Raw genomic sequence first — 41,253 nt, forward strand, 5'->3', positions numbered from 1 at the left:
CTTGTATTAAGGCAACTTCCTAATACTCTTGTTTTTATTACCAATAACAAGTATATCTCGGATGATCCTCGCTGCTACAAGTTATTGGGAGGTCATTTCATATTGTCTATTTCTATTCCGCTTCAACGATTCGTTCTGCTCTTGAAAGAGCCATCTCTTCTGTCAGTGAAAATATCGCCTGTTATTCTTCTGATCCTGTCTCTGACTTTACAAGAAACAGAAAGCTCAGCTGTTCCAATCTTATTTACTACATTCTTCATCTATCAAGCAAGACAATTCAGTTAGATATGATGAATTATTCTTCTGACGTCGATGACTTGCCGTCTGCTTCTGCCTTCTCTCAGCAGCGCTGCAAGTGCAGACCGGAAGCCTTTAAAAGAGTGTTTTCGCTGTTCACTTCTTACTTTACAAACTATAAGACATACAATGGCTACTATCTTCTTGCATGCGATGGTTCTGATATCAACATCTCTCACAATCCAAAGGACAAGACGACATATCATATCAATACATCTGCGACCAGAGGATACAATCAGCTCCATCTCAATGCACTTTATGATGTACTGAACGGTATCTATGCAGATGTGAATATTGATACAGCTGCCAAGACACATGAATGCGATGCACTTGAAAAAATGATTGAAAATCGTCAGTATCCAGTGGATTCGATCATCATATGTGACCGTGGATATGAAAAATACAATCTGATGGCGTGCTGCATAGAAAAGCATCAGAAATTCATTATCCGTGTAAAGGATATTCACAGTAACGGAATTCTTTCAACGATTCATCTTGATGATACTGCTTTTGATACGAATATTACTAAGAGTAACATATCTTCAGACAAACGAAACAAAGGACAATGAACTGTATACGATTCTTGTAAATGAAAGTGCGCCTTTTGATTATCTTACAGCTGATCATGACTGGTATGAAATGAATGTTAGAGTAGTACGGTTTAAAATCACTGAAGATACATATGAATGTCTTCTGACAAATCTGACAGAAGATGAAATGTCATTTGAGGAATTCAAAGAAATCTATCATTTGAGATGGGGTATTGAGACTTCTTTCAGAGATCTGAAATATACAGTCGGACTGCTGTATTTTCATTCTTCGGATCAGAAGCTTATCCGTCAGGAAATCTATGCCTCTCTGACACTGTTCAATTTCAGCAGAATCATTGTAAATAACATTCCTCCATCACAGAAAGCAGAATGGAAATGGCATTACAAGGTCAATTTCAAAACTGCAGTAACAAATATCCGTCTGTATCTTGATGGAAAGATAAATGAAGAGGAAGTGGCGAAAAGAATAAAAAAATTCCTGACCCCGATAAGGCCAGGAAGAAAATACAGTCGCAATGTGAAGCCACAGTCCTGCAAGACATCTTCATACTATGCGGCATAACGGAGATTAACTCCGTTAATAAGGTAAAACATAATGGCAGAAAATACAATCTTTTGAAGAGATATTTTTGTCATGTCTGAAACTGTTCGAACAAACAGTAAAATAACAAAACCAGGAATAACAATCTGATTGAAAGACTGTTCCATTCCTGGTTTTAGTGTTTTCTGTAGAGATTACCAATGATCATCAGTGCTTAACTTAATGACATTGGATGAAAGCGTTGCTTTTCTTCGTGCTTGCCACAAAGCGAAAGCTAATATTTTCGCATAAATAAGCTATATTTAATTATTCTATCATGGTATAATATATGTAGTAAGTGAGTCATATTTTATGCCAAAAGCACGTAAAAAAATGAATTCTGAGTTTGAACCTTCACCTGTCAAAAGCGTGTTTTTGTTTGGAAAACCAAACAAAGGAAAACTTGACTTGCTTTGGCAGATGGAACACAAATATGTTGAACTGATCAACTTCAATATCGAGGCTTTGATGGCTGTTCCAGATATTCATGTACAACTTATCAAGAACGATAAGAAGGATTCTTACGTTCGCCAGCTTCAAAAACAGTTACGGCCAAAAGACATCAATTCTGCATTCTGTCAGAATGCATTTGATGCGTCTTTTACAAAACTGTCAAACAGGCTGGATGCAGTACGTCTGGAAATGTTCAAGACAATTGATTCCATCTTCTGCCAGTCCAAGGTGCTGTTTGGCTTGTGCCTTGATGGTGTGGCCAAAGATGAAATGACTGCCTGCCTGAACAAAGTTGTCAATGCTGTACGAAACAAGAAAGACACGGCTTTCTATCAGAACTGCATTGCACAGCTGCAGAACATGTCTGCTGATGAGTTTGATGCACAAATGATGGAATTTCATGAGTTGTACGATATGGTTTCCATTCAGTTTAAAACACCACATGTAAAGAGCGAAGCGATTCCTTTTGACAGTCGATTAATGAGAATTGAGCCTTCTACAGATACAGTAATGCCATATGTCATTACATTGACAAATCCTTTTGTAAAAGGTAATCGTATTTCGATTCCGATCAATACAAGCAGGCATTCGCTGCATAAGATTCAAGCTAACAGGATGGCTGCTACGGTAACAGTCAAGCCGGAAGGTACAAAAGTCCGTATTGGATGGTCTTATGCAAAATCATTCAGGAAGCCTGATACAGCCGTCTGTATGGGAGTAGATACAGGAATCAAGGATTCGTTCTTTCTGTCTGATGGACGTTCCATCGGATCCATGAAAGAAGTCATTGATTACTACCATCATGATGTTGAACCAGCATTTGCACAGTTAAGCAGCCTGCGTAACAAGAAAAGGAACATCAGCTATTATGTGCGTCACCATAAGAACCTTCCTTTGGATGTGAGACGTTCTCTCATTCAGAAGATGGACAACCTGGAACACATGATACGCACAGCAGATGCACCGTATCGCAAGAAGCGTGCCTACTACAATATGCTGAATCATGAAATCATCCATGATGTAAAGACATATATGTCATGTATCACACATGATACTTTGACTGTGCTTGAACTGCTTGATATCAAGGAATTTAACAAGTCTCGCAAGTTGAATGGAGACTTGTCTGCATTCGCACGTGGCAGACTGCAGCAGAAGCTCATGTCTGAACTCAACTGGTATGGATATGACTATGTAGAAGTACCACCAGATTTTACAAGTCAGACATGCCCGATCTGCAGCTATCGTAATGCAGAAAACCGCAGCACAGTGAACAGTAAGCTCTTCAGATGTGGTTGCTGTGGCTATGAAGATGATGCTGACCACGTTGGTGCAGTAAACATCAGAAACCGTGCGAAAGATAAGGAACTTCTTAAACTCTGCAAGGATGCAAAGAACCACAAAGAAATGCAATCCAGACTGATCAGGCTTCTGGATAACAGGCATCTTGAATGGCAGATGAAGCAATTAACAACACCGATTCTGCAGGAAACAGGAAACGTTGTTTCCGTTCTGTAGAACATATGAACTACCGCCTTCTGTGCATGGCATGTCCATGTATGGGATGTAATAAGAAGATATATGCTGATTCATAGCTCTTCGAACTATATGATTGAGTATATTTTCAAATTATCGGCTTGAAGCCAAGCATTTTGATGCTCGGCCATTCAATGATCGAGTAGTTCACGATTAGCTGCATCGAGTGGATATGGTGTTGCGAGTAAAATCCAAGGTTTTGTTATGCTGATTCCTGGTTCTTTGATGCAGTCAATGTCATCTTTCGTATCTCAGAATGTTGGCGCAGGCAAAGAAAAAAGAGCATTTCGTGCTATGCTGACGGGTATTGGCATTGGTGCTGTTGTTGGTGTATTTGTATTTATTGGTGTTGTATTTTATGGTGATGTATTGGCAGGTATCTTCACAAATGATGCTGCTGTAGTACAAGAAGCATTTAATTACTTAAGAGGATTTGCATTGGAAGCAATTGTTACTGCAGTATTGTTTAGCTTTATGGGGTATTACAATGGTCACGCAAGAACGTTCTGGGTTATGATCCAGGGACTGGCACAGACATTCATTGTACGTTTGCCTATGGCATATATTATGACAATGCAGCCAGATGCAAGCTTGTTTAAGATTGCATTATCTGCGCCTTCAGCAACGATCTTTGGTATTGTATTGAATGTTGTATACTACTTCCACTATCGTAAGCAGCTGCCAGTAACAGAAGAATAGTATAGACATTAAAAACGATTATACTGGTTCTACTTCCTGAATGAATTCATTTTCTTTCAACAATGCAAACCATAGTTTAGCACCATCCTGGCTGTCTTCTAAATCTTCCAGTTTGACGCCAAGAAAACCTTTCTTTTCAAGAATTGCCTTATTTAACAGTCTTGCTGGTTCATCTTTCATGGAATAAATATATGGTTCTTTTGGTGTATCTTCTCCATAACATGCAATATCTGGATCTAATGAGAATATTGCATAGTATGTTGTGGATTGATAGCAGTTGCGAAGAACCATTTCTTTTGCATTATCTAACATGTTGGAAAAGATATGTTGTTGTCTGTAGCGTTTTGTAACATATGCATTATGAAAGAAGCATGCTTCACCATCAATTTCATCTGTATTATTAGATTTACATAATGGATATGGGTAATCAGGGAACATCATTTTACAAAGTGTATAGTGCTGTAAAAAAGACCAGTCTGAATCTAAGGATAATTCATCAAAGATGTCATTAGAATGCAAGACATCATGCATCGTTCCGTGAGAAAACGCCATATCTGCGATGATTTGTTCTTCATCATAGACAAGAATCAAACCTTGTTCTAAGACTTCAAAGGAATTCTCTACAACACGAGGATATGTGAATGTCAGATAGAAATAATCATCGATCTGCTCAACATAGCACTCTTCTGGGAAGAGTTCATAACGTTGTTGAAGTTGCTGGTATGTTGGTTGAATATAATTTTTCAACATTTCATATGCTTTATCAAAATAGTGTTTTGTTAATGTATCCATGTGAATATCATAACAGAAATTGGAGTATACTGAATGAGAAAGAAGGTAGTTATTTATGAAACCTGTGATTGGAATATTGGCGCATCCGCCATATACACATGTAGAAAATAAATTTAATCAAATCTCCTGCAACTATACAAATTCTGTTTATGATGCTGGAGGATTACCTTTCATCATTCCTCAGATTGATGATCCTGCATTGATTCAGGAATATGCTGAACAGATTGATGGTTTATTGATTCCTGGTGGAATTGATGTGAATCCTTTGATGTATCATGAAAATCCTTTACCAAAACTTGGAAAAGTGGATAAAACATTTGATGAATGGCAATTACATTTCTTAGAAGCTTTTGTGGAAACAAGAAAACCAGTTCTTGGTATTTGTAGAGGCGTACAGATCATGAATGTATTCTTTGGTGGTACATTGTGGCAGGATCTGTCAAATCGTGAGAATACGTTCTTGCATTCACAGACAGAAGCAAGAGATGAAGTATCACATCGTGTAACGATAGAAAAGGATTCAAAACTATATGCATTGTTTGGAAAAGAATTGTATGTGAATTCTTTCCATCATCAGGCATTAAAAGAAGTAGCGAAGAATCTGAAAGTAACAGCATATGCAGATGATGGTGTTGTAGAAGCAGTGGAAGATCCTGCATATCCATATCTTGTAGGTGTACAGTGGCATCCTGAAGGATTTGTGTATACAGATCATAGTATGTCTTGCTTATTTAAAGATTTTGTAAGTACGTGTCAAAAAGATTAGGGTTACATTTTTGAAATAGTAAATTCTATTTTGTACGAAAGTGGAATTTAACTTTTCAGTTCAGCAGAAACTTTCTAACTTGCAGGAAGGGGATATCATTACATTTACGGATGCTGTAGGAAATGAATTTACATACAGTGTTGCCGGGATTGAAATATTACAGCCTGAAGAAGTAGATGATATGACAAGTGGACAGTGGCCTTTGACATTGTTTACATGTACATATGGTGGTGCTAGTAGAGTGACAGTGAGATGCAGGAAAAACACTGAATAATTGTGTTTATAAATTACATATTGCATAGAGAGGGATATTTTCCATCCAGTCTTGGTCAATGTATTTTCTAGTTGAGAAACGGATTGCTTTTTCTGGATGGAATTTATCACAATATGCTTTTAGACTTTGTGATTTGATATTTCCTTCAGCTTTGACTTCAATTGGAATAACATTTTTCCCTCTTTGAATTAGAAAATCTTGTTCAAATGTTGATTTATCTGTTCCATAGTAATATGGAGTATATTTTGTATCTGCAATGATTTGTTGAAGAACGTATTGTTCTGTTAATGCTCCTTTAAATTCAATGAAAATATCATTGCCTTCAAGGATGGATGCAGCATCTAATTCACTCAGTGCTCCAAGCAAACCAATATCAAGCATAAATAATTTATAAATATTCATGTTTGTGTATGCCTTTAAAGGTACATGTGGTTCATTGACACGATTGACTTTATGAACAAGTCCACTATCAACCAGCCATTGTATTGCTAATTCATACTCACTGCTTCTTGCACCTTTTTTGATTTGTCCAAAGAAGAATTTCTTATTTTCTTTAGAAAGCTGCATTGGAATGGAATTCCATACTTGACGGATTCTTTCAAGAGAGTGATTGTCTGCGTGTTTTCCAAAGTCTCCTTCATATTGACGGATGATATTTGTTTGGATATTTCGTACTTCTTGATAATCTTTGTGTAATCGAAATTCATTGACAACTTCTGGCATTCCTCCAACGTAGTAATAATTCTTTAGCCAGAATAAATACTTGTCCTGAAAGTTATCAATGATGGTATAGTCTTTTGTTTCTAATACATTCGCAAGATTTTCTTCATCCATTGCGTATAAAAATTCTCGGAAATTCAGAGGATATAAGTCTAATAGCTCAACTTTTCCAACAGGATAGGATACACCATTATGAATAGCAACACCTAAGAGTGATCCAGCAGCTACAACAGCGTAATCTTTTGCTTCTTCACAAAAATATTTCAATGATTCTAATGCTTTTTTAGATTCCTGAATTTCATCAAAAATAATTAAAGTGTCATTCGGTGTGATTGTGATTCCAGATTCAATATTTAAACTCATTAAAATACGTTCAATATTAAAATCTTCTTGAAAAACATCATCCATACGTTTGTTGTTGTAAAAGGAAATATAGGCTATTTTTTCGAAATTTGTTTTTCCAAATTCTTTCATCAGCCATGTTTTTCCTGTTTGTCGAGCACCCATAATAAGCAATGGCTTTCTATTTTCTTTACTTTTCCATGTGATTAATTGTTTCATCGCTGATCTATACATAAATTTGCCTCACTTTTAAACATTATATCACACTTTTTCTGACCTGATTTTCATACAAACTTACACTTTTTCTGACCTGTTTTAGTCTGTAGACCACACTTTTTCCGACCTCAATAAAAAACCACAAGTTTAATATGCTTGCGGTTTCGTCTTATTTTGTAATGAAATGTTGTAATAACGTGAATGTATGCATAACACCATCTACATGGCTTCTTTCATAGTTGTGAGATGCGTATACACCAGGTCCAATCAGACCATGTCGAATATCATATCCAGCTCTGAGTGTTGTTTCTACATCGCTTCCATAGTGTGGATATACATCGATTGCGTAGTCAATATTGTATTCTTTACAGATATCATGTAATTCAGTAATCAAATCATAGTTGTATGGACCGCCAGAATCCTTTGCACAGATAGATACCATTCTTTCTGTACATCCAAGATCTGCACCAACACATCCCATATCTACAGATAACATATCTTCTGTATCGCTTGGAACATTGCTTCCACCATATCCAACTTCTTCCAGGCAAGTGAAGATGAGTGTGACTTTACGGTTTAATGTAATGTTTTCATCTTTCACCCATTGTGCAATACTTAATAGAATTGCGGCAGAGAGTTTATCATCTAAGAATCTGGATTTGATATATCCACTTTCAGTGACTGTTGTTTTAGGATCCATTGCGATGATATCGCCTGTTTCAATGCCTAACTTTAAAACGTCTTCTTTAGAAGAAATATTCTCATCTAGTAAGATTTCCATATTTTCTTCTTTTGTTTCCACTTTCTGATCAGCAACATGTGCACTTGGTTCCTTGTTCAATACAACACCAGTGTACATTTTTCCACTTCTAGTGAATACCATGCAGTTTTCACCATCTGCAGTAGACCATTGATGACCACCAAGCGTTGTTGGCTTGAGTCTTCCGTTTGCCTTGATACTTCTAACCATAGCACCAAGTGTATCAACGTGTGCAGCTAGAACGAGTGGATTTCCTTCACCGCCAATTGTACATTCAACGTTTCCTTTTCTTGTGATTCTTGCTTCATACCCCATGTCATCTAATGTTTCTTTGACATATTTTGCGGCTTTTGCGGTATAACCGCTTGGAGAAGCAATCGCTGTGAGCTTGTAAAGCTGATCACAGATCTGTTTTGCATAATTGTTCATTTGTTTTTGTACCTCACTACGAATCTATTGTAAAGCAAATACTATTTAGTTCAATGGTTTCAAAGAATATTGTGAAAATCATAATTGGCAAGTGAAAAATGAGTGGAATTTTATTAAAATTGAAATAGATTAGATGGAGAATGTTATGGAAAGAATGATTGAAGTATGTTGTGGAAGTTATGAAGATTGTATTGCTGCTGACAAAGGTGGCGCAAAAAGAGTGGAATTAAATAGTGCATTGAGTGTTGGTGGTTTAACACCTACACTGGCAACACTGAAAAGAGTGAAAAGAGATACGGATTTGAAAGTCATCTGTATGGATCGTCCTAGAGCTGCTGGATTTGCATATTCATTTAGTGAATTTGAAACAATGATGGAAGATGCAGAAGTGATGCTTGAAAATGGTGCAGATGGAATTGCGTTTGGTTTTTTAACAGAAGAAGGAAACATTTGTCTGCCATATGTGGAAAAGATGGTGGATTTGATCCATTCCTACGGGAAAGAAGCAGTATTCCATAGAGCATTTGATGTTACACCTGATCCATTCCAGTCCATGGAAATATTGATTGATCTAGGTGTGGATCGTGTATTAACAAGTGGACAAAAAGCAAAAGCAATGGAAGGAATGGATTTAATCAAGCTGCTGCAGAGCCAATATGGAAGTCAAATGGAAATACTTGCGGGTTCAGGAATGAATGCTGGAAATGCAATGGAAATGATTGAAACAACAGGTATTTCACAGGTGCATTCTTCCTGCAAGAATTACAGTAATGATCCAACAACAAGCAGTGAATTTGTAACATATGCATATTTATCTGCACCGCATGAAAATGATTATGATGTTGTAGATGAAGCACTTGTAAAAAAACTTGTTGGAGCTGTGCAATGAAAATTGTTTGTGCCCTGGATTCGTTTAAAGGATCTTTAACATCTTTGCAGGCAGCCAATGCAATCAAAGAAGGCATTGGTAAAAATCATGAAGTAATTATCAAACCACTGGCAGATGGTGGGGAAGGCACAGTAGATGCATTGTGTGAATGTATGCATGCAAAGAAAAGAACCATTCCAGTGACAGGTCCATTTCTTGAAAAAGTGAATGCAGCGTATGGAATGACAGAAGATAATATCGCAATCATTGAGATGTGCAGTGCTGCAGGTATTACACTTGTAAAAAAAGAACAGCTTGACCCATATTGTGCAACGACATTTGGTGTTGGAGAAATCATTCAAGATGCATGCAATCATGGCTGTAGAAAGTTTTTGATTGGTATTGGTGGTTCGTGTACGAATGATGGTGGTGTTGGAATGCTGCAGGCACTGGGATATCATTTTCTTGATCAGAATGCAAAAGAAGTTTGCTTTGGCGCAAAAGGATTAAAAGATATTATCAGTATCGATGATACTTATGTAGATTCTAGAATCAAAGAATGTTCATTTTTTATCTTGAGTGATGTGAAAAATCCATTGTGTGGAAAACAAGGTGCTTCGTATATCTTTGGTCCACAGAAGGGTGCAGATCAAGCTATGATAGAAGAAATGGATGCATGGATGGCGCATTTCGCATCCATTGTAAAAGATAAGTATTGTGAAGCAGATCATAACTATCCAGGCAGTGGTGCTGCGGGTGGCCTTGGGTATGCGTTGCATACGTTTCTGCATGGTGAAATGAAGCGTGGTATTTCTTTTGTGCTAGAAGAAATTCAATTAGAAAAAGCAATCCAGGAGGCAGATCTCATCATTACTGGAGAAGGAAAAATAGACGCACAGACGGCGATGGGAAAGGCACCTCTTGGTGTAGCGCAGCTTGCAAAAAAATATCAGAAGCCTGTCATTGCGTTTTGTGGATGTGTTGGGAAAGATGCAGAAGCATGTAATGAAAATGGTATTGATGCATTCTTTTCCATTCAACAAGGTGCTTGTTCAATTAAAGAAGCAATGGATACAGATTGTGCATACCAGAATTTAAAAAGTACTTCAAAACAAGTGATACGTCTAATAGAAAAACTGCATAAATATGCGTAAAAGATCAATTTATTTGATCTTTTTTCTATGTGTAAGCGTTAGCATTTTGAATTGCTCTATTTTTAAATGAATAGAAATGATACTATTTAATGCGCGGAGGGGAAATATGAGTTTCATATTATTTATTTTGGGATTAGCACCGATTATCTGGCTTGCTTTTGCGTTGCTGAAAATGAAGTGGCCAACATTTAAAGCGGCAATTGGTTCATTTCTGATTTCTGTGATACTAGCTGTTCTTGTGTGGCATCTGCCTGTGATTGATACAGCTACTGCAGCATTAGAAGGAACATTGATGGCAATCTGGCCAATTATTATTGTTATTATTGCGGCAGTATTTACATATCGTTTATCATTGAGAACTGGTGGAATGGATGTTATCAAATCTATGATTACATCTTTCTCAACAGATAAACGTGTACTTGTTTTATTGATTGCATGGTGTTTTGGTGGATTTATGGAAGGCATGGCTGGTTTTGGTACTGCAGTTGCAATTCCTGCCAGTATGCTTGTGTCATTGGGATTTGATCCTTTGTTTTCATGCCTTGTATGTTTGATTGCAAATGGTACACCAACTGCATTTGGATCTATTGGTATTCCAACAGTGACTTTAGCGAATTTATTATCTTTAGAAAATACATCATTGTCATTTATGACAGCTTTACAATTAACACCATTTATTATTCTTTCACCAATTTTAATGGTGATGATTACAGGGAATGGAATCAAAGGATTGAAGGGTGTATTACCAATTACACTCATGAGTGGGATTGCATTTGTGATTCCTGAAATATTGATTGGTAAATTTGTTGGTGCTGAACTTGCGGTCGTTGTTGGATCTGTTGTTTCTTTAGCAGTTACAATTCTGATGGCAAAGAGTGTAAAAAAAGATCCTGCGTATGAAGTTGCCATTGAAACACAAGAAAAGTTTGATGGCAAAAAGGCACTATTAGCTTGGTCACCATTTATCATGATCTTCGTATTCCTTTTACTTACAAGTAAACTTGTTTCCCCAGTGAATACATTCTTGGCACAGTTTGCGACATCTCTAACAATCTTTACAGGGGAAAATCCTAATACAATTACATTTGCCTGGATCAATACACCAGGTGTGTGGATTTTCTTATCCGCAATGATTGGCGGTCTTCTACAAGGTGCAAAGATGGAAGACTTTGTGATTGTGTTGAAAGAAACATTTGTACAGATGAAAGAAACAATGATTACTATGATTTCTGTGCTGGCATGTGCAAAAATCATGGGATATTCTGGAATGATTTCTTCCATTGCATCTTTTGCGATTGGAACAACAGGAAGCTTCTATCCATTATTTGCACCATGGATTGGTGGACTTGGTACATTTGTGACGGGTTCTGGTACAAATTCTGGTGTGCTGTTTGGTGCAGTACAGAGCAGTGCAGCCAATACATTGCAGATTGACCCATACTGGATGGTTTCTTTGAACTCATTAGGCGTTGCGGCAGGAAAAATGCTATCTCCACAGTCACTTGCGATTGCATTATCTTCTGTGAATGCAAAGGGAGAAGATGCAAAATTAATGGCTAGAGTTATGCCGTATGGATTACTCTTCTTGGTACTGATGAGTATTCTTGGATTTGTGGGAGCACAGATATTCTGAAAAAGTTGGAACTTTGTTCCATCTTTTTTTATGGATTATTGTAACTGCTTACATTAAAATGAAAGTGGTGTGTAAGGAGACAAATTATGGATTATTCAACATTGAAAGATTTTCCTCAAGGATTTTTGTGGGGAGGTTCTTCTAGTGCTTATCAGTGTGAAGGGGCATGGGATGAAGATGGAAAATCACCATCTGTATCCGATACAGCTGCCATTCCTGAAGGTACAACAGATTTTAAAGTAGCGATTGATCATTATCATCGTTATAAAGAAGATATTGCTTTGATGGCTGAAATGGGATTTAATGAATTCAGATTTTCAATTGCATGGCCTCGTATCATTCCTAGTGGGGATGGTGAAGTCAATGAAGTCGCAGTGAAGCATTATCATGATGTCATTGATGAATGTCATAAATATGGTATTGAACCAGTTGTTACGCTATATCATTTTGATTTACCGCAGTGCCTGCAGGATCGTTATGGTGGATGGGCTGATCGTAAGTGTATCGATGCATTTCTTAAGTACTGCAAAGTCTGCTTTGAAGAATATGGCAAGAAAGTAAAGTATTTCTTAACAATCAACGAACAGAACATGATGGTTCTATACCAGGGTCATCGTGACTATAAGGATGAAAAAACAATCTGGCAGGCAAATCATCACATGTTACTGGCACAATCATTAGCAATGCAGGAATGCCATAAAATGTGTGATGCTAAAATTGGACCTGCACCAAACATTACAGCAATCTATCCAGCAACTTCTTCTCCAGAAGATAATTTAGCAGCAATGGATTTTGATCAGTTACGTAATCGTCTGTTCCTGGATCCAGCTTGCTTTGGTACATATCCAGAAGCATTGATGAGATGGTTTACAGACCGTGGTGTTGCTCCTGCTATTGAAGAGGGTGACATGGAGATCTTAAAGAATGGTCATCCAGACTTTATCGCATTCAACTATTATGGTGCTGGATGTGTAAAGTATGTTTCCAAAGAAGATGGTGAAAAGGCAATTGCAGAAGCAAAGGAAAAGAAAGACTTTATGACAGGTCTAATGACATATCCTGGTCTATGCATGGCAGTAAACAATCCTCTGCAGGAATCTACATCTTATGGTATGGGAATTGACCCGGTTGGTTTACGTATTACATTAAGACAGCTTTGGGAAAGATATCATTTACCACTGATCATTACTGAAAATGGCTGTGGTGTGCCAGATACATTAGAAGATGGCAAGGTACATGATGATTATCGTATTGATTATTTGAGAAGACATATTGAAGCTTGCAGAGAAGCAATCAATGATGGTGTTGATTTATTTGGATATTCTCCATGGTCAGCATTTGACCTCATTTCAACACATCAGGGTATTACAAAGAGATATGGATTTATCTATGTTGATCGTGACGAATTTGATCTGAAAGATATGAAGAGAATCAAGAAAGATTCATTCTACTGGTATCAGAAAGTCTGCAAGAGTAATGGTGCAGATTTAGACTAATTAAGGAAAAGAAAAGGAGAGTAAGAACATGAGTTTTCCAAAAGGTTTTTTATGGGGTGGCGCTACAGCTGCCAATCAGTATGAAGGTGGTTATCTAAGCGGTGGTAAAGGTCTTGCCGTTGCGGATACTTTAACAGGCGGTGATGGTATCCACGGTATTCCAAGAAAGTTTATCGTTGAAATGCCAGATGGTACAAGAAGAGAAATTGGGAATAGAGACGAAGTTCCTGCAGGTGCAAAGGCAATTGTAGATCCAGATACATATTACCCAAGCCATGAAGCTACTGACTTCTATCATCATTGGAAGGAAGATATTGCATTATTTGCAGAAATGGGATGCAATGTTTACCGTTTATCTATCAACTGGACTAGAATCTTCCCTAATGGTGATGATGAAACACCAAATGAAGAAGGTCTACAGTTCTATGAAGATGTATTTAAAGAATGTCATAAGTATGGTATTGAACCATTAGTTACGATTTATCACTTTGATATGCCTCTTCATTTAGCAAATGAATATGATGGTATGGTTTCTAGACATACACTTGAAGCATTCAAGAGATATGTTGAAGTTATTTTCAAGCGTTATAAGGGACTTGTTCATTACTGGCTGACAATCAATGAAATCAACATCAATACAAACTTCATGATGAATGGTGTTCATGAACATATTTCCAACAAGCAGAACGCTGAACAGTGCAGATGGCACTTATTTGTAGCAAGTGCATACGCAGTTAAGATTGGTCATGAAATTGATCCAACAAACAAGATTGGTTTAATGATTGCACATGGTGCTTCATATCCATATTCCTGCAACCCAGAAGATGTATGGGCTGAATTGACAGGCGCTCATGATCAGAAGTGGTTCTATGGTGACGTTCTTGTTAGAGGTTACTACCCAGCATGGAAGGTAAAGGCTCTTGAAAGAGCAGGCATTACAATCCAGAAGGAAGAAGGAGAAGATGAATTATTGAAGGAAGGCGTTGTTGACTTCTATTCATTCTCTTACTATTCTTCTCAGGTATTTGCTGCACATCCTGAAGAACATGGTGTATCTGAAGGCAACCAGACAATGGGTGTTAAGAACCCTTATTTGAAGGCTAGTGAATGGGGCTGGACAGTTGACCCACTTGGCTTGAGAATTAACTTGAACCAGATCTGGGATAGATATCAGATTCCTATGATGGTTGTTGAAAATGGCTTAGGTGCAATTGATAAGGTTGAAGCTGATGGTTCTATCCATGATGATTACCGTATCAACTATATGAGAGATCATATCAAGGTTATGAAGGATGCGGTTGAAATTGATGGTGTTGACTTAATGGGCTATACACCTTGGGGCCATATCGATCTTGTTTCTGCTGGTACAGGTGAAATGAGAAAGAGATACGGATTCATCTATGTTGATAGAGATGATGAAGGTAATGGTAACTTTGCTAGAAGCAAGAAGGATTCCTTCTTCTACATGCAGAAAGTTTACAAGTCTAACGGTGAAGATTTAGACTAATGTATTTATCAAACAGTTCTAGTCAAATGATTGGAACTGTTTTTTTGGGTAAGTGATAAAATAATTTTAGAAACTGAGGTGTTGAATATGAACGAAATCATTCAGGCAATGAAAGAAAGAAGAAGCTGTAGAAAGTATCAGGACACAATGATTCCTAAGGAAGATCTGGAAGAAATCATTGAAGCAGGTTTGTATGCAGCAAGCGGTATGGGGAAACAGTCTCCTATCATTGTTGCGGTTACAAACAAAGAAGTAAGAGATGAATTGTCTAAGATGAATGCATCTGCTATGGGAAGTGAGAATGATCCTTTCTATGGTGCTCCTGTAGTATTGATCGTATTGGCAGATAAATCTGTTCGAACAGAAGTGTATGATGGATCATTGGTGATGGGAAATCTAATGCTTGCAGCAGATGCTAAGGGAATTGGTTCTTGCTGGATTCATCGAGCTAAAGAAGAATTTGAAAGTGAAGAAGGAAAAGCTTTGTTGAAGAAGCTTGGTATCGAAGGTGACTATGAAGGAATTGGTCATTGTGTATTAGGCTATCGTGCGAATGAAAAACCTGTACCTGCTCCACGGAAAGAAAATCGTGTGTTCTGGTGTGAATGAAGTGTTAAGGACATGTTAATAACATGTTCTTTTTTGAAATATTATTCCGAAATATAACGACACAATTCGATGAGGATAAATAAATGTTAGAATAAATGCAAAGAAGGTGCTTGTATGGAAAATTCAGTTTTGATTGATCGGTATCGTAAATGGGTAATTCAAAGAGGAACAGAAACATTTCCTGTAACGGAAAATGAAGAAGGAAATTTAGAGATTGAATCGAAATTTGCATTGGGACGCGTGAATTTCTATGAAGATGATATTGTTGAACTCAGAATTGATATGATTCGTGATAATACAACAGAGTTCTTTCTGCACTTTCAATTGAAGGATTTGAAACGTGCACAAGATCTTTATGTTGAAATGGAAGAAGCAATGCGCAGCTTGAAGGATTGTCAGGTTGTACATATTGTATTGTCTTGTACTAGTGGACTGACAACTTCTTATTATGCGGAATTATTGAATGCGGCATCGAAGACTTTAAATCTGAATTATGAATTTCAAGCAGTTTCTTATAATCGCCTAGAATCGGAAATGCATGGCAAAGACATGTTGCTGCTGGCACCTCAGGTGCATTTTGAGAGAAAGAAACTGCAGGAAAAATATCCAAACGTTCTTGTTAGAAATATTCCAGCACAGACATTTGGAAAATATGATACAGGAACTTTGATTGAAATGATTAAAGGAGAACTGCAAGACGAGAACGCTTTAAAAACGCCAAAAGCAGTACGAACACAGGCGTTCTTTAAAACAAATAAAAAAGTACTTGTTGCAGGATACATTCAAAGTGAAAACGAAAATCATATTATTTATCGGTATTATCATAATGGCAATATTATGTGCAGTGGAGAAATTGTGTGTGAAGAAGGCTCAGTTGAAGAATTCACACAGGTTCTTGATCCACTTGTTGAAAAATATCCTGAAATTGAAATCATTGGCTTAAGTCTGCAGGGCTCCATTGAAGATGGTGTTGTATTTTTACCAAATCATCCAATGCATATGGTAAATGTCAGAGAACAATTAACAGAGAAATATCATCGCCCTGTTGTACCATTTAATGATGCAAATATGATTGTAACGGGTATCTACTGGCTGGAAGATCGTTATCGTTCTATTATCTTGTATTTCTTACCTGAGAATTCAAATGCGGCTGGCTGTGGAATTGTTGTGAGTGGGCATTTGATTCGTGGCAGACAGCACGTTGCAGGGGAAGTAAAATATACACAGAAAGTTCTGAATTTATCTGAATCATATGATGAACTGATGAAAAGTGAAGAAGGATGTGCGGAAATTATTGGAAAAACATTGGTGACAATGACAGCGACAATTGGTCCAGAAGCTATTTTTGTGTATTGTGAACATACAGATCTTGAACATATTCAGAGTGTGATGCTGGAAAGTATGGAAGAAAGATTTATTCCACCACTGCATCAATTGCATGATATTAAGGAATATATGATGACAGGAACATTCTTGAGATGTATCTGGAGAATGGATGATTTAAAGAGAAAAGAATTTGGTTTAACACATAATCCATATTTATAATCATTTTATAATTGTTTCTTTCAATCTGTGAATAGATTTTTATTGAAACTGTGGTAATATGAAAGCTCGGAAACAGGAGTGAATATAGTATGGAAGCAAGTGAGCGTAAAAGAAAAATTATGGATGCGACAATGAGAATCGTAGCGGAAAAGGGACTGGAATCTTTTGCGGTATTGCAGGCAGCAAAACTTGCTCATGTAAATGAAGCTCTTGTATATAGAGATTTTGGGACAAAAGAGAATTTATTGTTTGAATGCTATAATCTTGTCGCAAATGAAGTAGCTGGTTTATATGATGATGCACCAGAACCTACATTGTGTGATGACGAAAAAATGTTTGAACAGTTTCATGAAATGTGGATTGCCTACTTTACGTTTTTAATCAAGAATGATTATAAAACTCTGTATTATCAAAGTTATCGTGATTCGGAACATATTAAGACATATGTTCAAAAAGAAGCAGAGGGGAAAACGGCAGACTTTACTGGTCTGATCCATGTAGTTGAACCTGTGATGAAAGCATTTCCTCTTCCTGAAGGAATGTCAATGCATTATATCTGGACATATTTGATGGATATTTCTGCTGTGTTTGCGAAAAGAATCATTCGTAAAGAATTGCCGGATACAAAAGAATCCTATGAATTTATCTGGAATTTAATGGCATCTGGTTTATCTGCTTATATTAAGAAATGAATAGATCGCAATGATCTATTTTTCTTCAAAGGAATGTGTCGTTATAATGTTTGTAAAGAAAGACTGATTTTATGTGGCTTTGGTGGTTTTGGTTAATATGTGATTTATTAATTCCATTTGTAATGATTGTTGTAGGAAGAATGTCGTGGAAACATTGTCCAAAGAATATAAATAGTTTGATTGAATATAGAACAACTCGGTTAATGAAAAGTATGGATACATGGAAATTTGCTCATGAATATTGCGGAAAACTTTGGTGGAAACTAGGATGGCTAATAATGATACTAACTGCTTTGATGTATATTCCATTATACCAAAGCAATGATAACATGATTGGAATTGCAGGGGTTGTTCTTATAACAATTCAGTGTACTGTTTTGATTATATCAATTTATCCGACAGAGAAAGCTCTAAAAGAACATTTCAATGATGACGGAACACGAAAATAACTATCAATTTATCAAAAAAATGAAATCACACGTGAAATGATCTCTTCTCGTTTGAATTAGCGTCTCAGATAGGAGTCGAACCTACGACTTTTCGCTCAGGAGTTCTATGCATCATGGACTATAGTTCCTTTTATGTCTGTAGTCTTATTAGCAAATGATTAAAAAATGTTTTATAAATTGTGCTATAGATATAAATGATAAATGAAATTATAATGGGAATATATCGAAAGTGTGGCGTATTACAAATGAATGAAGTGAGTAACGAATTTTCGTTAATTCTATCTTATATGCTCAAATGGCTCAATTGGAGAAACAGTGTTTCCCCAATTCAAAAACTACGCTGTCACAGTGCAAAGAAGAATTACACCATCTTTTTAATGAAGAATAGAATCGAAAATTGGATTTGGAAACGAGGTATTATTATGAAAAATCAGAAAGAGAACAAAGAAAAACCTGTCATTGTTTTATCCTTTGATGGTACAGTCATGGATACAGAACCTGCCATTATTGCAACGTATCGTGAACTGTTTGACCGTCATCATAAGAATGAACTATTCACAAAAGAAATTCAGCTTGCAGCATTAGATGACTCTGTATATTCTGTGATGGAATATTGTTTTCCCGAAGAAGATACAAAGAGAATGGTGGATGAATATAATTCCTGGCAGAAGAATCATTTGAGTGATTTGATTCAGCCAATGCATGGAATCAAAGATCTATTGAAGTGGCTGAAGAAGCATGAGTATAAAATTGCGACAGTTTCAACACGTGAAAGAGCATCTATTGTAGATTTACTAGAACATGCACATTTGATTCAGTATTTTGATGTCATTATTGGTGGTAAGAAAAATGCACAGGCAGAAGCAAACGGTTTATTTACTGCTTTAAAGCTATTGGATGCAAAGAGCTGTGTCTATGTTTCTGACAGCTGTGCAGAAATTATGTCTGGAAAAGATGCAGGTGTTTATACTGTTGGCTTTGCGTCAAATCCTGATAAAGCAAGATCCATCGTTGAAGAACGTCCTGATTTTGCAACAGCAGATTTAATTCAGGTAAAAAAGCTTCTAAAGGGTGAACCATTGTGGCTAGAAACAACAATCAATTATCCAAATGCGGAAGAAGTAATTCATAAAGCAGAAAAGAAAGCTGCTAAGAAAAAGCAAGAAAATTAAAGAAGAAAGTCGCATGATTTTGCGACTTTTTACATACAAAAAAGCCCTTGCATAAAGGACTTTTGCATCGTGAGCGGTAGGGGACTCGAACCCATGACCCCCTCCACGTCAAGGAGGTGCTCTCCCAGCTGAGCTAACCACTCGTTTGTCTGTGTATTCTAACATAAAAATATTTTATGTGGAAGTAAAGTATGCGAAAATTAAATGCAGAGGTATTTTGAATGAAAGTTTTATTTTTGAATACAAGTGAAGAAGAAAATGGATTGCTTTCTAAAGGTATTGCATTGTGTTGTGCAAAGCTTGCGGAAGCAGAAATAGAATACGATGTTCGCTGGGTGAAAGGTGTTCATCCATGTACGAGTTGCGGGAAATGTTTGAAAAGAAGAAGATGTTTATTTGATGGTATTATCAATGAACTTCATGAGCATAGTGAGGAATTTGATGCTTTGATCATTGGCAGTGATGTGATGTACTCTGAAGCAAGTAAACAGGCAATTGAATTATTAAAGTGTTTATTTCGCAGTAACAACGAAAACTATGTTGGCAAGATTGGTGGGGTGATTCTTGCATCTAACCGTAGAAATACGGAGCATGCATATCAAGAATTGAATCGTTATTTTTCTTATAGCTGTATGCCTGTTGTGAGTGGCAGATACTGGAACACAGTGTGTGATGATGCAAAAGATACAGAAGAAATGGAAAGACTGGCACAGAATCTTTCGTGGTTATTGAAATGTATCTCTAGCGGAAAAGAACACGGGATTCAAAATCCTTGTTTTGTTGAAAAATTGGATGCTTTTATGCTTGGAAGATAATGTACAATAAATGTATAAGAAATGAGGAAAAATAATATGACATATCAACAAACATATCAAGAATGGTTAGATCATCTAGATGAAAATGATCCACTCAGAAAACAACTTGTGCATATTAAAGATGATGAAGTAGAAAAAGAAGATCGTTTTTATAAAGATTTATCTTTTGGTACAGCAGGATTGAGAGGAAAAGTTGGTGCGGGGACTAACCGTATGAACTTCTATACTGTTGGCAAGGCAACACAGGGTATTGCACAATTCATTATCCATCATGGAAAAGAAGCAATGGAAAAAGGTGTTGTGATTGCACATGATCCTAGACATTTTTCTAGAGAGTTCTGTGAAATGACAGCGGGTATTTTAGCAGCAAATGGAATTAAAGTATACACATTCCCATCTCTAAGACCAACACCAGAACTTGCTTTTTTGATTCGTAAGATTGGAACTGTTGCGGGAATTAATATTACAGCGTCTCATAATCCAAAGGAATACAATGGATATAAAGCATACTGGAGTGATGGCTGCCAGGTTTCCAGTGAAATCGCTGACGGTATGGAAAAAGAAATCAATGCGGTAGATATCTGGAATGGTGTAAAGAAATCTTCTTATGAAGAAGGTGTTGCTTCGGGCAAAATCATCGTATTGGGTGAAAAAGAAGATCGTGAATATCTCGATAAAGTTGAATCTTTGGCAATTCATACAGGAGATGAAATTGATGCTTCTATTCCTCTTGTATATACACCACTTAATGGCTGTGGTTCGATTCCTTTTAGACAAATGTTAAATGATCGTGGTTTTACAAACTGGAAGATCGTTCCTGAACAGGAAGATCCAGATCCGGATTTTACAACGGTTGGCTATCCAAACCCGGAAGATCCAAAGGCATTTGCCTTGAGTGAAAAATATGGCAGGGAGTTTGGTGCTGAACTGTTGATGGCTACTGATCCAGACTCTGATCGTTTTGCGATTGAGATTCGTGATAATGATGGCAATTATGTTCCATTAAATGGTAACCAGACAGGTTATTTACTTGTGAACTATATTTTAGAAGGACATGAATCTGCAGGTACATTGCCTAAGAAGGGTGCAATGGTGAAGTCCATTGTTACGTCTACGCTTTCTACAAAGATGGCTAAGGCTTATGGTGTGGAAATGTTTGAAACGTTGACAGGTTTTAAAAATATCTGTGGCAAGATTCCTTATCTTCATGAGAATGGCTATACATATCTGTTTGGCTATGAAGAAAGTGTTGGTTATGCTGGATGTGAAGATATCCGTGATAAGGATGGTATTTCTGCAGGTATGCTTGTGACGGAAGCTGCAGCATACTATAGAAAGCAAGGTAAGACATTGTGGGATGTTTTACAGGAAATCTATGCAAAGTATGGCTATACATGTGAAGAAGGCGTTAATATCATTCTTGAAGGTATTCCTGGCAAAGAAAGAATTGATAGAATGATGAAGTGGATCAGAAATGAAAAGCCGATGCAGATTGGTGAATATAAGATTGATCATATCATTGATTATATTGATGGATATGAAGGTCTGCCTCCACATAATGCATTACGTTTCTTTGTGGATGAGGATACATGGTTTGCGGTTCGTCCAAGTGGAACAGAACCTAAGATCAAGATGTATTTTTACAGCAGTGATGAAACAATGCAGAAAGCAAAAGAAAAGAATGAAGCAATCAAGAAAGCTGTGCTGGATCTGATTAACGCAGTTGAATAATCACTGGCAAGAAAAATAATTTGTGAAAATCAAAAATAAGAATGCAGGTAATATACATAATAAAATTGTATAGAAATCTGCATTTTTATTTTGTATTTTCAACATGGTCTGATGATATGGCAGGTGAACGTTGTGCTTTGACTTAGTTTAGTGGTGGTGCAAGCAGAGTTACTGCTCAATGTGGAAGATATAAAAGGTAAAAAAGAGTAAAAAAAGGTAAAACAAATCTGCAAAGGTAAAAAATGGTAAAAAAGAGTAAAAAATGGTAAACTATATGTGCAAAGGAGAGATCTATGCCAACAATAAATCCATACGCCTTGCAATTTGGGCAAGAACCACAACAGTTAATTCCAAGAGAGTCTCAACTTTCAGAAGTTGTTGCTAACTTTCTCAGCGATAATGGCTTACAACATATTTATATGATTACAGGGATCAGAGGAAGCGGTAAAACAGTATTTATGACAAATGTTGCCAATTCTTTTGTTTCAAAACAGTGGATTGTCATCAATGTCAATGTATCATCTCAAATCAGTATTGTTGAACAGATAGTAATCCAACTTGCAAATGACAAGAGGCTAAAGAATAGTTTTTCGCTGTCTTCTCTTTCAGCAAATATTTTTGGTGTGGACGTCAAAGTGGACAATGCTGTTCCAACCACTTCTGCTGAGTACGAAGCAACAAAGCTTTTGAAATCAGCAAGCGAGAAAAATCTTAAAGTCTTGATAACAATTGATGAAGTTACAAGTACTTCATCAATCAAAGAATTTGCTGGGGCATTCCAGATTTGGCTGAGAGAAAACCTTTCTGTTTATCTTCTGATGACAGGCTTATACGAAAATATAAGAGAATTGCAGGATGATAAAAGTCTTACGTTTTTATATCGTTCTCCAAGAATTGACTTGTTTCCACTGCAGATGGGTGCTATAAAAAACAACTATGAAGAAAATCTGAATATAACTTCAGAACAGGCAAAAGAAATGGCTAGATATACACTAGGATATTCGTTTGCTTTTCAGGCGCTTGGTTACGTTGTATGGAACAATGGCAAGTATGACAAAAAGGCTTTGCAGGAATACATGCAGATACTCGCTGATTTCTCATACGAAAAAATTTGGAGTGAACTATCTGATAATGACCGCAAAGTCTGCATTGCAATAGCTGAATCAAGTTATTGTGAATATAAAGAAGTCAAATCCATACTGAACTGGGATAATAATCAACTGAATCCGTACAGAAAAAGACTGATCAACAAGCAGATTATCAGTGATAAAAAAAGAGGATTTATGTCATTCACGTTGCCACTTTTCAAGGAATTCATCAATGACCAGGTTGAATACGAAACATGGTGAATGATGCATGTTTTATTTTCGGCTTAGATTGTAAAGGTTGGAAAGTTTTAAATTCATGAGAGTCTTTTCGTGCTGCTTCATGTACAATAGATAGCGATGATACATGTATATACATTAAAGAATTGGTATTTTGATCAAACAAAAGATAAATATAGAGTATGGGGAAACATCAGTGGGAATGATGCATTTGAAGAAGGACAATGGATCCATACTTCCTTTGTAACACGTTTAGAAGTGGAATGGGGGGCTTTGCATATCTATACAGAAAACTCTGAATATCTTGCGAAGTATTGTGAACATGATGCGTTGGATAAGCGAGTATTAAGACGTGCATTGAGAGATTATCTATGGCCAGATGATGTTCTTGTATTTAACAAGATCAAACAGTCAGAAGATCGTAAACAGATGAATAAAAAAAGTCAGCAGACACCTGATGACTTTAGAACTTGTGCAATATTGACGTTTTCTTCAGATATCTTAAATCATTTTGTATCTTTAGAATTAAGACAGGGGAAGAAAATCTATCGCAGACTGGATTATGATATTCAAAGAGGAATGTTTGAAGATGCATTTGTGTTGAGTGATCCAGCAATGGATTATTATTTTAGATTCTTTCCGTTTGGCAAGAATGCGTATCAGTTTGATGAATGGCAAGGAAAATTTACGCCAGTATTTATTCGAAATATGGGAAGTGAAGATTTCTATGCTTCAACGGTGTATGGGGATTATGTTATTCCACCAGAATCAACGATCTTGATTTCTACAAATCAATCGGATGAAAGAATTTCTACTTCGTTAGATAGTACGGATCATGATAAAACAACGGTGTTATCTCATGCATCTATTAAAATGAAATAAAATGTCCTATGCCAAAGGGAGTAATGGCTAGGACATTTTTGCTTTGAGAATAAATAACCAGCTATTATTTACGCCCAATGGGAATATGATATATGGATTTATAAGAAAATCAACATTGAAATCTGTAATAATTCATGCATGTATGGATTTTATGCCTGATTAATAAAATCTTAATGATTTGAAATCTATTTTCTTAAGGGACATATCAGTACAATGAGAGTGTAAAGAAAGAGGGAAGTATGGCAACGTTATTAATTGTGGATGATGAAAAGGATATTGTATCTGCGTTAGAAATATATTTAAAACCAGAGGGGTATGAGATATTGACAGCGAATAGTGGAAAACAGGCTGTGGATATTATGCATAGAAAAAGAGTGGATTTAATTCTGATGGACATTATGATGCCTGAGATGGATGGGTATCAGGCAACGAGCAAGATTCGTGAAGAAAGTAATGTGCCAATCATTTTTTTGACAGCGAAAAGTGAAGATACTGATATGATACTGGGATTGAATATTGGAGCAGATGACTATATTACAAAGCCATTCAATCCAGCAGAAGTCATCGCAAGAGTGAGATCATGTCTTAGAAGGTATACAGTTCTTGGCGGAAATACGAATTCTTCAAATGTATTGAAGAATGGTGGTATTGAAATCAATGATGATTCGAAAACAGTAACAGTAGATGGGAATGTTATTTTATTGACACCGGTGGAATATGACATCTTGTTATTGTTGATGAAGAATACTGGAAAAGTATTTTCTTCTTCTGAAATCTATCAGAAAATCTGGAATGAACCGTTTATGAATGGAGAAAATACAGTTGCAGTACATATTCGTCATCTGAGAGAAAAAGTGGAAATTAACCCAAGTGAACCTCGATACATCAAAGTTGTGTGGGGCAGAGGGTATAAGATGGAGAAATGCTTATGAAAAAGAGTGGAATTTGCAAAACAATTGGTGTGATACTGCTTGTGGTCTTTGGATCAATTGCGTGTTTCTTTGGCGGTGTTTCCTTGATTGAATATGGATATGGATGGGGTAGTGAAGAGTATTTACAATCTTCAAGTGCGCAGGAAGCGGTAGATTACCATATTTATAATAAATATGGATATGCCATTTCTGAAAAGAAGGTGAATGATTCTGCTGTAGAAGCTTTCGTGAGAGAAATCAGTGAGAACTTTGACTATTATGTTGAAAAATATGATGCGAAAACAAAGAGTTATGTATCTTTAGCAGAGAGTAAAAACTATACAGAAGATTCTGACTATCCGCTTGTCAAGAAATATGGGATTGGTGATATTACGAATGCAGACAATCGAAGAATATTTGAAGGTGATGCATTTGAGAATAGTAATGTCGCGTATATTGTGCATGTTGGTGTGAATGAGCCAACAATCAATGATGATACACAATTCTATCAGAGATATCAGGTTTACAAGATGGTTAAACCATATACAGAAAATGCAGTTACATATACTGTTGCTTCTGCAGCTGTCATATTGATACTTCTTGTATATGAAACCATTGCGGCAGGACATACAAAAGAAGAGGATGGGATTCATTTATCATGGATTGATCGGATTCCGTTTGATGTGTTTACATTTGTGATGATTCTTGTTGGCTGTTGTATCTGCTTGATTGGTTCAGAACTGTTATCAAGTATTTCTTATATGATGTTTTATGAAGCATCAATGGACTTTGTTGAAGCTGGACTTCCTTTGATTGCATTTGTGATCTTGCTTGCTTTGGTTGTGTATGTGTATTACATATCGTTTGTGGTAAGAATTAAATCACATACATTGATTTCTAATAATGTGATTGTAAAAGCAATACAGTTTGTATATTATCCAGTGAAAAAAGTTATTGTAGAATTCTATGATGCATATTGTCATTCTTCTGCAGTATGGAAGAAAGTAATTGTTGGTCTTGTTTGTATTTCATTTGTACTATTATTGATTTTCTTTGTTACAGTTGCAGAAGTGGGTGATGTCTTCTTTGAATTCTTTATTGGTGCTTTGATGCTGGCGATGTTATATGGAGTATGGATTCTGATCAAAATCAACGCAGATACAAAAACATTATTAACAGCTGCTGAGAAACTCGCAAATGGAGAATTGGATTATCGTATCAGTGAAGAAGCGTTGAATCGTCTGCATGGCCCATTTTATGAACATGCAAAGAACTTGAACTTGATCAGTGAAGGCATGAAAAAGGCGATTGAGAATGAATTGAAATCTGAAAGAATGAAAGCGGAATTGATTACAAATGTTTCTCATGATATCAAAACACCCTTAACATCCATTATTAACTATGTGGATTTACTGTCAAAACCACATGAGGAAGAAAAAACAGAGGAATATATTGATGTTCTACAGCGACAGTCGCAAAGATTAAAGAGACTGACAGAAGATGTTGTGGAAGCTTCGAAAGCAAGCAGTGGAAATATTCAGGTGCATATGGATGTTGTATCCATCAAAGAAATCATTGAACAGGCAAGTGCGGAATATGAAGAGAGATTGAAAGAAAAGAATCTCTTGCTGATTACAAAGATTCCAGAAGAAAAGATTGAAGTGAATGCGGATGGAAGACTGCTTTGGAGAGTGCTTAGAAATGTATTTTCCAATGTATCAAAGTATTCTATGGATGGTAGTCGTGTGTATATTGATGTTGTTGAAGATGGAGAAAATGTTATTACAACAATCAAGAATACTTCTAAGAATCAATTGAATATCACGGAAGAAGAATTGATGCAGAGATTTGTCAGAGGAGATAGTTCTAGACATACAGAGGGATCTGGACTTGGATTGAATATTGCGAAATCTTTGATGGATTTGATGCAAGGTTCCTTTGAGATTCAGATTGATGGAGATTTGTTTAAATCTATTATCACTGTAAAGAAACATGAGCAAGTATAAATGGATTCCCGTGCTGCTGGGCAGTCTGATACCAATTCTAGCAGCACTTGTTATGGAAGAAATCATACACTGATGGAAGTGATTGCTTTTTGGGCAATCATTTCTTTTTTGTGGTAGGATGGTGCATATGAAAATACAAAGAATTGATACCTATGATGATCCGAGATTTACCAAAGAGGCGCTATATCAACATGGCTGTTATCTTGTGGATGATGAACCATATGAGATTGTGATTGTTTCTAAAAATGAAGCTGTGATTTGTGGAAAAGATCGGAGTGTATATTGTGATGTGATTGATTACTTTCGTATACATGCACCACACATTACATGTTTTTACGATGACCATAATGCAATTGTAAAAGAGTATGCTGTGCAGAAACTCTTTCGTATTTCACTTTCTATGATTCAGCCATCCCAGTTTTATGTAGATCAGGATAAACTTGATGCAGTTTCTCATTTTATCCAGCAGGAAGAGGATGTAATTATACAGGCTGGTAAATATAAAGATAGATGGATTTCTACTGATGGGCATACAAGACTGTATGAAGCGTATCGTAAAGGCTTTACATATGTGTATGGAATGGAAGATGAAATCAATGCAGATACAATTTATTTTGTTGAAGAAGCACAAAAAAGAGGGATTTTTGTCCCTCAAGATATGATTGTATTAGACCACCAGCAATATATTGATCAATGGTTTGGTTTCTGCGAAGAATACTTTCATCAATGAATGTCTTTGTAGGACAAGACACCATACATAGATTCACTGTTCTTAACGGAAGCAGTAATTGCTTCTGAGAAGCATCTTGCGGCTAATGTACCAATGACATTGAGATCTGCTTTGACTTTACCGGATGACATTGCATAAATCGTGTCTCCATCAAATTCTGTATGGATTGGATTGATGGAACGTGCCATGCCATCATGTGCCATAGAAGCAATCTTTGTGAGTTGTGTTTTATTGAAGGATGCATTTGTCAATACAATGCCGATGGTTGTATTCGTGTGGAGTTGTGAGTGCATCTGCATCATATATAATGCTTCTTCACAATTTAAGAACTGCTTTGTGTTGTAGTCGATTGCTCCAGCAATCTGTGTTCCATTTGTATAGTCAAATACATCCCCCATGCTATTGCATGCGACGATTACACCGACCTTAACATCACCTAGCTGATATGCACAAGATCCAACGCCTGTTTTCATCATATGTTCATTGCCATATGCTTTTCCACATGTTGCACCACATCCAGCGCCAACATTTCCATCTGTGTAGTTGTTATTTTCAGCATTCAGACATACTTGATAGCCAAGAGCTGTATCTGGTCGAATTTGACTTGTATGCATTTCTAAATCGAACAGACAAGACTGGCAGACAATTGGCACAACACCACTGTCTGTTGGAAAACCAATTCCTTTTTCTTCCAGGTATTTTGTGACACCAATGGATGCTTCTAAGCCAAAAGCACTGCCGCCGGATAATAATACCGCATTGACACTGTCATTTGCGGCTAATGGATTTAATAATCCACCTTCACGATTGGCAGGACCTCCTCCACGAATATCTACGCCACATGTAGCGCCTTTATCTCTTGGAAGGATAACAGTGCATCCCGTTGCACCTTCTGTGTATTCTGCGTTTCCAATTTTGAAATCCGTAAGTTCATGAATGGATATTTGTTTTAAAATTGTCATATTGTATCTTCTTTCCTGCTCAATTCATTATAGCATCGAAATAAATTATTCTTAGATGAAAAAGAATTCTAATAGAAAGACTGTCATACAGCATGCACACGCAACAACAGGCAATCCTTGATCAAAATATGCAAGAACAATACCTACGCATAAAGATGCAATGCCGGCAATTTGTGAATTTGTTGCCTGTACCATTGCGGGAAATGTCATGACTGCGAGTGTTACGTATGGAACATAGTATAAGAATGATTTTAGAAATCGATTTGTGATTGGTTTACGAATGAGTGTTAAAGGCAGTACACGAATACAGTAGCTTGTTAAAAATGAAACAAGAATATACATGAAAATGGAATGATTCATAAATCCTCCTTAATGGGTTTTATAATAGAAGCAACGGAAGCAATGATGACTGTTAATAGAATGATACGTGTACCACTCGAAAGAGAACGGATGCCTGGTAAAATCGTGCATAGGTAACTGGAAATAAAAGAAACCAGTACAATGAATAGAATCGTATGATTCTTTTTAGATGGTGGAATGATAATCGCAAGGAACATTCCATATAAGGCTACAGACAGGGCTGAAACGATTATGGATGGTAAAATATTTCCTGATATGATTCCACAGGATGTTCCAATTGCCCATGGGAGTACAGAAGCTGCCATGGCTCCATAGAAATATAATGGATTTAAATAGTCTTTTCTTGAGATTGCCAATGCAAACAATTCATCTGTGATGGCATAGCCTATGCATAGTCGATGGACTGTTTTTGTTTCTGGTGAGAGCTTTTGTGATAGTGAGCAACTCATTAACATGTAGCGTGCATTTGCGATGAGCGTCATAAGGATCATTTCAAAATATGATCCACTTGCGAGGATGACTTGTGTACCTGCGTATTCACCAGCACTTGCAAGATTGCATAGTGACATGAAGAAGCCATCGATCCAGTTTAATCCTGCATTTTTCATCGCAATGCCTAATGCAAAAGAGACTGCGAAATATCCTAGTCCAATAGGAATCCCATCTTTGAAACCTTGTGTAAATTCTTTCTTGTTCATGAAAATAATAATATAGCATTCTTTTCATAAGTAAAATGAATTATTATAATAAATGCATAAGGAAAACTGATATGAGTTCTAGATATAAGATTTTTATGAAAGTATTGGAATGCAGGAGTTTCTCGATTGCTTCTAAAGAAATTGGCTATTCGCAATCTGCGGTATCACAGGCAATGAAGTCTTTAGAAGAGGAATTGCAGACAACACTTTTTAAAAGAAATCGTGAAGGGATTCAATTGACAAAAGACGGTGAAGATTATCTTCCTTATATTCGTTCGATTTCTCAAGCGGAAGATTTACTGTATAAGAAGATGTGTGAAAAGAATGGGCTGGAAGATGAAGTGATACGTATTGGAACATTTACAAGTGTTTCTAGAAATCTTCTGCCTAAATTATTGAGTGATTTTCATGCACTGTATCCAGGAATTCATTATGAATTACGACAAGGAGAATATGATAATATTCATGAATGGATCAGGAATGGGGAAGTTGATTTTGCTTTTATCAATCCAAAGGATTTTGATGATATTGAGATTGATGTGATCTATCATGATTATATGCTTGCGGTACTTCCTATGGGACATCGTTTATGCAGAAAAGAATCTGTGTATTTAAAAGATTTGTGTGATGATCCTTTTATCTTGCTGGATGAAGGAAAGAACAGTGTTCCCTTAGATGCTTTTCATCAATATGATCTGCAGCCATCCATTGCATATAAAGTGTATGATGATTATTCTATTTTAGCGATGGTAAAGCAAAACATGGGAATCAGTATGATGTATGGTCTTGTATTGCGTGATTTTGAAAACAATGTTGTGATCAAGCCAATACAAGAAAATGTAGAAAGAACGATCGCATTAGCTTGCTTGAAGAAGGAATATCTTTCCAAAGCAAGCAAACAGTTATATGAATATATACAGAAGAACGTGGCAAAGATATTAGAAGATGGATTATTGAAACATGAGAAATAGAAGACTGGAGAAATTTTTAGATCTGTGTATTGTGCTGTGTGGTATCACTACACTTGTATTTTATAGTGGGGCAGTAGAATCTAAATTTTATGTGGAAAGATTTGCAGCAATTTATGCGATTGATATGTGTCTTGCGACTGTGTATTATCTTCTGGAATTTATCTATATCCGTAAAAGAAGTCGTGGTGTATTTTTTTCTTTACTGAAATATATTGTGTTAACGCTAATGACATTCTGTACGATCTTCAGTTGGGTATTTATGCAGCCATTCTACCGAAATGCTTCTGAGAATATGCAATATGCGTATCTTGGAATGCATTGTGTGATGCCGATTTTAATGGTACTGGAATATTTGGTGGGTGAAAAAGGTCATTTTAACAAGAAATTTATCATCACAAACATGGCATTGTTGATCATTTATGGTGGTGTTGTACTATTGTGTGGACAATACGCACATACTGGATATCCATACGCATTTTTAGATCCAGAACAATTAGGATATTCAATTGTGCTTAAAGAATGTGCTTTAATTTGTGTTGTGTATTATTTTTACAGTAAATTGATTTTAATGTTTGATCATAGATTTAAAAAAAGAAAGAGAAAGACGATATGATAAAACCAATTGTTTCAGGAACAGCGATTTTTACAAAAGCAGCTGTCGCAACAAAGGAAGACTTACCCATTGCGTATGACTTGTTAGATACATTAAAAGCAAACCAGGCAAGATGCGTTGGAATGGCAGCCAATATGATTGGCTGTAATAAAGCAATCATTGTGGTTGGACTTGGCCCAGTGATGTTTGCGATGATGAATCCAGTCATTACAAAAAGAAGTGGAAAATATGAAACGGAAGAAGGATGTCTATCTTTAACTGGTGTTAGAAAATGTATAAGATATCAACAGATTGAAGTAGAGTATCAAGATTTGAATATGAAAAAATGTCATCGCAAATTTGAAGGCTATATTGCGCAGATCATTCAGCATGAAATTGATCATTGTCATGGCATTGTCATTTAAAGACCTGTGTGGTCTTTTTTTGTGGAATTACAGAAAATGTATTTGTAAAGGAAAAAATGCTATAATTTAATCGCGTTTTTTACGTAAATGGTTTTAATGTACAAAAAAGGAAATTATGAATAGAGATATTAGAAGAATTACAGATGGAGCAATGATGGCAGCAATCATTGGTGTCATGCTTTTTATTGATCGACAGACAGCAGGCATGATATCTGGCGGGTTTGTGTGGCTTTTACCAATTCCAATGGTTTTCTATAGTGCAAAATATGGAATGAAAAACAGCTGGATGTTATTCATTGCGGTATTGTTGTTAACGTTTGTTCTAGGAACACCTCAGACATGGTTCTATATGGTGAGTGAAATGCTAATTGGTATTCTATATGGAAGTGGCATTTATAATAAAACTTCAACGAGAAAGTTGGTGATTCGTACGATTCTGCTTGCAGTAGTTGCGGATGTGCTTTCTATGCTTGTGTTTGCTTCGTTTTTTGGATATGACATTGCATCTGAAGTCGTTGAATATCAAAAAATCGTTACCAAGGCACTGGGTCAGGCAAAGCAAACCTTGCCATCAAATATTGATTTAACAGGTCTGATTCGAAATGCACTTGTTGTATCTGTTGTTGTGGGCGGGGTATTGAATGGCCTGGTTACACATTTACTGAGTCGTCTGATGTTAAAGAGACTGCGTATCTATACGGCAGATGTTTCTCCAATTTCTTCCTATTACCCACCTAAATGGAGTGGCTATATTGGAATCTTAGGACTCGTGATGTTTTATTATTCTTCCTACAATGCGTTTGAAAATGCATTGATGCAGTCGTTTCTACAAGGATTTGGAATGATTGGGGTTATGTATCTGGCTGCATTTGGTGTGATTGCGGCAATGATTTATACAAAGATGCGTTTTCATGTAAAAGGTTTTGCGGCAATTGTAATTGTTATCTTTGCGATGATGATGCCTGTTGCTTTTGCATTATTTGGATATTTCTATATTACGACAGATCTACATGATAGATTGATACAAGGAGTTGATTCTCATGCATACAAAGATCACGAAAACTAAGAAGATCGTTTACTCATTGCTTGTAATACAGGCATGTGCTTTGATTGTGCTTTCTTTTCTATCAAAGAAAGTTTCTATTCCATCAATTCTCATTTTAATGATTGAAACAATTTTAGCAATTTATGTCATTTCTGATTTCGAAGAGGCTTATGAAGAACAGTCAAATGGCGTTAGAAACGTATTGGGTTCTACTGCTGAAGAAGCTTTCTTGACTGGTGGGGTTGGACTTGTCATGTATGATGATGACTATATCGTTACATGGATGAGTGAATTATTTAAGGAAAGAAAGATTGACCATGTTGGAGATCGTGTTTTAGGATGGATTCCTGAAGCTGATGATCTGATTGCGGGAAAGGCAGATGAAGTTTCTGTTACTTTAGATGAAAAAACATACAGTATTACACGTAAAGAAGATGCACAGGTATTGATCTTTACAGATATCACGAAAGAAGTTGTTCTGCAGAAGAAATTTGATGATCAGCTGTTTGTTTTAGGTCTTGCTTCTTTTGATAACTATGATGAAAGTGTTCAGTATGAAGATGAAGCGGATGCAACGAATATTTCCGCAAGTGTAAGAGCTCCACTTGTTGAGTATTGTCATACACATCATGTGTTGATGAAGCGATTGAATAACTCCAAGTATTTATTGATTCTGAATGAAAAAGCATATCAATCCATGGTAGATGATCATTTTTCTGTTCTTTCTAAAATCAGAAGAGTATCTATGAAGATGGATGTATCCATTACATTATCTATGGCATTTGCCTATGGTTCTACAGAATATGATGTGTTAGATGAAATGACTGCGAATCTGATGGATCTTGCACAGACAAGAGGTGGTGATCAGGTTGCGGTACAGTGTGTTGGCAATGATATTAAATTCTATGGCGGTTCTTCTGAAGCAAATGAAAAAAGAAGCCGTGTTAGAGTTAGAGTGTTATCTCACGCATTGAGAGATCTGATATTGAAGAGCAGTAATGTAATTATCTGTGGTCATAAAATGGCAGACTTTGACTGTATTGCTTCTGCCATGGGATTGAGTCGTGTGGCCTCTACGTTTGGTAAACCAGTATCCATTATTGCGAAAACTGGCGGAATTGAGGAAAAACTAGCAGCTGCATTAAAAATAAATGAACAGGAATTGAGCCAGGAATTTAATTTCATTACGGATAATGAAGCATTAAATCAACTGCAGGAAAAGACACTTGTGATTATGTGTGATCATCATAATATCAAGCAGTCAAATGGTGCAAAAGTACTTGAAAATGCAAAGAAGATTGTGATTATTGACCATCATAGACGTGCAACGGAAATTGGAATTAAACCAACACTTGTGTATATTGAAGCAGGTGCTTCCAGTGCATGTGAACTTGTATGTGAAATGATTCCATATATTTCTAATAAAGTTGATATCTCTGATATGGTTGCGACATTTATGTTGACAGGTATGGTTGTAGATACGCAAAGGTGGAGAGTGAGAACTGGTGCTAGAACATATGAAGCTGCAGCTAGATTGAAAGATATGGGTGCAGATATTTCTAAATCTAATGCATGGCTGAAAGATACATTTGAAGAGTTCTCAATTAAAACAGAAGTTGCAACAAATGCAGAGAGATATGATCATGGCGTTGTTATCGCAAAAGTTGAAAATAGAGTTTTATCTCGTTCTTTGATGAGCCAGGTAGCGGATTCCTTATTAGATCTGCAAGGCGTCAGAGCAGCATTTGTTATTGCAAACTGTGGTGAAAATGAAGCCGGTATCAGTGCGAGAAGTGATGGAACGATCAATGTACAGATGATTATGGAAAAGATGGGTGGCGGTGGTCATATGAGTGCTGCAGCCATGCAGAAGACAAGAGGTAAGGTAGCTGATTTGAAGAATGATCTTCTAGAAGCTACGATTGAGTATTTCAAGGAGGATAGTGAAGATGAAAGTAATTCTTAAGCAAGACATTAAAAAAGTTGGTAAAAAAGGAGATATCGTTGATGTTTCTGATGGATATGGTCGTAACTATTTGATTGCGAGAGGCTTAGCTGTTGCGGAAACAAAGAAGTCTCTGGAAATCTTAGGTGAACAGAAAGCTGAAGAAGCTAGACTGGAAGCACAGCGTGTTGAAGAAGCAAAACAGCTTGCACAAAAGATGGAAAAAATGATGCTTACATTTACTGTAAAAGCTGGTGAATCTGGCAGAGTATTTGGCTCCGTTTCTACAAAGCAAATCACAGAATCATTAGCGAAACAGGGAATTCGTATTGATAAGAGAAAGATTCTGGATACAAACCCAATCCAGACATTGGGTATTACAAATGTTAGAATTGAACTCCATAAAAATGTTGTGGGAACAATTCGTGTAAAGCTTGTCGGGAGTGAAAAGTAATGCCTAGGCAGTTACCTTCTGCACCAGAAGCGGAGGCTAGTCTTTTAGGTACAATGCTTGTATATCCTGCTTCTACGCGTATTGCGATGGAAGAAGGACTGAATGAAGATGATTTCTTTGTGGAAGCAAATCGTAAGATTTTTCGTGTTGCTTCTGATCTTTACAATAGTGGTCAGCAGATTGATTTGACGACTGTTTATACAAGATTGAATGATTTGAATCTTTTAAATGAGACAGGTGGCATTGAATATCTGACAAAGCTTTCTGATGCTTCTGTAACTTCGTATAATACAAAAAGCTATGTGGAATTGATTCGTGATAAGGCAATTGCACGTAAAATGATTGAGACTGCAGAAAAGATTGCAGAAGATGGTTTTGAAAATTCCAGTGATATTGATGCGTATTTAGATGATGCGGAAAAATCAGTACTGGATATTTCTAGAAACCGTAAAACTGCGGAATTTAGAACACCGCAGGATGTTATGCGTGCAGTTATGGAACGTGTACAGATGATGAGTGAAAATAAATCTGATATCACGGGCTATAAAACTGGATTTGTGGCATTGGATCATCGTCTGCATGGTTTTCAGAAAGGTGACCTTGTCATTTTAGCTGCGCGTCCTGCGATGGGTAAAACTGCGGTTGCGTTAAATCTGGCGATGAATGTTGCGACGTACAACCAGCCAGGTGCCGTTGCGATTTTCTCACTGGAAATGCCTGCGGAACAGCTTGGTATGCGTTTGCTGAGCGCAAGAAGTCATGTTCCTGGTGATAATATTAAAACAGGCAGATTATCGAATGATGAATGGAATGCGGTCAATGAAGCTGCAGCTGATCTTGGAAAGCTGCCTGTTTATATTGATGATACTTCTATGATCAAGATACCTGAGATTTTTTCTAAGTGCAGAAGATTACAGGCAGAACATGGATTGAATCTTGTTTTAATCGACTATATTCAGCTGATTACAGGTTCTGGTAAACGTGGAGATAACCGTCAGCAGGAAGTTTCTGATATTTCTAGAAGCTTAAAAGCACTTGCGCGTGAGTTGAGTGTTCCTGTGATTGCGTTGTCTCAGTTATCTCGTACGGTTGAACAGCGTGAAGATAAGCATCCAATGTTGTCTGACTTGCGTGAATCTGGTGCGATTGAACAGGATGCCGATATTGTTTTGATGTTGTATCGTGAAGCTTACTATAAAGATGAAGCGAAAGAGGCAGCACAGGAATCTGGCAGTGAAAAACTGGAAATCAATATTGCGAAGCACAGAAATGGTTCTACAGGCAGAGTCATTGTTGCTTTTGAAGGTGCAACAAATGCACTTTATAATATTCAGAATGATAATGATTTTATTCCAAATGAATAAGGAGGCAAATGTATGAAAAAGTTTATGACATTATTGATATGTACTTTGATTAGTATTGTAATTGTTGTCGTAATGCCAATGTTTTTTCATACGTTTTCTTTTGTGCGTGTTGAAAGTGAATCTACAAATCACGTAGGTATGTTTCAACAGACAGTTGTGTCTGTAAATGCGAAGGAACAGACAATTCATAAGCTCTACTACAAAGATGAGCTTATTGGTATCTTTTCTAATCAGGAAGCTTTAGATCGTCATTTAAAGCAAGTCTATCATGATAAATATGAAGCCGACTTCCCAGATACAAAAGCACATATTGGCAGAGACTGTTATATTGTTGATGAAAAATCATACTATACGTATTCTGATGTATCTGATGAAATTTTGAACTATCTTGATGAAAATGAATTGTATACATTGCAGTGTACTGCGATCAATATTTCTGAAGATGGTAAAGTGAAAGCAAGGTTTTATGTGAGTGATCCAAAATTGTATGAAGATGCGATGAATGCGTATCTTTCATTGTTTGTTGATCCTTCTTCCATTGCATCTTTAACAGAAAATGCAAATACGCAGACAACCTTGACAAGTTATGGCTCCAAAGATGTTGGCCTGTCTATTTCTCAACAGATTACCCAGGAAAAGACATATGCTTCTCCTTCTGAAATCCGTACAACAGAAAAATCTGTACTTGAGTATATTGAGTATGGAAATAATACAGAAAAGCAATATTATACAGTGCAGGCATATGATACGGTTGCCGGTGTTGGGGCAAAAAACTATGGCTTAAGTGCAACGCAGGTTATGAATATTAATCGTGATAAGATTTCTTCCACAGACCAGATGTTAAAAGAAGGAGATCAGTTATGTATTACATATTTTGAATCTCCAATCGACGTGGTTGTGTATAAAAAGACATTGCGTCAGGAAACGGTTTATTTTGAAACAACTTATATTCAAGATGAAAATCTTGTAAAAGGAGAAGCTGAAGTGCGTACTGCAGGTGAGAATGGATCTAGAAACGCATTGTATACAGAAAAATGGATCAATGGTGTTTTGACGAGTGGTACGCTGGATTCTTCATATGAAACAAAACAGGCAAGCAATGAAGTGGTTGCTTTGGGTACAAAAAATGAACCTGGTGTAGGTACAGGATCTTTTAGATATCCTGTGGAAAATGTTGGTATCTCTTGCGAATGGGGCTGCTACTATGGTCATAGAGGAACAGACTTTATTGACCAGTATAATTCCTGGGGTGATGTATATGCCGCAGATAATGGTGTCATTGAAGAAGTTGGATATAACGGAATTTCTGGTAACTATGTTGTGATTAATCATAACAATGGCTATGAGACATATTATGGTCATATGAATGTTCCTTGTGATCTTCCTGAAGGGACAGTTGTAGCCAAGGGTGATGTGATTGGTCACATTGGTATGACTGGTTTAGCGACTGGCCCACATGTGCATATGTATTTTAAAGTCGATGGTGAAAGACATAATGCATGTGAATTTTATGATTGTGAAAGTGTACCGCATGTATGATGAATTTTGCGTTGTTAGCGAGTGGATCAAAAGGAAATAGCTTTTTGATTGAAGATGAAGGAACAAAAGTGTTGATCGACTGTGGATCAACAAAGAAATATTTAATGAATGCTTTGCATGCATGTGATACAAATGTTGAAGATCTAGATGCTTTACTAATCACACATGATCATGCAGATCATGTATCACAGATCAAACATTTTAAAGACATTGATATTTATTCTCCGGTAGAAATCAATGATATCGATACATTTCGTGTACGTGCCCTGCAGAAGTTTACAATTAACAATCTTGTATTTACGCCTCTTGCATTGAGCCATGATGCATTGAATACAATGGGATATATTGTTGAAGATGGGATTGAAAAGCTTGTGTATGTCACAGATACAGGATATGTCAACCAAAAGTATTATCCAATGATGAAGGGAGCAGATTATATTGTTCTTGAAAGTAATCATGATGTGGATATTTTGATGCATACTTCTAGACCTCAATTTTTAAAGCAGAGAATCTATGGGGATGATGGTCATTTGAATAATATGGACTGCGCACAAGTTTTAAATTCTATTACAGATGAAAATACGAAAATGATTATTCTTGCGCATATTTCACAAGAAGCAAATACAAGACAGCTTGCATTAGATACGAGTTGTGATGTGCTTCTGCATCAGCATACAGGCTCTTTTAACAAAGAACTTGTTGTGTGTGCAGCTGGACAGTTTGAAATGATCATAAAAGGAGATAAACATGAAAAAACTGATACTGGGACTGTTAAGCGGTTTATTGGTATGGAATCTACTGTTGACGTATCAATTGAACAGACTGTCTAATGCGGATAGTGAGGGAAATGTTGTTGTGCATAATAAAGTGGATACCAATGATATTTCTTCTGTTGTGAGTCAAGTAAGAACAAATGTTGTAAGTATTGCATCTGCAGATGATATATATTCTGGTGTCATTATTGAAAAAGAAGAAGGCAGCTTATATATCGTCAGTGTTTCTGAAGCTGTGAGTGATCAAATCACTGTAACGTTTGATTCTGGGGCAAAAAAGAGCGCAACAGTTGTAGGATATGATGAGGATACAGATGTATGTGTTTTGAAATGTGACGTTGATTTTGAAGTGAGTGGCTTTCATTTGACGGATGATTCTATCGTTAAAGCTGGCTGTAATGCCATTGGCGTTGGTGGAAGAAACAGCGTGACAAATAATATTTCTATTAATTCTGGAGTATGCAGCGAGGAAGGTTCGTATCGTATGCATGCGAATAGTGTGTATCTAGCTGAAATATATGAAATGGATATGAATGTCAGTGAAAAACAATATGGTGGAGCACTTGTGGATATCAGTGGAAACCTTGTTGGTATGCTGATTCATCATCCAAATGAATATTCTTCACATATGTCATATGCTTTATCACAGGAAGAATTGAAGAAAGTGTATCGTGAAATCAGAAAAGATGGAAAAGTAACACGTGGATCCTTGGATATCTGTGTGCGTGCCATCAAAGATATGGAATCTTATGAGAAGAATGAGAATGGGTTTGATCTTGATACAATGAATGGATTGTTTGTCAGCGATGTGAATAGTGATTCTTGCTGCTATGGAATTTTAATGTATGGTGATCAGATTCTGAAAGTGAATGATCAGCAGGTGGATTCTTTAAAAGATCTTAGAAATGTTATGTATTCTTTTAAATCAAATGATGAAGTGGAAATTACGTATGTAAGAGATGGTACGACTTCTACAAGTGGGGTAACTTTGAAATGATTCGATTGATTGTGTGTGGAAAAGTAAAAGAAAAGTGGATGCGTGATGGGATTGAAGAATATGCAAAGCGAATCCAGCCATATGAAAAGTTAGAAATTGTTGAAGTGAAAGATGAAAAAACATTAGATAATAATTCTGAAGCTGAAAATACAAGAGTAAAAAATATTGAAGGTGATCGTCTTTTAAAGTGTATCAAAGAAGATGATTATGTGATATTGTTAGACTTACATGGAAAAGAAATTGATTCATGTGAACTGAGTGAATACATTGAAAAGATCCATACAGGTGGAAAAAGCAAGATTGATTTTGTGATTGGCGGATCACTTGGTGTGAGTGAAGCATTGATGCAGAGAAGCAATGAAAGATGGAGAATTTCAAAAAATACATTTCCGCATCAATTGTGTCGAATCATTGTTTTGGAACAAATCTATCGTGCTTTTAAAATCATGAATCATGAACCGTATCATAAATAGGAGTTAGGAATATGAATCGTAGTGCTGGGGTGCTGATGCATGTTTCTTCTTTGCCATCCAATTATGGCATTGGAACATTTGGAAAAGAAGCATATGCATTTGTTGATTTTTTGAAAGAAGCTGGACAAACGTACTGGCAGATGCTGCCTTTACATCCAACTGGTTTTGGAAATTCTCCTTACCAGGCTTTATCTTCTTTTGCGGGAAATCCATGTTTGATTGATTTAGATATGCTGATTGAAGATGGTTTGTTGAAAAAAGAAGAAGTAGAAGATATTGACTGGGGAAAAGATGTTTCCAAAGTGGATTATGGTAAATTGTATGCAAATCGTTTTGCGGTACTGGAAAAAGCAAGCCGTAGATTAGCCAGCCAGAAATCAGAAGATTATTTTACTTTTCTAGAAGAAGAAAAAGAATGGCTGAAAGATTATGCTACGTTTATGGCAATCAAAGAAGATCGTCATGGTCAGCCATGGTCACAATGGCCACAGGAATTAAGAAATCACACAAGTGAAGAAGTGAAAGAAGAAGCTTACCGTTTAAGGGAACGTGTTGTTTTTTATGAGAGAATCCAATATCTTTTTTCAAAGCAGATCAAGGCATTAAAAAAATTTGATAACTTAAGTCAAGAGAAAATTTAATAAATTTACATCTACGATAAAGAATGGATTTCAAATACGACAAAAAGAGCAGATTTCTCTGCAATTTGTCTATTCTT

At 36.5% G+C, this 41,253-nt stretch carries 40 protein-coding genes, 1 tRNA gene and 1 pseudogene; 35 read left to right on the forward strand and 7 right to left on the reverse strand.

The genetic code is table 11. The annotated features are described in order from the left end of the window. The first annotated feature begins 287 nt into the window (after positions 1-287). The 4 genes and pseudogenes from ACTND6_RS03185 to ACTND6_RS03200 all read left to right on the forward strand — a co-directional run. On the forward strand, positions 288-866 hold the full coding sequence (locus ACTND6_RS03185) for a transposase (RefSeq protein ID WP_441021914.1): 579 nt from the start codon (positions 288-290) through the stop codon (positions 864-866). Continuing rightward, complete coding sequence (locus tag ACTND6_RS03190; protein WP_441021916.1) at positions 808-1,410, forward strand: transposase; 603 nt, start codon at positions 808-810, stop codon at positions 1,408-1,410. Before ACTND6_RS03185 ends, ACTND6_RS03190 begins: the two co-directional genes overlap by 59 nt. A 330-nt stretch (positions 1,411-1,740) precedes the next feature. After that, positions 1,741-3,396 (forward strand): zinc ribbon domain-containing protein, encoded by a 1,656-nt coding sequence (locus ACTND6_RS03195; RefSeq protein WP_441021918.1) that lies wholly within the window; start codon positions 1,741-1,743, stop codon positions 3,394-3,396. A gap of 195 nt (positions 3,397-3,591) precedes the next feature. Continuing rightward, a pseudogene (locus ACTND6_RS03200) lies at positions 3,592-4,113 on the forward strand (MATE family efflux transporter); the annotation flags it as partial. Between the two features lie 18 nt (positions 4,114-4,131). On the opposite strand, the gene ACTND6_RS03205 reads toward ACTND6_RS03200, so the two are convergent. Then, positions 4,132-4,905 carry a hypothetical protein gene (locus ACTND6_RS03205; protein ID WP_441021920.1) on the reverse strand — a complete coding sequence of 258 codons (774 nt, stop codon included), beginning with the start codon at positions 4,903-4,905 and terminating at the stop codon, positions 4,132-4,134. A 55-nt stretch (positions 4,906-4,960) separates the two neighbouring features. Here ACTND6_RS03205 and ACTND6_RS03210 point away from each other — a divergent pair, with 55 nt between their 5' ends. After that, positions 4,961-5,671, forward strand: a complete 711-nt coding sequence (locus tag ACTND6_RS03210; RefSeq protein WP_441021922.1) for a gamma-glutamyl-gamma-aminobutyrate hydrolase family protein — start codon at positions 4,961-4,963, stop codon at positions 5,669-5,671. A gap of 40 nt (positions 5,672-5,711) precedes the next feature. Next, a complete protein-coding gene (locus tag ACTND6_RS03215; protein ID WP_441021924.1) occupies positions 5,712-5,945 on the forward strand; it encodes a sortase in 234 nt (77 codons plus the stop codon). A gap of 6 nt (positions 5,946-5,951) precedes the next feature. Here ACTND6_RS03215 and ACTND6_RS03220 read toward each other — a convergent pair whose 3' ends face one another. Together ACTND6_RS03220 and ACTND6_RS03225 are read right to left on the reverse strand one after the other, a co-directional pair. After that, complete coding sequence (locus ACTND6_RS03220) at positions 5,952-7,241, reverse strand: ATP-binding protein (RefSeq protein WP_441021926.1); 1,290 nt, start codon at positions 7,239-7,241, stop codon at positions 5,952-5,954. A 151-nt stretch (positions 7,242-7,392) separates the two neighbouring features. Then, complete coding sequence (locus tag ACTND6_RS03225) at positions 7,393-8,412, reverse strand: M42 family metallopeptidase (protein WP_441021927.1); 1,020 nt, start codon at positions 8,410-8,412, stop codon at positions 7,393-7,395. Positions 8,413-8,557: 145 nt separating this feature from the next. On the opposite strand from ACTND6_RS03225, the gene ACTND6_RS03230 reads away from it, so the two are divergent. From ACTND6_RS03230 to ACTND6_RS03275, 10 genes are all read left to right on the forward strand, one after another. Beyond that, the gene (locus ACTND6_RS03230) at positions 8,558-9,301 is read left to right on the forward strand and encodes a copper homeostasis protein CutC (protein ID WP_441021929.1); all 744 of its coding nucleotides are present in this window, start codon (positions 8,558-8,560) and stop codon (positions 9,299-9,301) included. Next, positions 9,298-10,434 (forward strand): glycerate kinase, encoded by a 1,137-nt coding sequence (locus ACTND6_RS03235; protein WP_441021931.1) that lies wholly within the window; start codon positions 9,298-9,300, stop codon positions 10,432-10,434. Before ACTND6_RS03230 ends, ACTND6_RS03235 begins: the two co-directional genes overlap by 4 nt. 106 nt (positions 10,435-10,540) lie before the next feature. After that, on the forward strand, positions 10,541-12,067 hold the full coding sequence (locus ACTND6_RS03240; RefSeq protein WP_441021933.1) for an L-lactate permease: 1,527 nt from the start codon (positions 10,541-10,543) through the stop codon (positions 12,065-12,067). An 86-nt stretch (positions 12,068-12,153) separates the two neighbouring features. Continuing rightward, positions 12,154-13,563, forward strand: a complete 1,410-nt coding sequence (locus ACTND6_RS03245) for a glycoside hydrolase family 1 protein (protein WP_441021935.1) — start codon at positions 12,154-12,156, stop codon at positions 13,561-13,563. Between the two features lie 28 nt (positions 13,564-13,591). Beyond that, positions 13,592-15,070, forward strand: coding sequence for a family 1 glycosylhydrolase (locus tag ACTND6_RS03250; protein ID WP_178177009.1), 1,479 nt, complete (start codon positions 13,592-13,594; stop codon positions 15,068-15,070). 87 nt (positions 15,071-15,157) lie between these two features. Further along, positions 15,158-15,679 carry a nitroreductase gene (locus tag ACTND6_RS03255; protein WP_441021937.1) on the forward strand — a complete coding sequence of 174 codons (522 nt, stop codon included), beginning with the start codon at positions 15,158-15,160 and terminating at the stop codon, positions 15,677-15,679. A 114-nt stretch (positions 15,680-15,793) separates the two neighbouring features. After that, positions 15,794-17,224 (forward strand): ROK family protein, encoded by a 1,431-nt coding sequence (locus ACTND6_RS03260; protein WP_441021939.1) that lies wholly within the window; start codon positions 15,794-15,796, stop codon positions 17,222-17,224. A gap of 89 nt (positions 17,225-17,313) precedes the next feature. Next, positions 17,314-17,916, forward strand: coding sequence for a TetR/AcrR family transcriptional regulator (locus ACTND6_RS03265; RefSeq protein WP_441021941.1), 603 nt, complete (start codon positions 17,314-17,316; stop codon positions 17,914-17,916). 71 nt (positions 17,917-17,987) lie between these two features. Beyond that, a complete protein-coding gene (locus ACTND6_RS03270) occupies positions 17,988-18,365 on the forward strand; it encodes an SdpI family protein (RefSeq protein ID WP_441021943.1) in 378 nt (125 codons plus the stop codon). A gap of 422 nt (positions 18,366-18,787) precedes the next feature. Beyond that, positions 18,788-19,537, forward strand: a complete 750-nt coding sequence (locus tag ACTND6_RS03275; RefSeq protein WP_441021945.1) for an HAD family hydrolase — start codon at positions 18,788-18,790, stop codon at positions 19,535-19,537. Positions 19,538-19,607: 70 nt separating this feature from the next. Here the strand turns inward: ACTND6_RS03275 and ACTND6_RS03280 are convergent. After that, positions 19,608-19,680: transfer RNA gene (locus ACTND6_RS03280), tRNA-Val, on the reverse strand. A gap of 78 nt (positions 19,681-19,758) precedes the next feature. On the opposite strand from ACTND6_RS03280, the gene ACTND6_RS03285 reads away from it, so the two are divergent. The 7 genes from ACTND6_RS03285 (at position 19,759) to ACTND6_RS03315 (ending at position 27,937) form a co-directional block, all read left to right on the forward strand. Next, positions 19,759-20,352 (forward strand): flavodoxin family protein, encoded by a 594-nt coding sequence (locus tag ACTND6_RS03285; protein WP_441021947.1) that lies wholly within the window; start codon positions 19,759-19,761, stop codon positions 20,350-20,352. Between the two features lie 36 nt (positions 20,353-20,388). Beyond that, positions 20,389-22,083, forward strand: a complete 1,695-nt coding sequence (locus ACTND6_RS03290; protein ID WP_441021949.1) for a phospho-sugar mutase — start codon at positions 20,389-20,391, stop codon at positions 22,081-22,083. Positions 22,084-22,376: 293 nt separating this feature from the next. Next, positions 22,377-23,432, forward strand: coding sequence for an NB-ARC domain-containing protein (locus ACTND6_RS03295; RefSeq protein WP_441021951.1), 1,056 nt, complete (start codon positions 22,377-22,379; stop codon positions 23,430-23,432). Positions 23,433-23,528: 96 nt separating this feature from the next. Next, on the forward strand, positions 23,529-24,290 hold the full coding sequence (locus ACTND6_RS03300) for a hypothetical protein (RefSeq protein ID WP_178177017.1): 762 nt from the start codon (positions 23,529-23,531) through the stop codon (positions 24,288-24,290). 239 nt (positions 24,291-24,529) lie between these two features. Next, the gene (locus ACTND6_RS03305) at positions 24,530-25,222 is read left to right on the forward strand and encodes a response regulator transcription factor (protein WP_441021953.1); all 693 of its coding nucleotides are present in this window, start codon (positions 24,530-24,532) and stop codon (positions 25,220-25,222) included. Beyond that, positions 25,219-27,207, forward strand: a complete 1,989-nt coding sequence (locus ACTND6_RS03310; RefSeq protein WP_441021955.1) for a sensor histidine kinase — start codon at positions 25,219-25,221, stop codon at positions 27,205-27,207. The genes ACTND6_RS03305 and ACTND6_RS03310 overlap by 4 nt, the downstream gene beginning before the upstream one ends. A gap of 127 nt (positions 27,208-27,334) precedes the next feature. Next, on the forward strand, positions 27,335-27,937 hold the full coding sequence (locus tag ACTND6_RS03315) for a hypothetical protein (RefSeq protein ID WP_441021957.1): 603 nt from the start codon (positions 27,335-27,337) through the stop codon (positions 27,935-27,937). Here the strand turns inward: ACTND6_RS03315 and ACTND6_RS03320 are convergent. The 3 genes from ACTND6_RS03320 to ACTND6_RS03330 are packed head-to-tail and all read right to left on the reverse strand — an operon-like array spanning position 27,931 to position 29,957. After that, positions 27,931-28,899: a P1 family peptidase gene (locus ACTND6_RS03320; protein ID WP_441021959.1), complete on the reverse strand. Its 969-nt coding sequence runs from the start codon at positions 28,897-28,899 to the stop codon at positions 27,931-27,933. The genes ACTND6_RS03315 and ACTND6_RS03320 overlap by 7 nt on opposite strands. Positions 28,900-28,950: 51 nt before the next feature. After that, on the reverse strand, positions 28,951-29,259 hold the full coding sequence (locus ACTND6_RS03325) for an AzlD domain-containing protein (protein WP_441021960.1): 309 nt from the start codon (positions 29,257-29,259) through the stop codon (positions 28,951-28,953). Next, entirely contained in the window at positions 29,256-29,957 is a 702-nt protein-coding gene (locus ACTND6_RS03330) for an AzlC family ABC transporter permease (RefSeq protein ID WP_441021962.1), read from the reverse strand. Before ACTND6_RS03330 ends, ACTND6_RS03325 begins: the two co-directional genes overlap by 4 nt. Positions 29,958-30,052: 95 nt before the next feature. On the opposite strand from ACTND6_RS03330, the gene ACTND6_RS03335 reads away from it, so the two are divergent. The 12 genes from ACTND6_RS03335 (at position 30,053) to ACTND6_RS03390 (ending at position 41,176) form a co-directional block, all read left to right on the forward strand. Then, a complete protein-coding gene (locus ACTND6_RS03335) occupies positions 30,053-30,928 on the forward strand; it encodes a LysR family transcriptional regulator (protein WP_441021964.1) in 876 nt (291 codons plus the stop codon). After that, entirely contained in the window at positions 30,918-31,541 is a 624-nt protein-coding gene (locus tag ACTND6_RS03340; RefSeq protein WP_441021966.1) for a Pr6Pr family membrane protein, read from the forward strand. The genes ACTND6_RS03335 and ACTND6_RS03340 overlap by 11 nt, the downstream gene beginning before the upstream one ends. Beyond that, a complete protein-coding gene (locus ACTND6_RS03345) occupies positions 31,538-31,945 on the forward strand; it encodes a peptide deformylase (protein ID WP_441021968.1) in 408 nt (135 codons plus the stop codon). Before ACTND6_RS03340 ends, ACTND6_RS03345 begins: the two co-directional genes overlap by 4 nt. Positions 31,946-32,060: 115 nt before the next feature. Next, entirely contained in the window at positions 32,061-33,011 is a 951-nt protein-coding gene (locus ACTND6_RS03350; RefSeq protein ID WP_441021970.1) for a DUF2232 domain-containing protein, read from the forward strand. Then, positions 32,986-34,956 (forward strand): DHH family phosphoesterase, encoded by a 1,971-nt coding sequence (locus ACTND6_RS03355; RefSeq protein WP_441021971.1) that lies wholly within the window; start codon positions 32,986-32,988, stop codon positions 34,954-34,956. The genes ACTND6_RS03350 and ACTND6_RS03355 overlap by 26 nt, the downstream gene beginning before the upstream one ends. Continuing rightward, the gene (gene rplI / locus ACTND6_RS03360) at positions 34,940-35,389 is read left to right on the forward strand and encodes a 50S ribosomal protein L9 (protein ID WP_441021973.1); all 450 of its coding nucleotides are present in this window, start codon (positions 34,940-34,942) and stop codon (positions 35,387-35,389) included. The genes ACTND6_RS03355 and rplI overlap by 17 nt, the downstream gene beginning before the upstream one ends. Next, positions 35,389-36,753 (forward strand): replicative DNA helicase, encoded by a 1,365-nt coding sequence (gene dnaB, locus ACTND6_RS03365; RefSeq protein WP_441021975.1) that lies wholly within the window; start codon positions 35,389-35,391, stop codon positions 36,751-36,753. The genes rplI and dnaB overlap by 1 nt, the downstream gene beginning before the upstream one ends. Positions 36,754-36,765: 12 nt before the next feature. Further along, positions 36,766-38,292 carry a peptidoglycan DD-metalloendopeptidase family protein gene (locus ACTND6_RS03370; RefSeq protein ID WP_178177031.1) on the forward strand — a complete coding sequence of 509 codons (1,527 nt, stop codon included), beginning with the start codon at positions 36,766-36,768 and terminating at the stop codon, positions 38,290-38,292. Continuing rightward, a complete protein-coding gene (locus ACTND6_RS03375; RefSeq protein ID WP_441021978.1) occupies positions 38,289-39,122 on the forward strand; it encodes an MBL fold metallo-hydrolase in 834 nt (277 codons plus the stop codon). The genes ACTND6_RS03370 and ACTND6_RS03375 overlap by 4 nt, the downstream gene beginning before the upstream one ends. Continuing rightward, a complete protein-coding gene (locus tag ACTND6_RS03380; RefSeq protein ID WP_441021980.1) occupies positions 39,040-40,062 on the forward strand; it encodes a S1C family serine protease in 1,023 nt (340 codons plus the stop codon). The genes ACTND6_RS03375 and ACTND6_RS03380 overlap by 83 nt, the downstream gene beginning before the upstream one ends. Further along, on the forward strand, positions 40,059-40,535 hold the full coding sequence (gene rlmH, locus ACTND6_RS03385; RefSeq protein ID WP_178177034.1) for a 23S rRNA (pseudouridine(1915)-N(3))-methyltransferase RlmH: 477 nt from the start codon (positions 40,059-40,061) through the stop codon (positions 40,533-40,535). The genes ACTND6_RS03380 and rlmH overlap by 4 nt, the downstream gene beginning before the upstream one ends. A gap of 11 nt (positions 40,536-40,546) precedes the next feature. Then, the gene (locus tag ACTND6_RS03390; protein WP_441021982.1) at positions 40,547-41,176 is read left to right on the forward strand and encodes a 4-alpha-glucanotransferase; all 630 of its coding nucleotides are present in this window, start codon (positions 40,547-40,549) and stop codon (positions 41,174-41,176) included. The last annotated feature ends 77 nt before the right edge of the window (positions 41,177-41,253 follow it).

Origin of the sequence: Bulleidia sp. HCP3S3_C9 (assembly GCF_052064035.1) — a bacterium.
Lineage (GTDB): Bacteria > Bacillota_I > Bacilli_A > Erysipelotrichales > Erysipelotrichaceae > Bulleidia.

What these genes read in the sequence shown, in the direction of transcription:
- ACTND6_RS03185 (WP_441021914.1), top strand. Translation starts at nt 288, where the DNA reads ATGATGAATTATTCTTCTGACGTCGATGACTTGCCGTCTGCTTCTGCC.
- ACTND6_RS03195 (WP_441021918.1), top strand. Translation starts at nt 1,741, where the DNA reads ATGCCAAAAGCACGTAAAAAAATGAATTCTGAGTTTGAACCTTCACCT.
- ACTND6_RS03205 (WP_441021920.1), bottom strand. Translation starts at nt 4,905, where the DNA reads ATGGATACATTAACAAAACACTATTTTGATAAAGCATATGAAATGTTG.
- ACTND6_RS03210 (WP_441021922.1), top strand. Translation starts at nt 4,961, where the DNA reads ATGAAACCTGTGATTGGAATATTGGCGCATCCGCCATATACACATGTA.
- ACTND6_RS03220 (WP_441021926.1), bottom strand. Translation starts at nt 7,241, where the DNA reads ATGTATAGATCAGCGATGAAACAATTAATCACATGGAAAAGTAAAGAA.
- ACTND6_RS03225 (WP_441021927.1), bottom strand. Translation starts at nt 8,412, where the DNA reads ATGAACAATTATGCAAAACAGATCTGTGATCAGCTTTACAAGCTCACA.
- ACTND6_RS03230 (WP_441021929.1), top strand. Translation starts at nt 8,558, where the DNA reads ATGGAAAGAATGATTGAAGTATGTTGTGGAAGTTATGAAGATTGTATT.
- ACTND6_RS03235 (WP_441021931.1), top strand. Translation starts at nt 9,298, where the DNA reads ATGAAAATTGTTTGTGCCCTGGATTCGTTTAAAGGATCTTTAACATCT.
- ACTND6_RS03240 (WP_441021933.1), top strand. Translation starts at nt 10,541, where the DNA reads ATGAGTTTCATATTATTTATTTTGGGATTAGCACCGATTATCTGGCTT.
- ACTND6_RS03245 (WP_441021935.1), top strand. Translation starts at nt 12,154, where the DNA reads ATGGATTATTCAACATTGAAAGATTTTCCTCAAGGATTTTTGTGGGGA.
- ACTND6_RS03250 (WP_178177009.1), top strand. Translation starts at nt 13,592, where the DNA reads ATGAGTTTTCCAAAAGGTTTTTTATGGGGTGGCGCTACAGCTGCCAAT.
- ACTND6_RS03255 (WP_441021937.1), top strand. Translation starts at nt 15,158, where the DNA reads ATGAACGAAATCATTCAGGCAATGAAAGAAAGAAGAAGCTGTAGAAAG.
- ACTND6_RS03260 (WP_441021939.1), top strand. Translation starts at nt 15,794, where the DNA reads ATGGAAAATTCAGTTTTGATTGATCGGTATCGTAAATGGGTAATTCAA.
- ACTND6_RS03265 (WP_441021941.1), top strand. Translation starts at nt 17,314, where the DNA reads ATGGAAGCAAGTGAGCGTAAAAGAAAAATTATGGATGCGACAATGAGA.
- ACTND6_RS03270 (WP_441021943.1), top strand. Translation starts at nt 17,988, where the DNA reads ATGTGGCTTTGGTGGTTTTGGTTAATATGTGATTTATTAATTCCATTT.
- ACTND6_RS03275 (WP_441021945.1), top strand. Translation starts at nt 18,788, where the DNA reads ATGAAAAATCAGAAAGAGAACAAAGAAAAACCTGTCATTGTTTTATCC.
- ACTND6_RS03285 (WP_441021947.1), top strand. Translation starts at nt 19,759, where the DNA reads ATGAAAGTTTTATTTTTGAATACAAGTGAAGAAGAAAATGGATTGCTT.
- ACTND6_RS03290 (WP_441021949.1), top strand. Translation starts at nt 20,389, where the DNA reads ATGACATATCAACAAACATATCAAGAATGGTTAGATCATCTAGATGAA.
- ACTND6_RS03295 (WP_441021951.1), top strand. Translation starts at nt 22,377, where the DNA reads ATGCCAACAATAAATCCATACGCCTTGCAATTTGGGCAAGAACCACAA.
- ACTND6_RS03300 (WP_178177017.1), top strand. Translation starts at nt 23,529, where the DNA reads ATGATACATGTATATACATTAAAGAATTGGTATTTTGATCAAACAAAA.
- ACTND6_RS03305 (WP_441021953.1), top strand. Translation starts at nt 24,530, where the DNA reads ATGGCAACGTTATTAATTGTGGATGATGAAAAGGATATTGTATCTGCG.
- ACTND6_RS03310 (WP_441021955.1), top strand. Translation starts at nt 25,219, where the DNA reads ATGAAAAAGAGTGGAATTTGCAAAACAATTGGTGTGATACTGCTTGTG.
- ACTND6_RS03315 (WP_441021957.1), top strand. Translation starts at nt 27,335, where the DNA reads ATGAAAATACAAAGAATTGATACCTATGATGATCCGAGATTTACCAAA.
- ACTND6_RS03320 (WP_441021959.1), bottom strand. Translation starts at nt 28,899, where the DNA reads ATGACAATTTTAAAACAAATATCCATTCATGAACTTACGGATTTCAAA.
- ACTND6_RS03325 (WP_441021960.1), bottom strand. Translation starts at nt 29,259, where the DNA reads ATGAATCATTCCATTTTCATGTATATTCTTGTTTCATTTTTAACAAGC.
- ACTND6_RS03330 (WP_441021962.1), bottom strand. Translation starts at nt 29,957, where the DNA reads ATGAACAAGAAAGAATTTACACAAGGTTTCAAAGATGGGATTCCTATT.
- ACTND6_RS03335 (WP_441021964.1), top strand. Translation starts at nt 30,053, where the DNA reads ATGAAAGTATTGGAATGCAGGAGTTTCTCGATTGCTTCTAAAGAAATT.
- ACTND6_RS03340 (WP_441021966.1), top strand. Translation starts at nt 30,918, where the DNA reads ATGAGAAATAGAAGACTGGAGAAATTTTTAGATCTGTGTATTGTGCTG.
- ACTND6_RS03345 (WP_441021968.1), top strand. Translation starts at nt 31,538, where the DNA reads ATGATAAAACCAATTGTTTCAGGAACAGCGATTTTTACAAAAGCAGCT.
- ACTND6_RS03350 (WP_441021970.1), top strand. Translation starts at nt 32,061, where the DNA reads ATGAATAGAGATATTAGAAGAATTACAGATGGAGCAATGATGGCAGCA.
- ACTND6_RS03355 (WP_441021971.1), top strand. Translation starts at nt 32,986, where the DNA reads ATGCATACAAAGATCACGAAAACTAAGAAGATCGTTTACTCATTGCTT.
- rplI (WP_441021973.1), top strand. Translation starts at nt 34,940, where the DNA reads ATGAAAGTAATTCTTAAGCAAGACATTAAAAAAGTTGGTAAAAAAGGA.
- dnaB (WP_441021975.1), top strand. Translation starts at nt 35,389, where the DNA reads ATGCCTAGGCAGTTACCTTCTGCACCAGAAGCGGAGGCTAGTCTTTTA.
- ACTND6_RS03370 (WP_178177031.1), top strand. Translation starts at nt 36,766, where the DNA reads ATGAAAAAGTTTATGACATTATTGATATGTACTTTGATTAGTATTGTA.
- ACTND6_RS03375 (WP_441021978.1), top strand. Translation starts at nt 38,289, where the DNA reads ATGATGAATTTTGCGTTGTTAGCGAGTGGATCAAAAGGAAATAGCTTT.
- ACTND6_RS03380 (WP_441021980.1), top strand. Translation starts at nt 39,040, where the DNA reads ATGAAAAAACTGATACTGGGACTGTTAAGCGGTTTATTGGTATGGAAT.
- rlmH (WP_178177034.1), top strand. Translation starts at nt 40,059, where the DNA reads ATGATTCGATTGATTGTGTGTGGAAAAGTAAAAGAAAAGTGGATGCGT.
- ACTND6_RS03390 (WP_441021982.1), top strand. Translation starts at nt 40,547, where the DNA reads ATGAATCGTAGTGCTGGGGTGCTGATGCATGTTTCTTCTTTGCCATCC.